Source organism: Priestia sp. D51 (genome assembly GCF_053345675.1).
Map to the genome: position 1 here is coordinate 630,262 of NZ_JBLTIR010000001.1, position 57,671 is coordinate 687,932.

55 protein-coding genes (2 of these 55 only partly in view) are annotated in these 57,671 nt (G+C 40.4%); 53 read left to right on the forward strand and 2 right to left on the reverse strand.

Going from position 1 to position 57,671, the window contains the following annotated elements:
* The 5 genes in view from carB to pyrE are tightly spaced (each overlapping or abutting the next) and all read left to right on the forward strand, a layout consistent with a single transcriptional unit that may run on beyond the window.
* Nucleotides 1-2,476, forward strand: the 3' portion of a protein-coding gene (carB, locus tag ACNHOZ_RS03355; protein WP_014458390.1) for a carbamoyl-phosphate synthase large subunit. 737 nt of this gene lie to the left of the window's left edge; 2,476 of the gene's 3,213 nt are visible here — the last part of the coding sequence; its start codon lies beyond the left edge, outside the window; its stop codon occupies nucleotides 2,474-2,476.
* The gene (locus tag ACNHOZ_RS03360; protein WP_048019830.1) at nucleotides 2,473-3,246 is read left to right on the forward strand and encodes a dihydroorotate dehydrogenase electron transfer subunit; all 774 of its coding nucleotides are present in this window, start codon (nucleotides 2,473-2,475) and stop codon (nucleotides 3,244-3,246) included. Before carB ends, ACNHOZ_RS03360 begins: the two co-directional genes overlap by 4 nt.
* On the forward strand, nucleotides 3,243-4,184 hold the full coding sequence (locus tag ACNHOZ_RS03365; RefSeq protein WP_048019831.1) for a dihydroorotate dehydrogenase: 942 nt from the start codon (nucleotides 3,243-3,245) through the stop codon (nucleotides 4,182-4,184). The genes ACNHOZ_RS03360 and ACNHOZ_RS03365 overlap by 4 nt, the downstream gene beginning before the upstream one ends.
* Nucleotides 4,156-4,878, forward strand: a complete 723-nt coding sequence (gene pyrF / locus ACNHOZ_RS03370) for an orotidine-5'-phosphate decarboxylase (RefSeq protein ID WP_028411462.1) — start codon at nucleotides 4,156-4,158, stop codon at nucleotides 4,876-4,878. The genes ACNHOZ_RS03365 and pyrF overlap by 29 nt, the downstream gene beginning before the upstream one ends.
* Complete coding sequence (gene pyrE, locus ACNHOZ_RS03375; RefSeq protein WP_029715075.1) at nucleotides 4,875-5,513, forward strand: orotate phosphoribosyltransferase; 639 nt, start codon at nucleotides 4,875-4,877, stop codon at nucleotides 5,511-5,513. The genes pyrF and pyrE overlap by 4 nt, the downstream gene beginning before the upstream one ends.
* Nucleotides 5,514-5,547: 34 nt before the next feature.
* On the opposite strand, the gene ACNHOZ_RS03380 is transcribed toward pyrE, so the two are convergent.
* Complete coding sequence (locus tag ACNHOZ_RS03380) at nucleotides 5,548-7,260, reverse strand: Rqc2 family fibronectin-binding protein (protein ID WP_196299079.1); 1,713 nt, start codon at nucleotides 7,258-7,260, stop codon at nucleotides 5,548-5,550.
* Nucleotides 7,261-7,401: 141 nt separating this feature from the next.
* On the opposite strand from ACNHOZ_RS03380, the gene ACNHOZ_RS03385 reads away from it, so the two are divergent.
* The 17 genes from ACNHOZ_RS03385 (at nucleotide 7,402) to spoVM (ending at nucleotide 25,274) form a co-directional block, all read left to right on the forward strand.
* Nucleotides 7,402-10,080, forward strand: a complete 2,679-nt coding sequence (locus ACNHOZ_RS03385; protein WP_028411459.1) for a cation-translocating P-type ATPase — start codon at nucleotides 7,402-7,404, stop codon at nucleotides 10,078-10,080.
* Nucleotides 10,081-10,233: 153 nt separating this feature from the next.
* On the forward strand, nucleotides 10,234-11,109 hold the full coding sequence (locus tag ACNHOZ_RS03390; protein ID WP_028411458.1) for a YicC/YloC family endoribonuclease: 876 nt from the start codon (nucleotides 10,234-10,236) through the stop codon (nucleotides 11,107-11,109).
* Nucleotides 11,110-11,155: 46 nt separating this feature from the next.
* Nucleotides 11,156-11,416 (forward strand): DUF370 domain-containing protein, encoded by a 261-nt coding sequence (locus tag ACNHOZ_RS03395; protein WP_013084831.1) that lies wholly within the window; start codon nucleotides 11,156-11,158, stop codon nucleotides 11,414-11,416.
* Between the two features lie 13 nt (nucleotides 11,417-11,429).
* On the forward strand, nucleotides 11,430-12,044 hold the full coding sequence (gene gmk, locus ACNHOZ_RS03400) for a guanylate kinase (RefSeq protein ID WP_048019833.1): 615 nt from the start codon (nucleotides 11,430-11,432) through the stop codon (nucleotides 12,042-12,044).
* 2 nt (nucleotides 12,045-12,046) lie between these two features.
* Nucleotides 12,047-12,268, forward strand: a complete 222-nt coding sequence (rpoZ, locus tag ACNHOZ_RS03405) for a DNA-directed RNA polymerase subunit omega (protein WP_013058926.1) — start codon at nucleotides 12,047-12,049, stop codon at nucleotides 12,266-12,268.
* Between the two features lie 180 nt (nucleotides 12,269-12,448).
* On the forward strand, nucleotides 12,449-13,666 hold the full coding sequence (gene coaBC, locus ACNHOZ_RS03410; RefSeq protein WP_048019834.1) for a bifunctional phosphopantothenoylcysteine decarboxylase/phosphopantothenate--cysteine ligase CoaBC: 1,218 nt from the start codon (nucleotides 12,449-12,451) through the stop codon (nucleotides 13,664-13,666).
* On the forward strand, nucleotides 13,663-16,077 hold the full coding sequence (gene priA, locus ACNHOZ_RS03415) for a primosomal protein N' (protein ID WP_048019835.1): 2,415 nt from the start codon (nucleotides 13,663-13,665) through the stop codon (nucleotides 16,075-16,077). The genes coaBC and priA overlap by 4 nt, the downstream gene beginning before the upstream one ends.
* A 70-nt stretch (nucleotides 16,078-16,147) precedes the next feature.
* A complete protein-coding gene (def, locus tag ACNHOZ_RS03420) occupies nucleotides 16,148-16,621 on the forward strand; it encodes a peptide deformylase (RefSeq protein WP_013084828.1) in 474 nt (157 codons plus the stop codon).
* A gap of 10 nt (nucleotides 16,622-16,631) precedes the next feature.
* Nucleotides 16,632-17,570 carry a methionyl-tRNA formyltransferase gene (fmt, locus tag ACNHOZ_RS03425; RefSeq protein ID WP_028411455.1) on the forward strand — a complete coding sequence of 313 codons (939 nt, stop codon included), beginning with the start codon at nucleotides 16,632-16,634 and terminating at the stop codon, nucleotides 17,568-17,570.
* Entirely contained in the window at nucleotides 17,563-18,903 is a 1,341-nt protein-coding gene (rsmB, locus tag ACNHOZ_RS03430) for a 16S rRNA (cytosine(967)-C(5))-methyltransferase RsmB (RefSeq protein ID WP_028411454.1), read from the forward strand. Before fmt ends, rsmB begins: the two co-directional genes overlap by 8 nt.
* Before the next feature lie 2 nt (nucleotides 18,904-18,905).
* Nucleotides 18,906-19,997 (forward strand): 23S rRNA (adenine(2503)-C(2))-methyltransferase RlmN, encoded by a 1,092-nt coding sequence (gene rlmN, locus ACNHOZ_RS03435; protein WP_028411453.1) that lies wholly within the window; start codon nucleotides 18,906-18,908, stop codon nucleotides 19,995-19,997.
* 4 nt (nucleotides 19,998-20,001) lie between these two features.
* Nucleotides 20,002-20,745: a Stp1/IreP family PP2C-type Ser/Thr phosphatase gene (locus ACNHOZ_RS03440; RefSeq protein WP_048019836.1), complete on the forward strand. Its 744-nt coding sequence runs from the start codon at nucleotides 20,002-20,004 to the stop codon at nucleotides 20,743-20,745.
* Nucleotides 20,746-20,750: 5 nt separating this feature from the next.
* Nucleotides 20,751-22,796, forward strand: coding sequence for a Stk1 family PASTA domain-containing Ser/Thr kinase (gene pknB / locus ACNHOZ_RS03445; RefSeq protein ID WP_048019985.1), 2,046 nt, complete (start codon nucleotides 20,751-20,753; stop codon nucleotides 22,794-22,796).
* A 13-nt stretch (nucleotides 22,797-22,809) separates the two neighbouring features.
* Entirely contained in the window at nucleotides 22,810-23,691 is an 882-nt protein-coding gene (gene rsgA / locus ACNHOZ_RS03450; protein WP_048019837.1) for a ribosome small subunit-dependent GTPase A, read from the forward strand.
* A 2-nt stretch (nucleotides 23,692-23,693) separates the two neighbouring features.
* The gene (gene rpe, locus ACNHOZ_RS03455) at nucleotides 23,694-24,350 is read left to right on the forward strand and encodes a ribulose-phosphate 3-epimerase (RefSeq protein ID WP_013058916.1); all 657 of its coding nucleotides are present in this window, start codon (nucleotides 23,694-23,696) and stop codon (nucleotides 24,348-24,350) included.
* Nucleotides 24,351-24,466: 116 nt separating this feature from the next.
* Entirely contained in the window at nucleotides 24,467-25,114 is a 648-nt protein-coding gene (locus tag ACNHOZ_RS03460; RefSeq protein WP_048019838.1) for a thiamine diphosphokinase, read from the forward strand.
* Nucleotides 25,115-25,193: 79 nt separating this feature from the next.
* Nucleotides 25,194-25,274 (forward strand): stage V sporulation protein SpoVM, encoded by an 81-nt coding sequence (gene spoVM, locus ACNHOZ_RS03465; protein ID WP_016765421.1) that lies wholly within the window; start codon nucleotides 25,194-25,196, stop codon nucleotides 25,272-25,274.
* A gap of 57 nt (nucleotides 25,275-25,331) precedes the next feature.
* Here spoVM and rpmB read toward each other — a convergent pair whose 3' ends face one another.
* Entirely contained in the window at nucleotides 25,332-25,520 is a 189-nt protein-coding gene (rpmB, locus tag ACNHOZ_RS03470; RefSeq protein WP_013058914.1) for a 50S ribosomal protein L28, read from the reverse strand.
* Between the two features lie 314 nt (nucleotides 25,521-25,834).
* Between rpmB and ACNHOZ_RS03475 the strand changes: the two genes are divergently transcribed.
* The 31 genes from ACNHOZ_RS03475 to xerC all read left to right on the forward strand — a co-directional run.
* The gene (locus tag ACNHOZ_RS03475) at nucleotides 25,835-26,197 is read left to right on the forward strand and encodes an Asp23/Gls24 family envelope stress response protein (RefSeq protein WP_013058913.1); all 363 of its coding nucleotides are present in this window, start codon (nucleotides 25,835-25,837) and stop codon (nucleotides 26,195-26,197) included.
* Nucleotides 26,198-26,213: 16 nt separating this feature from the next.
* Complete coding sequence (locus ACNHOZ_RS03480; RefSeq protein ID WP_048407589.1) at nucleotides 26,214-27,881, forward strand: DAK2 domain-containing protein; 1,668 nt, start codon at nucleotides 26,214-26,216, stop codon at nucleotides 27,879-27,881.
* Nucleotides 27,882-28,076: 195 nt separating this feature from the next.
* Complete coding sequence (locus ACNHOZ_RS03485) at nucleotides 28,077-29,105, forward strand: PTS sugar transporter subunit IIC (protein WP_016765419.1); 1,029 nt, start codon at nucleotides 28,077-28,079, stop codon at nucleotides 29,103-29,105.
* Between the two features lie 212 nt (nucleotides 29,106-29,317).
* On the forward strand, nucleotides 29,318-29,980 hold the full coding sequence (sdaAB, locus tag ACNHOZ_RS03490) for an L-serine ammonia-lyase, iron-sulfur-dependent subunit beta (protein WP_028411448.1): 663 nt from the start codon (nucleotides 29,318-29,320) through the stop codon (nucleotides 29,978-29,980).
* Nucleotides 29,981-30,059: 79 nt separating this feature from the next.
* The gene (sdaAA, locus tag ACNHOZ_RS03495) at nucleotides 30,060-30,947 is read left to right on the forward strand and encodes an L-serine ammonia-lyase, iron-sulfur-dependent, subunit alpha (RefSeq protein ID WP_013084817.1); all 888 of its coding nucleotides are present in this window, start codon (nucleotides 30,060-30,062) and stop codon (nucleotides 30,945-30,947) included.
* Nucleotides 30,940-32,988: an ATP-dependent DNA helicase RecG gene (recG, locus tag ACNHOZ_RS03500; RefSeq protein WP_048019840.1), complete on the forward strand. Its 2,049-nt coding sequence runs from the start codon at nucleotides 30,940-30,942 to the stop codon at nucleotides 32,986-32,988. Before sdaAA ends, recG begins: the two co-directional genes overlap by 8 nt.
* A 263-nt stretch (nucleotides 32,989-33,251) precedes the next feature.
* Entirely contained in the window at nucleotides 33,252-33,815 is a 564-nt protein-coding gene (gene fapR / locus ACNHOZ_RS03505) for a transcription factor FapR (protein WP_013058909.1), read from the forward strand.
* A 20-nt stretch (nucleotides 33,816-33,835) separates the two neighbouring features.
* Nucleotides 33,836-34,840, forward strand: a complete 1,005-nt coding sequence (gene plsX / locus ACNHOZ_RS03510) for a phosphate acyltransferase PlsX (RefSeq protein WP_048019841.1) — start codon at nucleotides 33,836-33,838, stop codon at nucleotides 34,838-34,840.
* A gap of 3 nt (nucleotides 34,841-34,843) precedes the next feature.
* Nucleotides 34,844-35,788 (forward strand): ACP S-malonyltransferase, encoded by a 945-nt coding sequence (gene fabD, locus ACNHOZ_RS03515; RefSeq protein ID WP_048019842.1) that lies wholly within the window; start codon nucleotides 34,844-34,846, stop codon nucleotides 35,786-35,788.
* Nucleotide 35,789: 1 nt separating this feature from the next.
* Nucleotides 35,790-36,530 carry a 3-oxoacyl-[acyl-carrier-protein] reductase gene (gene fabG, locus ACNHOZ_RS03520; protein WP_013058906.1) on the forward strand — a complete coding sequence of 247 codons (741 nt, stop codon included), beginning with the start codon at nucleotides 35,790-35,792 and terminating at the stop codon, nucleotides 36,528-36,530.
* A 138-nt stretch (nucleotides 36,531-36,668) separates the two neighbouring features.
* A complete protein-coding gene (acpP, locus tag ACNHOZ_RS03525; RefSeq protein WP_013058905.1) occupies nucleotides 36,669-36,902 on the forward strand; it encodes an acyl carrier protein in 234 nt (77 codons plus the stop codon).
* A gap of 180 nt (nucleotides 36,903-37,082) precedes the next feature.
* A complete protein-coding gene (gene rnc, locus ACNHOZ_RS03530; RefSeq protein ID WP_013058904.1) occupies nucleotides 37,083-37,829 on the forward strand; it encodes a ribonuclease III in 747 nt (248 codons plus the stop codon).
* Between the two features lie 77 nt (nucleotides 37,830-37,906).
* Nucleotides 37,907-41,467 (forward strand): chromosome segregation protein SMC, encoded by a 3,561-nt coding sequence (smc, locus tag ACNHOZ_RS03535; protein ID WP_048019843.1) that lies wholly within the window; start codon nucleotides 37,907-37,909, stop codon nucleotides 41,465-41,467.
* A gap of 25 nt (nucleotides 41,468-41,492) precedes the next feature.
* Complete coding sequence (ftsY, locus tag ACNHOZ_RS03540; protein ID WP_013058902.1) at nucleotides 41,493-42,491, forward strand: signal recognition particle-docking protein FtsY; 999 nt, start codon at nucleotides 41,493-41,495, stop codon at nucleotides 42,489-42,491.
* A 273-nt stretch (nucleotides 42,492-42,764) separates the two neighbouring features.
* A complete protein-coding gene (locus tag ACNHOZ_RS03545; RefSeq protein ID WP_025750337.1) occupies nucleotides 42,765-43,097 on the forward strand; it encodes a putative DNA-binding protein in 333 nt (110 codons plus the stop codon).
* A 12-nt stretch (nucleotides 43,098-43,109) separates the two neighbouring features.
* On the forward strand, nucleotides 43,110-44,453 hold the full coding sequence (ffh, locus tag ACNHOZ_RS03550) for a signal recognition particle protein (protein WP_028411443.1): 1,344 nt from the start codon (nucleotides 43,110-43,112) through the stop codon (nucleotides 44,451-44,453).
* A gap of 137 nt (nucleotides 44,454-44,590) precedes the next feature.
* Entirely contained in the window at nucleotides 44,591-44,863 is a 273-nt protein-coding gene (gene rpsP, locus ACNHOZ_RS03555; RefSeq protein WP_013058899.1) for a 30S ribosomal protein S16, read from the forward strand.
* An 11-nt stretch (nucleotides 44,864-44,874) separates the two neighbouring features.
* A complete protein-coding gene (locus ACNHOZ_RS03560) occupies nucleotides 44,875-45,105 on the forward strand; it encodes a KH domain-containing protein (RefSeq protein WP_013058898.1) in 231 nt (76 codons plus the stop codon).
* Between the two features lie 151 nt (nucleotides 45,106-45,256).
* Complete coding sequence (locus ACNHOZ_RS03565) at nucleotides 45,257-45,640, forward strand: YlqD family protein (RefSeq protein WP_013058897.1); 384 nt, start codon at nucleotides 45,257-45,259, stop codon at nucleotides 45,638-45,640.
* A 12-nt stretch (nucleotides 45,641-45,652) separates the two neighbouring features.
* Nucleotides 45,653-46,165 (forward strand): ribosome maturation factor RimM, encoded by a 513-nt coding sequence (gene rimM, locus ACNHOZ_RS03570; protein ID WP_028411442.1) that lies wholly within the window; start codon nucleotides 45,653-45,655, stop codon nucleotides 46,163-46,165.
* Nucleotides 46,165-46,905 (forward strand): tRNA (guanosine(37)-N1)-methyltransferase TrmD, encoded by a 741-nt coding sequence (gene trmD, locus ACNHOZ_RS03575; protein WP_014458419.1) that lies wholly within the window; start codon nucleotides 46,165-46,167, stop codon nucleotides 46,903-46,905. The genes rimM and trmD overlap by 1 nt, the downstream gene beginning before the upstream one ends.
* A 161-nt stretch (nucleotides 46,906-47,066) precedes the next feature.
* Complete coding sequence (rplS, locus tag ACNHOZ_RS03580) at nucleotides 47,067-47,411, forward strand: 50S ribosomal protein L19 (RefSeq protein WP_013084808.1); 345 nt, start codon at nucleotides 47,067-47,069, stop codon at nucleotides 47,409-47,411.
* A gap of 176 nt (nucleotides 47,412-47,587) precedes the next feature.
* Nucleotides 47,588-48,139, forward strand: coding sequence for a signal peptidase I (gene lepB / locus ACNHOZ_RS03585; RefSeq protein ID WP_013058893.1), 552 nt, complete (start codon nucleotides 47,588-47,590; stop codon nucleotides 48,137-48,139).
* Between the two features lie 21 nt (nucleotides 48,140-48,160).
* Nucleotides 48,161-49,027 (forward strand): ribosome biogenesis GTPase YlqF, encoded by an 867-nt coding sequence (gene ylqF / locus ACNHOZ_RS03590; protein ID WP_025750333.1) that lies wholly within the window; start codon nucleotides 48,161-48,163, stop codon nucleotides 49,025-49,027.
* A gap of 107 nt (nucleotides 49,028-49,134) precedes the next feature.
* The gene (locus tag ACNHOZ_RS03595; RefSeq protein ID WP_048019844.1) at nucleotides 49,135-49,902 is read left to right on the forward strand and encodes a ribonuclease HII; all 768 of its coding nucleotides are present in this window, start codon (nucleotides 49,135-49,137) and stop codon (nucleotides 49,900-49,902) included.
* Nucleotides 49,903-50,270: 368 nt separating this feature from the next.
* Nucleotides 50,271-51,431: an ADP-forming succinate--CoA ligase subunit beta gene (gene sucC / locus ACNHOZ_RS03600; protein WP_013058890.1), complete on the forward strand. Its 1,161-nt coding sequence runs from the start codon at nucleotides 50,271-50,273 to the stop codon at nucleotides 51,429-51,431.
* An 18-nt stretch (nucleotides 51,432-51,449) separates the two neighbouring features.
* Entirely contained in the window at nucleotides 51,450-52,352 is a 903-nt protein-coding gene (gene sucD, locus ACNHOZ_RS03605; RefSeq protein ID WP_013058889.1) for a succinate--CoA ligase subunit alpha, read from the forward strand.
* Between the two features lie 63 nt (nucleotides 52,353-52,415).
* Nucleotides 52,416-53,297: a DNA-processing protein DprA gene (gene dprA, locus ACNHOZ_RS03610; RefSeq protein ID WP_033579776.1), complete on the forward strand. Its 882-nt coding sequence runs from the start codon at nucleotides 52,416-52,418 to the stop codon at nucleotides 53,295-53,297.
* A gap of 154 nt (nucleotides 53,298-53,451) precedes the next feature.
* Nucleotides 53,452-55,527, forward strand: coding sequence for a type I DNA topoisomerase (topA, locus tag ACNHOZ_RS03615; RefSeq protein WP_028411437.1), 2,076 nt, complete (start codon nucleotides 53,452-53,454; stop codon nucleotides 55,525-55,527).
* 206 nt (nucleotides 55,528-55,733) lie between these two features.
* Nucleotides 55,734-57,038 carry an FADH(2)-oxidizing methylenetetrahydrofolate--tRNA-(uracil(54)-C(5))-methyltransferase TrmFO gene (gene trmFO / locus ACNHOZ_RS03620; protein WP_028411436.1) on the forward strand — a complete coding sequence of 435 codons (1,305 nt, stop codon included), beginning with the start codon at nucleotides 55,734-55,736 and terminating at the stop codon, nucleotides 57,036-57,038.
* 65 nt (nucleotides 57,039-57,103) lie between these two features.
* A protein-coding gene (gene xerC / locus ACNHOZ_RS03625) for a tyrosine recombinase XerC (protein WP_014458427.1) crosses the window boundary here: on the forward strand, nucleotides 57,104-57,671 show its 5' portion. The gene runs 335 nt beyond the window's last position; the window shows 568 of its 903 coding nt (coding positions 1-568); the start codon lies at nucleotides 57,104-57,106; its stop codon lies beyond the right edge, outside the window.

Below are 57,671 nucleotides of genomic sequence, written 5' to 3' on the forward strand. Positions count from 1 at the left end.
TTCAATTGTTGTAGCACCAAGCCAAACGCTAAGCGACCGTGAGTATCAGCTGCTTAGAAATGCGTCACTAACAATTATCCGAGCGCTTAAAATCGAAGGCGGATGTAACGTTCAGCTAGCACTAGACCCAGAAAGCTTCCAGTATTACGTAATTGAAGTAAACCCTCGTGTAAGCCGTTCGTCGGCCTTAGCATCAAAAGCAACAGGGTATCCAATTGCAAAATTAGCCGCAAAAATTGCGGTAGGGTTAACATTAGATGAAATGATGAACCCGGTAACTGGGAAGACATACGCATGTTTCGAACCTGCACTAGATTACATCGTATCTAAAATTCCACGCTGGCCGTTTGATAAATTTGAATCAGCTAACCGTAAACTAGGTACACAGATGAAGGCAACAGGGGAAGTAATGGCAATTGGCCGCACGTTCGAAGAGTCAATTTTAAAAGCCGTACGCTCACTTGAGTCAAACGTTCATCACTTAGAGCTAAAAGATGCGCATGAATTTGATGATGCCATTATTGAAAAACGTATTCGCAAAGCTGGCGATGAGCGATTATTCTACGTCGCAGAAGCCATTCGCCGCGGCGTAACAATTCAGCAAATTCACGAGTGGAGCAAAATCGATCTTTTCTTCTTAGTAAAACTTGAAAAAGTGATTGCTTTTGAAAATGTGTTAAAAGAAGAGATTCATAATGTAGAAGTTTTACAGGAAGCAAAAGAAATGGGATTTGCAGACTGCACGATTGCTAAGCTATGGAATCAAACAGAGCGTGAAGTATACGACTTCCGCAAACAAAACGGCGTGATGCCAGTATACAAAACTGTAGATACATGTGCAGCAGAATTTGAATCTACAACACCATATTTCTACGGTACGTTTGAAGATGAAAATGAATCGATTGTTACAGATCGTAAAAGCGTTGTAGTGTTAGGGTCAGGTCCGATCCGCATCGGGCAAGGAATTGAGTTTGACTATGCAACGGTTCACTCGGTGTGGGCGATTAAAGAAGCTGGATACGAAGCGATTATTGTCAATAACAATCCAGAAACAGTGTCAACTGACTTCAGTATTTCAGATAAATTATACTTCGAGCCGCTGACGATTGAAGATGTGATGCATATCATCGATTTAGAAAAACCAGAAGGTGTGGTTGTACAGTTCGGTGGTCAAACAGCAATCAACTTAGCGGATGAGCTAGAAGCAAGAGGAGTCAAGATCTTAGGTACGTCGCTTGAAAGCTTAGATGCAGCGGAAGACCGTAAAAAATTCGAAGCGACGCTAGCGCGTTTAGAAGTACCTCAGCCGCTTGGAAAGACGGTTACTTCAGTTGAAGAAGCAGTGGTTGTGGCAAAAGAAATTGGTTATCCGGTGCTTGTACGTCCTTCATACGTACTGGGCGGACGCGCGATGGAAATTGTGTACAAAGAAGAAGAGCTGCTTCATTATATGAAACACGCGGTAAAAGTACACGCTGATCATCCTGTATTAATCGACCGCTACTTAACAGGAAAAGAGATTGAAGTCGATGCCATTTCAGACGGTGAAACAGTGGTTATTCCAGGAATCATGGAGCATGTAGAGCGCGCGGGTGTCCACTCAGGCGACTCCATCGCTGTATACCCACCGCAAACTCTGTCACAGGACGTAAAAGATACGATCATTGATTACACAACACGAATTGCAAAAGGCTTAAACATTATTGGACTGCTTAACATTCAGTTCGTCTTATCAAAAGGAGAAGTGTTTGTTCTTGAAGTAAATCCTCGTTCAAGCCGTACGGTGCCGTTCTTAAGTAAAATCACGCGTATTCCGATGGCGAATGTGGCAACAAAAGTAATTTTAGGAACAAGTTTAAAAGATCTTGGCTATGAATCAGGCATGCACCCTGAAGAAGAAGGCGTCTACGTAAAAGTGCCGGTCTTCTCATTTGCAAAGCTGCGCCGCGTAGATATTACGCTTGGACCTGAAATGAAATCTACTGGAGAAGTAATGGGGCAAGATTCAACGTACGAAAAAGCATTATATAAAGGACTAATTGCGTCAGGTATGTCCATTAAGCCGTACGGTTCAGTACTTATGACAGTAGCGGATAAAGATAAGGAAGAGGCAACAGCGTTAGCAAAGCGCTTTGCTAATATTGGCTACCAGGTGATTGCAACGGAAGGAACAGCTTCAACGTTTACAAAAGAAGACATTCGCGTAAAAATAGTAAATAAAATTCATCATGAAGATCACAATCTTTTAGATGTGATACGAAAAGGTGAAGCCCAGCTGGTCATCAACACGCTAACAAAAGGAAAACAGCCTGCGCGTGACGGATTTAAAATTCGCCGTGAAGCAGTTGAAAATGGCGTGCCTTGCTTAACATCACTTGATACAGCAGAAGCGATTTTACGAGTGCTTGAAACGATCAGCTTCCATACAACGCCAATGAAAAAAGTTCGTCCAACCAAAGAGGTGACAACCGTATGATCAAACATGAAATGATGCAAGTCGTCAGTCAGCGACCGTTAACACACAATGTATATGAATTAACCCTTCAAGGCGAGCTTGTTCGTTTCATGAATGAGCCGGGGCAGTTTGTGCATATCCGCGTCAACAACGACTATTTGCCACTGCTTCGCAGACCAATCAGTATTGCAGAAATTGATCAAACGCACGAACAATTTACGATGATTTACCGTGCAGAAGGGGCGGGAACATCGCTGCTGGCCGAAAAACAAGCCGGCCAGTCGATTGACGTGTTAGGTCCCCTTGGCCACGGTTTTCCATTAGATGCAATAGAGTCAGGTCAAACGGCTTTATTAGTAGGGGGAGGCATTGGAGTGCCTCCGCTCTATGAGCTTTCAAAAAGACTTCGTGAAAAAGGCGTGCAGGTTATCCACGTCCTGGGTTTTCAATCAAAAGCAGACGTATTTTATGAACGAGAGTTTTTAGCTTTAGGAGAAACATATATTGCAACGGTAGACGGCTCTTACGGAACAAAAGGTTTTGTCACAACGGTGATTGACGAGCAGCAGTTTTCATATGACGTTATGTTTTCATGCGGTCCAACTCCGATGTTAAAAGCACTAGAAAATAATTATACAAACAAGCCGCTTTACATTTCTTTAGAAGAAAGAATGGGCTGTGGAATCGGCGCTTGCTTTGCATGTGTATGCAGGGAAAGTGAAGATTCTACGGCGTATAAAAAAATCTGCAGCGACGGTCCCGTCTTTCAAGCAGGGGAGGTGCTTCTATGAGTATGCTAAAAACGACATTGCCAGGGTTAGATTTGAAAAATCCAATTATGCCAGCATCCGGCTGCTTTGGATTTGGGCGTGAGTATGCTCAATTTTATTCACTTGATGCACTTGGAGCCATTATGATTAAAGCGACTACTGCTGAAACTCGTTTTGGCAATCCAACTCCTCGCGTAGCGGAAACATCTGCAGGAATGTTAAATGCGATTGGATTACAAAATCCTGGGCTAGAAAAAGTAATGAATGAAGAGCTCGTTTGGCTTCAGCAATATGATGTGCCGATTATCGCGAACGTAGCCGGTGCTTCAATTGAAGAATATGTGCACGTGGCAAAAGAAATTTCAACCGTATCAAATGTGAAAGCACTTGAATTGAATATTTCATGTCCTAACGTAAAGGAAGGCGGAATTGCGTTTGGCATAGATCCTGTCATCGCTGCTCGTTTAACAAAAGCGGTAAAAGATGTTTCAAATGTTCCAGTTTATGTTAAACTATCACCAAACGTATCCAATATTGTAGACATGGCCATGGCTGTTGAAGAAGCTGGCGCGGATGGCTTAACGATGATCAATACGCTTCTCGGGATGCGTCTGGATTTGAAAACAGCTCAGCCGGTTTTAGCGAACGGCACAGGCGGACTGTCAGGACCTTCAATTAAACCGGTAGCGATTCGAATGGTGTATGAAGTGAGCCAAAAAGTAAACATTCCAATTATCGGTATGGGCGGAGTGACGACTGCTGAAGATGCACTTGAATTTTTATATGCAGGTGCAAGTGCCGTAGCGGTTGGTACAGCAAACTTTGTCGATCCGTATGTATGCCCAACCATCATTGACGAACTGCCAAGGCTATTAACATCATTAGGATACGAGCATGTTTCAGAATGTATCGGAAGGAGCTGGAAAAAGCGTGAAGCAACCGTTAATCATTGCTCTTGATTTTTCATCAATTAACGATGTACAGCAGTTTTTAATGCCTTTTCAACAAGAATCATTATTTGTGAAAGTAGGCATGGAACTGTTTTATAAAGAAGGGCTATCCATTATTTCTGCATTAAAAGAGCAAAACCACCAGATTTTCTTAGACTTAAAGCTTCATGATATTCCCAATACGGTAAAGCAAGGAATGAAGTCTTTGGCTTCTCTTGAAGTGGATTTGGTTAACGTTCACGCAGCCGGCGGAACGAATATGATGCAAGCAGCCGTTGAAGGACTTGACTTAGGAACCGCTGCTGGCAAAAAACGTCCGGATTGTATTGCGGTTACTCAGCTAACAAGTACATCGGATGAAATGCTAAAAGAGCAGCAGCTGATTACGCACTCGATGCAAGAAGTGGTTACGCATTATGCAGCGCTTGCTAAAAAAAGCGGACTAGACGGCGTTGTATGTTCTACTCATGAAGTGCCTTCGATTCGAAAAGCAGCAGGAGAGGACTTTTTGACCGTAACGCCGGGTATTCGTATGGGCGCAGATTCAGTAGATGACCAAGTCCGCGTAGCAACGCCTCAGCTAGCGAGAGAATATGGCTCAAGTGCCATTGTGGTTGGACGTTCTATTACTAAAGCAAAAGACCCGCTTAAAGCATATTATGAGATGTTACAGCAGTGGAAAGGGGAGCGTATTACGCGATGACAAAACTACGAAAAGAAATTGCAAAACAATTAATTGATATTGAGGCAGTAAGCCTTCAACCGAACGATCCGTTTACGTGGGCCTCTGGAATTAAGTCGCCTATTTATTGTGACAACCGTCTAACGCTTAGCTACCCAAAAGTGCGAAAAGAAATTGCAAAAGGTCTGCAGCATTTAATTAAAACGTATTTTGCCAATGCAGAAGTGATTGCTGGTACAGCTACAGCTGGTATTCCTCATGCAGCATGGGTAAGTGAAGCGCTAGAGCTTCCAATGTGCTATGTGCGAAGCAAAGCAAAAGAACATGGCCAAGGAAATCAAATTGAAGGAAAAGTAACAAAAGGTCAAAAAGTAGTTGTGATTGAAGATTTGATTTCAACTGGCGGAAGTGTATTTACCGCAGTCGATGCATTAAAAGCGCAGGGTTGTGAAGTGCTAGGAGTTGTTTCTATCTTTACATATGAGCTGGAAAAAGCGCGTCAGCTGTTTAAAGAAAAAGAACTTCAAGTTTATTCTTTAACAGACTACTCTACGCTAGTAGAGGCGGCAAACGAAGCGGGATACATTGAAGAAGAAGCGATGGAAAAGCTATTTAAATGGCGTGAAAATCCTTCAGATCCTTCATGGATGAACTAAACTAAAAACCCCCTATATAGAAAGGGGGTTTTTGTTATGACTGGCGCAGCTTCAGTACAAGTTCTTCGCTAGGCGTTACGTACACCGTTTGCTGATTATCGTACGTCACAAAACCAGGTTTAGCACCGCTTGGTTTTTTTACGTGGCGAATTTTTGTATAGTCCACTGGCACCGAACTTGAATTCTTGGCTTTACTAAAGTAAGCAGCAAGGTGAGCCGCTTCTAAAATTGTTTCTTCTGAAGGCTCTTGGCTGCGGATAACAACGTGAGAACCCGGTATATCTTTCGTATGAAACCAAACGTCATCACGAGCAGCAAGGCGATTTGTTAAATACTCATTTTGCTTATTGTTTTTTCCAACTAAAATCGTCGTGCCGTCGCTTGAAACGTATTGTTCAAGTGTAGGCGTGGTGTTTTTTTGTTTTTTTGCTTGCTTTTGCTGACGATTGCGTAAATATCCTTCTTCCACAAGCTCTTCGCGAATCTCGGCAATGTCTTTGTGAGTAGCAGTATCCATTTGCTGAATAAGTGATTCAAAATACTGTACTTCTTCGTTTGCTTTTTCAATCTGTTCGATTACAATCGAAACGGAATTTTTCGCTTTTTGATACTTTGTAAAATAGCTTTGAGCATTTTGAGACGGTGGTTTTTGCGGATCTAATGAAATCGTAAGTGTACCGCTATTTTCATCGTAATAATTAATAACATCCACTTTCGCATCTCCTTTTTTGACAAGGTGTAAATTTGCCGTAAGGAGTTCACCGGCTAGCTGATAATCAGATGCTTTTTCTGCATTTTGCAGCGTTTGCTCAAGTTTTTTTATTTTTTTCTCATTTTTCTTTTTCTCGGTGGAAATAAACTGTACTAAATCATGCGCTTGCTGCTTTACACGATCTCGCTCTGCTTTCCCGTAGTAATAGCGGTCAAGAAGCTCGCTGATAGTTGCATACGTTTTTTTCGTACCCTCTAAATGCGTTAATTCGAGTAAATAAAAATAGTCTTTTTGATTAACGGTTGTCAGAGTCGGTGTAAACTGACCTTCTTTGATCAGCGTCATGGTTTCGACGAATGATTTTGGAAGGGTAGAACGATTCGCTAAGCCAGAGCGAAACACTACTTCATTTGCAATTAAAGGAGAAAGCCCTGAGAAGGTCTGCACTAGCTGACTGGCTAGCTTTCCACTATTAAAATCAATTTTTTTAACCACGGTTTCCTCGTCCGCTCCAAATGGATGAAGCTTATCTTGGCTAGGAGGCAGTACGTAAGGAGCTCCGGGTAGAAGCGTACGATGCCTGTTCAAGGCCATTGGAACATGCTTAATACTGTCGATAATCGTTTGTTTTTCTTTATCTACAAGTACAACATTACTATGTCTTCCCATGATTTCAATAATAAGCTGCTTGTACATCACGTCGCCAATTTCATTTCGTCCTTTTGTTTCAATGACTAAAATGCGGTCTAATCCAAGCTGATACACTTGTTCAATAATGCTTCCTTCTAAATGCTTGCGAAGAAGCATACAAAACATAGGAGGCTCAGATGGATTTTCATAGGGCTCATTTGTAAAATGAACGCGTGAATAGTTAGGGTGAGCTGAGATTAAAAGTTTGCGGTTTTCACCTTTAGCGCGTACTTGTAAAATCAACTCGTTTGGAAACGGCTGATATATTTTTGAAATTCGTCCTGAAACCAAGGTCTCAGATAATTCTTGTAAAATGCCATATGTAAAAATACCATCAAATGACACAGTGCTCACATCCTTAAGTAATTGAAAATTGTCCTATAGAAAAGTATAGCATTTTTTAGGACGAGTCTGAATAAGCATACGATATAAGATTGTAACAATCTAATAGGTGCATTTACAAATAAAAGGGTGTGAAAAGATGCAATGAAATGGTATGAATTAGGTGAAAAAGCAATAGTAGAAGTAACAAAAACAGACAGGCAGCATGGTCTTACACACAAAGAAGTAAAAGCACGTCAGCAGCAACAAGGGTTTAATGAATTGACTGAAGGAGAGAAAAAACCAGCCATTCTTGTGTTTCTAGAGCAGTTTAAAGATTTTATGGTACTGGTTTTACTAGCTGCCACGCTTATTTCAGGGCTTTTAGGAGAATACATCGATGCAATTGCTATCATTGCTATTGTGGTAATTAATGGATTTCTTGGGTTCTTCCAAGAAAGAAAAGCAGAGAAATCTCTTCATGCATTAAAAGAGCTTTCGGCTCCTCAAGTAGCAGCCATGCGTGAAGGGAAATGGGTTAAGTTACCATCTAAAGAGCTGGTAGTAGGAGACGTTGTAAAGTTTTCGAGCGGAGACCGTATTGGAGCTGACCTTCGGATTATGGAAGCCAAAAGTCTAGAAATTGAAGAATCAGCGCTTACGGGAGAGTCTTTGCCTGTTGGTAAGCAAATAAAAGCATTGTCAGGAGATGAAGTGCCGCTTGGAGATCAGGACAATATGGCGTTTATGGGTACCCTTGTAACCAGAGGAAGCGGAACAGGTATCGTTGTAGGGATTGGAATGAAAACAGCAATGGGGCAAATTGCTGATTTACTTCAAAATGCTGAAGCCATGATTACTCCTCTTCAACGGAAGTTAGAGCAATTGGGCAAAATTTTAATTGTTGTAGCTCTTGCACTTACTGTATTAGTTGTTGGGATTGGTGTGCTGCAAGGGCATGATTTATACAGTATGTTCTTAGCGGGAGTTTCCTTAGCTGTTGCTGCCATACCCGAAGGTCTTCCTGCCATCGTAACCGTGGCGCTATCTCTTGGTGTACAGCGCATGATTAAGCAAAGATCCATTGTTCGCAAACTTCCTGCTGTTGAGACACTAGGATGCGCGTCAGTCATTTGCTCAGACAAAACGGGCACATTAACGCAAAATAAAATGACGGTTACCCACCTCTGGTCGGGAGGAATGACGTGGAGAGTATCAGGGACAGGGTATGAACCTACGGGCGTATTTTCACGAGAGGAAAGAGAAGTTGATACACGGAGTGAAAAACCGCTTCAGCAGCTTTTGGTGTTTGGTCTGCTTTGCAATCAAACATCCATCTCGAGAAAAGATAAAGAATATGTTATCGACGGGGATCCTACTGAAGCGGCTTTGCTTGTTGCCGCGATGAAAGCGGGGCTGACAAAAGAAAATATTCAAAAGCAGTTTACGATTATTGAAGAGTTTCCATTTGATTCAACGCGTAAAATGATGAGTGTAGTCATTGAAGACGCATCTCATAAACGCTATGTGATAACAAAAGGTGCTCCGGATGTGCTGCTTATAAACAGCAAAAATATTTTGTGGGAAAGCAGACAACAAACGCTGTCGGTAACGGTTCATAATGAAGTAAAAGGAGCGATTGATCAGTTAGCTAGCCAAGCGCTTCGAACCATTGCTATTGCATATCGACCGTTAGGAGAACATGAGAGCGTTCATACAGAGAAGGAAGCAGAAAAAGACCTGACTTTCCTCGGGCTTCAAGGAATGATTGATCCGCCAAGACCAGAGGTCAAGCAAGCGGTCAAAGAATGCCGAGACGCAGGCATCAAAACCGTTATGATTACAGGTGACCACGTTATTACAGCACAGGCGATTGCAAAACAGCTCGGAATTTTACCGAAAAACGGTCAAGTCTTGGAAGGAACGGATTTATCCAAAATGACGCAGGAAGAGCTAGAAGAAGTAGTAGATGATGTTTATGTATATGCAAGGGTATCACCTGAGCATAAGCTTAAAATTGTTAAAGCTCTTCAAGCAAAAGATCACATTGTAGCGATGACGGGCGACGGCGTAAATGACGCACCGGCTATTAAAGCAGCAGACATAGGCATTGCGATGGGCATCACCGGGACAGACGTAGCAAAAGAAGCGTCTTCACTCGTTTTGCTTGATGATAATTTTGCCACTATTAAATCAGCGATCAAAGAAGGGCGAAATATCTATGAAAATATTCGGAAGTTTATCCGTTACTTGCTTGCATCAAATGTAGGAGAAATTTTAGTTATGCTCTTTGCGATGATTTTAGCACTTCCGCTTCCGCTAGTGCCCATTCAGATACTATGGGTAAACTTAGTAACAGACGGTTTGCCTGCGATGGCTCTTGGCTTAGACCAGCCGGAGGACAACGTGATGAAGCGCCATCCAAGGCATCCGCGCGAAGGTATTTTTGCAAGAGGATTAGGATGGAAAGTAGTCAGCCGTGGATTTTTAATTGGAGCTGCTACACTTGCTGCGTTCATGATTGTTTACGACAATGACCCAGATCGGTTGCAGTATGCTCAGACGATTGCATTTGCCACGCTTGTCATGGCACAGCTTATTCACGTATTTGACTGCCGAAGTGAAAAATCAATTTTTGATCGGAATCCATTTCAGAACTTATATCTTGTAGGGGCTGTTATTTCATCTATTATCCTTATGCTGGTGGCCATCTACTATCCGCCGCTGCAGCCTATTTTCCATACAATGGCCATTGCACCGCGGGAATGGCTCGTTATTTTAGGACTTGCAAGCCTTCCAACTTTTTTACTTGCTGGTTCACTTTTAACAAGAAAACCTTCATAAATTGTGCTATACTTTAATACAGGCTGTCCCAAATGAGAAAACTCATGAAGGCAGCCTTTACAGGTTGAATAAAGAAGAGAGATTTCTTTTTTTTGCTAACACTTTCTTTTACGATACTTTTTATGTAAGATGTACATAGTGGATGTGATGATAATGATAAAAAGTATGACTGGTTTTGGCCGCGGAAAAGCGGAAGTGGAAAATCGATCAGTAACAGTGGAAATGAAGTCTGTTAATCATCGTTTTTGTGAAATTGTTATCCGTATGCCAAGGCAATTAATTGAAATTGAAGATAAAATAAAAAAAATCGTTCAAACATACATAAAACGTGGTAGAGTAGAAGTATTTGTTACTATTTCAGGTGAAGAAATGGCAAAAAAGAAACTGCAGACGGATTGGCAGCTGCTTGATGAATACATGAATGCGTTGCAGCAAGTAAAAGAAAAGCACGGGCTGTCACAATCTGTTCAAATTCAAGACATTTTACACATGCCTGAAGTGATGACAACTTATGAAGAAGAAGCTGATCAGACGAGTATTCATGGTGCAATCTTTGAAGCCGTTGAAGCTGCTGTTCATCAGTTAGTGGATATGCGGAAACGAGAGGGATCAGAGCTGTATCACGATTTAATGGGATACTTACAGGACATTCAAGACATTCGCGAAAAAATTACACAGCTTGCTCCTGAAGTTGCTGAACAATATCGCGAGCGTATTAAAAGAAAGCTGAGCGACTATTTAGAAGGTACTTTCGATGAGCAGCGAGTGCTGACTGAAGTAGCTATTTTTGCTGAAAAAGCAGATATTAGCGAAGAACTTACGCGAATTCAAAGTCATGTTTCACAATTTATTCAAGCATTAAATACACCTGATTCAGTAGGACGCAAGCTGGATTTTCTTGTTCAAGAGCTGAATCGTGAAATGAATACAATCGGTGCGAAGGCAAATAATGGTACTATTGCTCAGTATGTTATTAGTATGAAAGCACAACTAGAACGCATAAAAGAGCAGGTTCAAAATATTGAATAGCCTTCGTGTAAGATAAAGATTATATTGGTATAGCAGGAGGCTTCTTATGAGCGGTAAATTAGTGAACGTTGGATTTGGAAATTTTATTTCTTCTAATCGTATAATCTCTGTCGTTCATCCTGAATCAGCTCCAATCAAACGCATTATTCAAGATGCAAAAGATCGAGGCTCTTTAATAGATGCAACGCAAGGACGTAAAACACGATCTGTTATTGTTATGGATAGCGATCATGTTATTTTAGCTCCTGTACAGCCAGAAACTGTGTCGCAGCGACTTATAAACAAAGAAGAATTATTAGAAGGGTAGGTCACTTGAACCGATGATTGAAAGAGGTTTATTAATCGTTCTTTCCGGACCATCAGGTGTTGGAAAAGGAACGGTACGAAAAGCATTGTTTGAGCAAGAAGACATTAAATTGCAGTATTCTATCTCTGCAACAACAAGAAAGCCCCGCGAAGGTGAAGTAGACGGCGTTGACTATTTCTTCAAACCACGCGAAGAGTTTGAGCGCATGATTGAAAATAAGAAATTATTAGAGTGGGCTGAATACGTAGGCAACTACTACGGTACCCCGATTGATTATGTAGAACAAACGTTATCTGAAGGAAAAGACGTGTTTCTAGAAATTGAAGTGCAAGGTGCTCTTCAAGTGAAAGAAGCATTTCCAGAAGGTTTGTTCATCTTCTTGGCACCGCCTAGTTTATCAGAGCTTAAAAGTCGTATCGTAAACCGCGGTACTGAAACAGAAGACTTAATCAATAACCGTATGCGCGTGGCAAAAGAAGAAATTGAACTTATGGACGCCTACGATTATGTTGTAGAAAATGACAAAGTAGAAAATGCTTGTGCTCGCATCCGTGCTATCGTAACGGCTGAACACTGCCGTCGTGATCGTATTTCTGCGCGCTATAAAAGAATGCTGGAGGTAGAATAAACATGCTTTATCCATCAATTGATTCCCTAATGGAAAAATTAGATTCTAAGTACACGCTTGTGACAGTAGCTGCAAAACGCGCTCGTCAATTACAGCTTCACAATGATACGCCGATTGAAAAGCCGGTTTCTTATAAGTTTGTAGGCTGTGCTTTAGAAGAAATTAATGCTGAACAATTAAGCTATAAGCAAGGTGTAGCAGAAGAAGATTCTAAACATCAGTAAGTGAAAAAATAACAACCTACTTTATAGGTTGTTATTTTTTTGATGTTTTTGTTTGTATTCAAGCAGGATAGTGAATGTCTCACTACAAAAATGGTATAATAATTGAATTGAAAAGCTTTAGATAGTTACCCGAGTAAACAAGCGGATGCTGGTTGAGCGGGATAAATAGATGGGGGCATAATGATGAAGGGAAAACGAATTTTATTATGTGTTAGCGGCGGAATCGCCGTATATAAAGCCGTAGCTTTAACAAGTAAATTAGTACAAGCAGGAGCGGAAGTTAAAGTAATGATGACTGCTTCAGCACGCGAGTTCGTAACGCCGCTTACGTTTCAAGCTCTGTCTCGAAACCCAGTTTATACAGATACGTTTGATGAAAAAGATCCATCTGTGATTGCACATATTGATTTAGCCGATTGGCCCGATTTAATTTTAGTGGCTCCTGCTACGGCTAATATGATAGGAAAAATAGCAAATGGTCTTGCAGATGATATGATTTCCACAACGCTGCTTGCTGCTACTGCACCTGTGTGGATTGCGCCTGCAATGAATGTTCATATGTACGATCATCCCGCTGTTAAAAAAAATATGAGCACTCTTTCATCATTTGGTTACTCTTTTGTAGAACCAGGAGAAGGGTATTTGGCATGCGGTTATGTAGGAAAAGGTCGTCTTGAAGAGCCAGAAACAATTGTTTCACTAATCGGCTCTTATTTTTCCAAAGTATCAGATACACAAAAAATCTTTGACGGTATCAATGTATTGGTTACAGCAGGACCTACGGTAGAACGCGTTGATCCCGTCCGATTTTTCACCAATCGCTCTACTGGGAAAATGGGCTATGCTCTTGCAGAACAAGCTGCTAAGTTAGGTGCATCGGTAACACTTGTAACGGGACCGACGAATTTAGAGTATCCAAAAGGGGTGCAGGTTGTTCAAATTGAAAGTGCGCAGCAGATGCTTGAAGCTGTTATGCAGCGCTATCATGAAGCAGATGTTGTCATTAAATCAGCCGCAGTGGCAGATTACCGACCAAAGTATGTGTTTGATCAAAAGATGAAAAAGCAGCCTGGTGAAGCAGTATTAGAGCTAGAGAGAACAACAGATATTTTACGCACGCTTGGAGAGCGAAAAGAACACCAGCTTTTAGTCGGCTTTGCAGCAGAAACAGAACAAGTGGATGAATATGCACAAAAGAAACTCGCATCTAAAAACTTGGATATGATTGTAGCCAATAACGTGACGACAGAAGGAGCAGGTTTTGGGACGGACACAAATATTGTGACGCTCTATAAGCGAAGCGGAGAGTCTAAAGAACTTCCCATTCTTTCAAAACACGATGTAGCTACCGAGGTGTTAAAAGAAGTGAAGGACATGTTAGAAGGGCTGAGAAAATGAGTGTAGCTAGTGTAATTGTGGACGTGGCTGCTAAACAAACAGATCGAGCTTTTGACTACGCCATTCCTGACAAATGGAAAGGAATTATTGTTCCAGGTATGCGAGTTGTCGTTCCGTTTGGTCCAAGAAAAGTTCAAGGGTTTGTGGTGGCTCTTAAAGAAGAGGCTGAAGTTAAGCGTGTTAAACCAATCGCTGACTTGCTTGATTTAACGCCGGTTCTGACTCCTGAACTGTTAGAGATTGGGCACTGGCTAACAGAAAAAACGCTTTGTTTTATGATATCGGCTTTTCAAGTCATGCTGCCTGCGGCGATGAAAGCAAAATATGATAAAGAACTGTCACTCCTTTCAAAAGAGGCATACGAACAGCTTCATGAGCAAGTCAAGCCGTTTTTTCAGTCAAGATCCTCGCTGAAGTGGAGTGAAGTGGAAAAAACAGCCGCTGCTCCTGCTTTTCACCGTGATATTCAAAAAGGTCTAATTGAAGTCGTCTACGTGGTGAAAAACAAAGGAAACAAAAAAACGGCAAAAGGCGTAAAACTGAATCAAAGCCTTGAAGACATTCAACAGTTTATGAACGAGTTAAATAAGCAGGCAGAAAAGCAAAAGCAAGTGCTGGCTTTTATGCTCGAGCGAAATGAAGAAGTAGCCATAAAAGAAATAGCGGAAGATTTGCAGATTACCTCCGCTCCTATAAAAGCGCTGATTAACAAAGGACTCTTAGAGGAAACGGAAATTGAAATATACCGTGATCCTTATCAAGATCGATACTTTACACCGTCAAAGCCATTTCAATTGACCGATGAACAAGCTGAGGCAATCGCACCGATTCTGCAGGACATCGAAGAAAATCTTCACGATGTGTTTTTAATGTATGGAGTAACGGGAAGCGGAAAAACAGAAGTGTATCTCCAATCGATTGATCAAGTATTAAAAAAAGGAAAAGAAGCGATTATGCTTGTTCCGGAGATTTCACTTACCCCTCAGATGGTCAAGCGGTTTAAAGAGCGGTTCGGCTCAAAAGTTGCTGTGCTTCATAGCGGCTTGTCTACTGGAGAAAAATACGATGAATGGCGAAAAATTCAGCGAAAAGAAGTATCCGTTGTGGTAGGGGCCCGCTCTGCTGTATTTGCTCCATTTGAAAATTTAGGCCTTCTTATTATCGATGAAGAACATGAGACGAGTTATAAACAAGAAGAAAACCCTCGTTATCATGCAAGAGATGTAGCCATTTACCGAGGGCAGCATCATCAGTGTCCCGTCATTTTAGGAAGTGCAACCCCAACGCTTGAGTCCTTTGCACGAGCGCAAAAAGGTGTGTATAAGCTGCTGACGTTAAAGCAAAGAATGAATAAGTCATCGATGCCATCGGTGGATATTGTGGATATGAGAGAAGAGCTTCGCAGCGGCAATCGCTCTATGTTTTCAACTATGCTGTTTGAAAAGATGAAAAACCGTTTGGAAAAAGGAGAGCAAATCGTTTTATTTTTAAATAAAAGAGGCCATTCTTCTTTTGTTATGTGCAGGGACTGCGGTTACGTTCCGACATGTGAGCACTGTGAAATTTCACTAACGTATCACCGCTATCAAAATAAATTAAAATGCCATTACTGCGGACACGAAGAACATGTGCACACTGAGTGCCCGGAATGCCACAGCGAACATATCCGCTTTTTTGGATCTGGTACACAAAAAGTGGAAGAAGAATTAACAAAAGTGCTGCCTGAGGCTAGAGTCGTGCGAATGGATGTTGATACGACAAGCCGAAAAGGCGCGCATGAAAAGCTCCTGAACAAGTTTGCAAGTGGAGAAGCGCAAATTTTACTAGGGACGCAGATGATTGCCAAAGGGCTAGACTTTCCAAACGTCACGCTTGTAGGCGTTTTAACAGCAGATACGATGCTGAATTTACCTGACTTTCGTGCATCTGAAAAAACGTTTCAGCTTTTAACACAAGTAAGCGGAAGAGCAGGACGCCACAAGCTTCCAGGAGAAGTAGTGATTCAAACGTACACGCCTGAGCACTACAGCATTCAACTTGCGAGTCAGCATGATTACGATGCGTTTTATAAGCAGGAGATGGAAATTCGTAAAATGCATAAATATCCGCCTTTCTTTTACTTGGCGCTTGTAACGGTATCTCATGAAAATATTGCAAAAGTGGTGTCTGTTACAGACAAAATTTCGCAGTATCTGGGTCAGAAACTTTCGCCGCAAACAACAATCTTAGGGCCAGTCGCATCTCCCATTGCTAAGATAAAAGATAGATATCGCTATCAATGCATGTTAAAATACAAGCTGGAACCAAGCCTGATTCCGCTGTTGAAATATATATTAGAACGTTATCAAGCGGAAATGCAGAAGGAAAATTTAACGATTACAATTGATTTGAATCCATACTCGATGATGTAACTAGTCGTCTTGATGGCGTTAAAGAAGAAGCTTTTTGGATATAAATAGAAAGAATAAAGGAGGTGCCTATTTGGCTAAGCTTAAGCTTGTTTACCATCCTAATGAAGTACTTGAACAAGAGTGTGAAGTCGTTAAAAACTTTGATAATAAATTAGCGAAATTACTAAACGGCATGTATGATTTAATGCTTGAAGCAGACGGTGTGGGTCTAGCTGCTCCTCAAGTAGGAGTTCTGCAGCAAGTGGCAGTGGTAGACGTGGACGATCGACACGGTAAAATTGAGTTAATTAATCCGGTAATTATTGAGCAACGAGGCGAACAAATCGGTCCAGAAGGCTGCCTAAGTTTTCCGGGCCTTTTTGGTGACGTGGCTCGAGCTGATTATGTGAAAGTACGTGCGCAAAATCGTAAAGGAAAACCTTATTTTATAGAAGCAAAAGGTTTTTTAGCACGAGCCATTCAACATGAAATTGATCACTTACACGGTGTATTGTTCACGGAAAAAGTAACAAAGTATTACGAAGAGGATGAACTAGAAGGGTAGGTTTTACACGATGAAAGTCGTATTTATGGGAACGCCGGATTTTTCAGTGCCGGTTTTACAAACATTACTTAAAGATGGATATGAAGTGGTCGCAGTGGTTACACAGCCGGACCGACCAAAAGGACGCAAGCGCGTATTAACACCTCCTCCTGTAAAAGTTGAGGCGTTAAAACATGAAATACCTGTACTGCAGCCAGAAAAGATTCGTTTAGAAGAAGAATATCAGCAAGTGTTAGCGTATGAGCCTGACCTAATTGTAACAGCGGCTTTTGGTCAAATTTTACCAACTCCTATTTTAGAAGCGCCTAAATACGGCTGTATTAACGTACATGCTTCTCTGTTACCTGAACTGCGCGGAGGCGCGCCGATTCACTATTCAATTCTACAAGGTAAGCCGAAAACTGGTGTTACAATTATGTATATGGTAGAAAAATTAGATGCAGGTGATATCTTAACACAGGTAGAAGTTCCGATTGAAGAACGTGATCACGTGGGCACACTTCACGATAAACTCAGCGCTGCTGGTGCAAAATTGCTTTCAGAAACCATTCCTTCTCTTGTGAAAGGTGAAATTACGCCGGTTAAACAAAACGATGGCGAAGCGACATTTGCTTCCAATATTAAGCGTGAACAAGAGAAAATTGATTGGGCCCGTACAGGAGAAGAAATTTATAATCATATCCGCGGACTTCATCCTTGGCCCGTTGCTTATACAACAGCAGACGGTCAAGTCATGAAAATTTGGTGGGGAGAGAAAGTATCCGCATCAGGCAAACCGGGTACCGTTTTATCACTTGAAGAGGACGGATTTGTAGTAGCAACTGGAAATGAAACAGCTATTAAAGTGACGGAACTTCAGCCGGCTGGAAAAAAACGTATGGATGCAGCGCAGTATTTACGAGGTACATCTGTTGAAGTCGGAACAGTATTAGGGGATGTCAATGAGTAAGTACAACGTTCGAGACATAGCTTTAGATATTTTACTAGCTATTGAAAAAAATCAGGCATTCAGCAATCTATTGTTAAATAACAGTATACAAAAACGTGGTATTCAAGGGAAAGATGCAGGGCTGTTAACGGAAATCGTGTATGGAACGATTCAAAGACGCGATACGTTAGATTACGGGTTAGCCCCTTTCTTGAAAAATCCCAAAAAACTTCAGCCTTGGGTGCGAGTGCTGCTTCGTTTATCTCTTTATCAGATGATGTATTTAGACCGAGTACCTGACCGGGCAATCCTTCATGAAGCAGTAGAAATTGCTAAAAAACGTGGTCACAAAGGAATTGCCTCAATGGTAAACGGCGTTTTACGAAATATTCAGCGCAGCGGCACGCCTTCTTTAGAAGAAATACAAAATCCTGTGGAGCGCTTGGCAATTGAAACGAGTCATCCAGTATGGCTTGTAAAACGCTGGGTGGAACAATATGGATTGGACAAAACACGCGGAATCTGTTTAGCTAATTTAATGGCCCCTAAACAAACAATCCGAGTAAACAGTGCACGCTTTACGCAAAATGAAGTAAAAGAAGCGCTAGAAAAAGAAGGTATTGTTGTAGAACCAGGCCATTTTGTAGAAGAAGCGCTAGAAGTTCAAAAAGGAAATGCAGCTCATACACAAGCATTTCGTGAAGGAATGTTTACCGTTCAAGATGAAAGCTCTATGTTAGTAGCTCATGCACTAGGCGCAGAAGCAGAAGAGCTGATTTTAGATAGCTGTGCTGCACCGGGAGGAAAATCAACTCATATTGCAGAGCAGCTTAAAAACAGTGGTAGAGTTATTTCCTTGGACATTCATGACCATAAAGTAAAGCTGATTGCCCAGCAGGCAGAGCGTCTGCATCTTACCAATATTGAGCCAACGGTTCAAGACAGCCGCAAAGCCGGTGAACAGTTTGATAAAGAAATGTTTGACCGCATTTTAGTAGATGCCCCGTGCTCAGGTTTTGGTGTGATGAGACGTAAACCTGATTTGAAATATACAAAAACTGAGCAGGATGTAAAGCAGCTGGCGCGTATTCAACAAGATATTTTAAATGCGGTTGCGCCTTTATTAAAAAAAGGTGGGACCCTCGTATATAGTACATGTACAATTGATCGGGATGAAAATGGGGATGTTGTAGCAGCATTTTTAGCAGATCATGCTGATTTTCAAAAAGACGAAACGCTTGCTGCACGCATGCCGCAAAGACTTAAACAAAACGTAAAACATGGTGAAATTCAATTGCTGCCAGATGCACAAAGCGATGGATTTTATATTGCATGTTTACAGAAGAAGGTGTAAAAATGGAAGAAGTAGCTAAAAGAAAAGCAAAAGCAGAAGAAAAAACGCAAAAACCATCTATTTATTCATTAGAAATGCACGACCTAGAAAATTGGTTAGTGGAACATGGTGATAAGAAGTTCCGTGCTAAACAAATTTTTGACTGGTTATATGTTAAACGCGTAACGGACTTTGACGATATGTCAAACTTATCTAAAGGATTACGTGAACAATTAAAAGACAAATTTGCATTAACGACATTAAAAACAGTTGTTCAGCAAACGTCTGGAGACGGCACGATGAAGTTTTTATTCGAACTCCATGACGGTTATACGATTGAAACGGTGCTTATGCGTCATGAATACGGAAATTCTGTCTGCGTAACAACTCAAGTTGGCTGTCGCATCGGCTGTACGTTCTGTGCGTCTACTCTTGGAGGTTTAAAGCGTAACTTAGAAGCTGGAGAAATCGTAGCGCAAGTAGTAAAAGTACAAAAAGCGCTAGATGAACAAGGAGAACGCGTGAGCTCTGTCGTAATTATGGGTATTGGGGAGCCATTTGATAACTATGATGAAATGATGCGCTTCTTAAAAACAATTAACAGTGATGATGGATTAAATATTGGTGCACGTCATATCACAGTATCGACAAGTGGAATCATTCCAAAAATCTATAAGTTTGCTGATGAAAAAATGCAAATCAATTTTGCGATTTCACTTCACGCTCCAAACAATGACATCCGCTCACGCTTAATGCCGATTAACCGTGCGTATAAACTTCCTGATTTGATGGAAGCCATTAAATATTATACGGATAAAACGGGAAGACGTATTAGCTTTGAGTATGGTCTATTCGGAGGAGTAAACGATCAAGTAGAGCATGCGGAGGAATTAGCGGATTTGATTAAAGACGTTAAATGTCACGTGAACTTGATTCCGGTAAACTATGTGCCTGAGCGTGATTATGTTCGTACACCGCGTGAACAGATTTTTGCATTTGAACGTACGCTTAAAAAGCGTGGCGTTAACGTGACTATTCGACGTGAGCAAGGTCATGATATCGATGCAGCTTGTGGCCAATTACGTGCGAAGGAGCGTAAAGAAGAGACGAGGTGATTGTATGGCAACTGTCTTCATGACAGACCGAGGGAGAGTTAGACAACACAATGAAGATAACGGAGGGGTATTTTTGAACCAACACAATCAGCTGCTTGCAATTGTAGCTGATGGTATGGGAGGTCATCGAGCTGGCGACATCGCCAGTGAGATGGCGGTTCAAAAATTGCAAATAGCGTGGGAAGAAGCGGACAAAGTAACGTCTCCTGATGAGGCGACCCAGTGGATTCGTACGCATGTTTCACAAATTAATCAAGATATTTATCAGTATGCTCAGGAGCATGAAGAGTGTAAAGGCATGGGTACGACAGTTGTACTTGCTTTATGCGCCGATACGTTTTGTGCGATTGGGAATATAGGAGACAGCAGGTGCTATATTTCCAATGAATATGGATTTCAACAAGTAACAGAAGATCATTCTCTTGTGAATGAACTCGTAAAAAATGGTCAAATCACAAAAGAAGATGCTGAGCATCATCCGCGAAAAAATATCTTATTGCGAGCACTAGGTACCGAAGAAAATGTTAGTTTAGATGTAAAAACAATTGAAGTGGAAAAAGAAGATCGATTATTATTATGTTCAGATGGACTGACAAATAAGGTAACGGAACAAAAGCTGAACGACACGTTATCAACAAGTTCATCACTTCACGAAAAGGGTACGAGCCTGATTCAATTAGCAAATGAGCTTGGTGGAGAAGACAATATTACACTTGCAATTGTGGACTTTACATCTGAAAGTGGGTGAGAGTGTTGCTAATAGGTAGACGGCTAAACGACCGTTATAAGGTATTGCAAGTAATTGGTGGAGGCGGAATGGCAAACGTCTATTTAGGTCGCGACATGATTTTGGATCGTGATGTGGCAATTAAAGTGCTTCGCTTAGACTTTGCAAGTGACGATGCGTTTATAAAGCGTTTCCATCGAGAAGCACAATCTGCTACGAGTATTGCTCATCCTAATATTGTCAGCATTTATGATGTTGGAGAAGAAGAAGATATTTACTATATCATCATGGAATATGTACCGGGTATGACATTAAAGCAATACATTCTGCAAGAATCACCATTATCTCTTGATAAAGCCATACATATTATGACGCAGATTACATCAGCTATTGCCCATGCTCATCAGTACGGGATTATTCACCGGGATATTAAGCCTCAAAATATTTTAATTGATCATGATGATACCATTAAAGTTACTGACTTCGGCATTGCCGTAGCACTAAGTTCTACAACCATTACGCATACTAATTCTGTTTTGGGCTCTGTTCATTATTTATCTCCTGAACAGGCAAGGGGAGGGCTTGCGAATAAGCGTTCTGATATTTATTCGCTTGGCATCGTCCTATTTGAATTGCTAACGGGTCGAGTCCCTTTTTCTGGGGAATCGGCTGTGTCAATTGCATTAAAACATTTACAGACAGAAACACCTTCTCCAAAAAGGTGGAATCCATCTATCCCTCAAAGCGTGGAGAATGTTGTATTAAAAGCAACAACTAAAGATCCATTTTACCGATACAGTTCCGTCGAAGAACTCGAAGCGGATTTACAGTCTGCTGTTCATCCAAATCGTTATAATGAACAAAGGTTTACGGTGCCTGATGATGAAGAAGTGACAAAAGCCATTCCAGTTATTAAGGAGGATTTTGTTGAATCTGAAGAAACGCACGTACCTGTGAGAAAACCACCTCACTTAGAGCGTGAAGAACAAGAAGAAGAAGAATTAAAGCCTAAGAAAAAAAAGAAGAAAAAGAAAAAAGGCAAAAGCAAGCTGATTGTAACGCTTGTTTTAATTTTTTTGCTGCTGGCAGCTGCTAGCGTAGCCGCCGTTACATTTATTCCGGCTTTATTACTGCCAAAAGACGTAAAGGTTCCTGATTTACATAATCAAGATTATGAATCAGCAGTAACCGATTTAGTTTCTTTAGGCTTTAAAGTGAAGAATCCTAAAGATATATCCGATAATGAAGTGGAAGAAGGCGACGTGGTTAAAACGATGCCAGAAGCGGGAGACGTGATCAAAGAAGGATCTAACGTCATTATTTATCGAAGTACAGGAAAGAAAAAAGAAGCATTTAACCGGTACATTGGAAGAAGCTTTACGGAAGTAAAGAGTCTGTTAGAAAAGCAGAATTATAAAGATATCCAATCCATCGAAGTTGAAAGCACAGAGCCAAAAGGCAATATTACAGATCAGACGCCTAAAGAAACCGAACAAGTCGTGCCGGAAGATACAACGGTTACGCTATGGGTAAGTAAAGGTCCGCCGAAGATTACATTAAAGGATTTCTCGGGCTGGACGGAAAAAAGCGTAAAAGATTATGCATCAGATGAAGATATCGAAGTGGACGTGAAAACCGCGTATTCCGACACCGTTGAAAAAGGTCTTGTGATGTCTCAAAAGCCTGCAGCGGAGCAGAGTATCGAGCAAGGTGATAAGCTCAGCATTACGGTCTCAATGGGCAAAGAGCCAAAAGCTCCTCAAACGGTGTCAGTGGATGTGACTATTCCGTATAAAGAAGAGGCTGACACCGAAGCAAGCACGGAACAAGGCGACGCAACGGAAACAGGCGATGCCACTGAAACAGAAGAGGAAAAGCCAAAGCCGCAAAAAGTACAAATTTATATCGAAGATGCAGATAACGATATGTCGGTTCCTGCTAAAGAACTAACGATTACTGAAACAACAAAAGAATCATTCGATGTTTTAGTTGATGAAAATGAAAAAGCGTCTTATAAAATTGTCCGAGACGGGGAAGTTATTGAAGAAAAAGACGTTGAATATCCAGAGTGATAGGAGTGAGGTTATGCCAGAAGGAAGAATTATTAAATCCCTTAGCGGATTTTATTATGTTCTTCATGACGGACAAGTAACGCAATGTCGAGGACGAGGTGTTTTTCGTAAAAAGAAGGTAACGCCTTTAGTCGGTGACAATGTAGTATTTCAGGCGGAAAATAAGCTTGAAGGATATATACTTGAAATTAAAGAACGTAAAAATGAATTAGTTCGTCCCCCAATTTCAAATGTTGATCAGGCGCTGCTTGTTTTTTCAGCGATTGAACCTGATTTTAGTACAATGCTTCTTGACCGATTTTTAGTGTTAGTGGAGTCTAATCATATTGAACCTATTATTTGTATTTCAAAAGTAGATCTTTTATCACAGCAGCAAAAGCAAGAAATCGAGCAATATGCCGAAGAATATCGTAAAATAGGATATGAGGTCATTTTAACGTCGACAGTCACAGAAAAAGGCATGGAACAAATTCAGCCGTTATTTGAAGATCGCGTAACGGTTATTGCTGGACAGTCAGGTGTAGGTAAATCTTCATTGCTAAATACGCTTAAACCAGAGCTTGAGTTAAAGACAAATGATATTTCAATGTCACTTGGAAGAGGAAAGCATACAACACGTCATGTAGAACTGATTTCGTTTGGTGAAGGTTTAGTAGCCGATACGCCAGGCTTTAGCTCACTGGAATTTTTAACGTTAGAAGTAGAAGAGTTGACCGATTGTTTTCCTGAAATGTCGCGTTTGAGTGAACAGTGTAAATTTCGAGGTTGTTTGCATGTGAAAGAACCAAAATGTGCGGTGAAAGAAGCATACGAACAAAAAAAAATTCCGAGTTATCGCTACGAACATTACTTGCAATTTGTTGAGGAAATTAAGCAAAGAAAGCCGAGGTATTAAAAATGACAAAAATCGCACCTTCCATTTTATCTGCCAATTTTTCAAAGCTTGCTGAAGAAATTCGTGAAGTTGAAGCAGGTGGAGCAGACTACATCCATATAGACGTTATGGATGGCCATTTTGTTCCTAATATTACAATTGGACCGCTTATCGTTGAGGCTGTACGCCCTGTCACAACACTGCCATTAGATGTGCATTTAATGATTGAAAACCCAGATCAATACGTTCCAATGTTTGCAAAGGCAGGTGCTGATATTTTAACGGTACATGCTGAAGCGTGTACTCATTTGCACCGCACCATTCAATTAATCAAAGAGCACGGCATGAAAGCAGGCGTTGCTTTAAATCCTGCAACGCCAATTGACGTGGTAAAGCATATCTTAGAAGATATCGATCTTATTTTATTAATGACGGTGAACCCAGGCTTTGGAGGACAAAACTTCATTCCAAGTGTACTGCCGAAAATTGAGCAAATCTCTCAGCTTATTGAAATCCGTCACCTTTCTATTGAAGTAGAGGTTGATGGAGGAATTAATGAAGAAACAGCAAGAAAATGTGTAGAAGCAGGAGCAAATGTCTTAGTGGCTGGCTCAGCTATTTATAATCAAGAAGATCGAGCTGGCGCAATCAGCCAAATTCGCACAACTGTTCAAGCGTAAGTAATAAAAGCTGCTGTGTACAACGGGTAGAACTTGTACACAGCAGCTTTTTCTTTTAGGATAAAGAAAACATATTTATTTCGTTCATTTTTTAATAGAAAAGGAGCATATACATAATGAAAATTCATATTCTAGCAGGGGGACCGGATGAACATATGCCACTCCTGCACCAATCAAATGATGTAAAGTGGGTAGGAGTAGACCGGGGCGTATTCCTGCTTCTTCAACAAGACATTTTGCCCGTGAAAGCATTCGGAGATTTTGATTCCATTACAAATGCGCAGCTTAAGCGAGTGAGAGAAGCATTACAAGATGTTGAATTGTATCCTGCGGAAAAAGATGCAACTGATTTGGAACTTGCTTTTGAGTGGGCAATAGAGCAAAAACCGGACAGTATTTGTATCTTTGGAGCAACAGGTGGAAGACTTGACCACATGTTTGGAAGCGTTCAGCTCCTGTACAAAGGCTTAAAAAAGAAAGCGAATGTACAAATGATTGACAATCAAAATATCATTCAATTGTTTGAACCAGGCACTTATCATGTTGATCGTTTAAAGGAGTTTCACTATATTTCATTCGTTCCTTTTGCAGGCGGTGTAAAAGAGCTTACGCTAGAAGGTTTCAAATATCCGCTCAATAAGCATGAAGTAGAACTCGGCTCAACTTTATGTATTAGCAATGAACTTATTCAACAAAGAGGTACTTTTTCATTTACAAAAGGCATATTAATGATGGTAAGAAGCAATGATAAACGTTGCTTGTGATGAAGTATGGAAAATGAGAGCAGGACATAGGGCTTTCTTTAAAAGGAGATAAAGTGTGGAGACGGTTAGGAGGGACAGTATGAAATTCTATACAATCAAACTTCCAAAGTTTTTAGGTGGGATCGTAAAGGTCATGCTTAATTCGTTTAAAAAAGATTAACAACGCCGGAATAATAAAAGAAGCACCATAAAATATGGTGCTTTTTCATTATAAAGATTAAACGCGTTGAACTTTACCAGACTTAAGGGCTCTAGCTGAAACGTACACACGTTTTGGTTTACCGTTCACTAAGATACGTACTTTTTGAACGTTAGCACCCCATTTACGCTTAGTAGCGTTCATTGCGTGAGAACGTGCGTTACCTGAACGAGCTTTTCTACCAGTTACTACACATTTGCGTGCCATGATTTTCCCTCCTAACACCAAAAAAACTACTCAATTCTGTTTTGAGAAATACTATATTAATTTATCACAGCCTTAAAGAGAATGCAATAGTTCTGGAGAAAAGCTTTCAAGAAATTTTCCTTGACATATAAAATGAATCTATGTTCAATAATATAGAGAGTAGAAATAGGTATAACTTGGGCAATTACTTATTTTAAGACAAGTTGATACCCAATACTGTCATCTTTAAAAGGGACAAGCTGGACGCCTCTTTTAAAACGAGATTGATTATAGTAGAATATTTATAACCTATGAAAGTAGAAAGGGGAACGAGTATGTCCATCGAAATGAAAACGAAGTATGGTCAAATTGATATTTCTACAGATGTAATTGCAACAATTGCTGGAGGAGCAGCTGTTGATTGTTACGGGATTGTCGGAATGGCTTCAAAAAATCAGCTTAAAGATGGTCTTACAGAAATTCTTCGCAAAGAAAACTTTACACGAGGTATTGTGGTAAGACAAGAAGAGGATGACGTACATATCGACATGTACATTATCGTAAGCTATGGAACAAAAATTTCTGAAATTGCTCATAATGTGCAAACAAAAGTAAAATACACGCTGGAACAAACGGTTGGTCTAACGGTTGATTCAGTAAATATTTATGTGCAGGGTGTTCGTGTAACGAACGTTTAATTAAGGAGGAAGATTCGTGTCAATGACAAGGTTGGACGGAAAGCGGTTTAGAGAAATGGTGCTTCAAGGAGCCCAGCATCTATCTAACAATGCAGATTACGTGGATGCGCTGAACGTTTTTCCTGTACCAGATGGTGATACTGGAACAAATATGAACTTATCGATTACGTCTGGTGCTAAAGAAGTGAAAAATAAACTATCTGATCACATCGGTCAAGTGAGTCAAGCTTTGTCTAAGGGCTTATTGATGGGTGCGCGCGGTAATTCAGGAGTTATTTTATCTCAATTATTCCGCGGTTTTGCGAAATCGGTTGAGCAAAAGTCAGCGATTACAACAGTTGAGTTTGCTGAAGCTCTTGAGCTTGGTGTAGAAACTGCTTATAAAGCTGTTATGAAACCAATCGAAGGAACCATTTTAACAGTAGCTAAGGATACTGCTAAAAAAGCAGTGGCTGTTGCTAAAAAGCAATCTGATATGATTCTGTTCATGGAAGAAGTACTTAAGGAAGCTAATGCTTCGTTAAATCGCACGCCAGATCTTTTACCCGTGTTAAAAGAAGTAGGCGTAGTGGATAGCGGAGGTCAAGGGCTTGTTTTAATTTATGAAGGGTTTTTAGCTGAATTAAAAGGTGAAAAACTTCCGGGTGTACCCATGTCAGCTCCTTCGATGAATGAACTTGTAAATGCTGAGCATCATAAGCATGTGCAAAGCCATATGAATACAGAAGATATTGAATTTGGCTATTGTACAGAATTTATGGTAAGGCTGGAAGAGGATAAGCCCGCAGCTAAAACATTTTCTGAAGAAACGTTTCGCCAAGATTTAAGTAAATGGGGCGACTCGTTGCTTGTAGTATCTGATGATGAAATTGTGAAAGTTCATATTCACGCCGAGCATCCTGGAGAAGTGTTAAACTACGGGCAGCAATATGGAAGTTTAATTAAAATGAAGATTGAAAACATGAGAGAACAGCATAGCAGCATTGTTTCAGATGAAGAAAAGCCTGCAGTAAAAAAGGCTGAAAAACAGCCCTTTGGCATTGTTACTGTATCAATGGGAAAAGGAATAGCTGAATTGTTCAAGAGCCTTGGGGCAACGGTTGTCATTGAAGGCGGACAAACAATGAATCCAAGTACGGAGGATATTGTCAAAGCGATTGAAGAAACAAATGCAGAACAGGTACTTATTTTACCTAATAACGGAAATATTGTAATGGCTGCTAACCAAGCGGCTGCTGTTGCGGGCAGTCACGTTTCGGTTGTCCCGTCTAAAACGGTTCCTCAAGGAATGACAGCGCTGCTATCATTTAATCCTCAGCAAAGCTTAAAAGAAAACGAGGAAGCAATGACAGAAGCTCTGCAGCACGTAAAAACAGGGCAAGTAACGTATGCAGTTCGCGATACAAATATTGATGGTCTTGAATTAGCTAAAGGCGATTTTATGGGTATTGCCGAAAAGAAAATCGTCGTAAAAGATTCAGAGAAATTAGAAGCAGCGAAAAAGCTATTGACTTATATGATTGATGACGAAGCGGAAATCCTTACGATTCTTCAAGGAGAGGATGTCTCAGACGATGAAGCTGAAGCGCTAACATCGTTTGTAGAAGAAACGTTTGAAGAAGTTGAGGTAGAGCTTCATAAAGGAGATCAACCTTTATATTCTTACATTTTTGCAATTGAATAACAAAAAAAGAAGCACTCCTCTCAAGGGGCGCTTCTTTTTTGTGTTTTTTAAGTTAAATACGAACTATTTTATTTTTACATGTTGTAATCGTTCGGCATATTAGGTATATTAGTTGAAAAGAACCCGTTTGTATGGTAGTTTTGAAAACTGATTGAGTCAAATGTGAAAGAAAACAGCATGAGAGGAGAGGCAACAGTGGATATTTTAAAAGGAACAGGTTTATTGTTATTAGTTTTATTTTTATTTTGGTTGTTTAGCAACAAGGCACCTTATGGCATGAAAGCGATGGGGGCTCTGGCAAGCGGAGCGGTGGCTGCGTTTCTCGTAGAGGCCTTTCAGTCATATGTAGGAGGAGATTTACTAGGTATTTCATTCTTAGGTGAAGTTGGAAAGGCTGCAGGAGGAATGGGAGGAGTTGCGGCGGCAGCACTAGTTGCTTTGGCGTTAGGAGTATCTCCTGTATATGCTCTTATGATGGGCGTGGTGTGTTCGGGACTAGGCTTGCTCCCTGGATTTTTTGCGGGATACCTCATGGCATTTGTAGTGAAATTTATTGAGAAAAAGGCACCTGCTGGTCTAGACTTATTAGGCAATATCTTAATTGCAGCACCTTTAACAAGATTAATTGGTAATGCATTCTCACCTATTGTAGATGCGACGCTTTTAAATATTGGAGGAATTATTAAAGATACAACAAGTGCTAGCCCTATTTTGATGGGAATTATTTTAGGGGGAGTTATTACAGTAGTAGCAACGGCTCCGCTTAGCTCAATGGCTTTAACGGCTATGCTAGGGTTAACGGGATTGCCTATGGCGATTGGAGCTCTTGCTGTGTTTGGTTCTTCTTTCATGAACTATGTGCTGTTTGATCGATTAAAAATTGGGGATCGTCGTACAACCATTTCAGTTGCAGTTGAACCTTTAACACAAGCGAATATTATTTCAGCCAATCCAATTCCTATTTACATTACCAACTTTGTTGGAGGGGCACTAGCGGGTGTAGTTGTGGCTCTGTTCGGATTAGTAAATGATGCTGCAGGCACGGCAACGCCAATCGCAGGACTTGCAGTGATGTTTGGGTTTAATGACCCTATGAAGGTCACAATTTGTGCAGTACTTTGTGCACTAGCGGGAGCATTAGCTGGGTTTATAGGTTCAGTTGTTTTTAAAAACTTTAAAATTAAAACAGTAGACGATGTAGCTTCAGAGCAAGAAGCAGCGTAAGTAATTCATCTTTTCCTGCATAACATAGCAAAAAAAGCGGTGTGCTTATCCTATTTTTATGGATAAATACACCGCTTTTTTTGTGCGTGAATCTCTAATAAAAATGAGAATTTTTAAATTTTTTAAGAGCGTGAAACAAAGCTTCCAAAAAGTCAAAAGCTCAAGTAACATATAAGTAATAACAATGTCTAAATAGCAGGGGGAAAATCCTTATGAAATATAAATCTGTCTTCGATATTATTGGTCCGGTAATGATTGGACCATCTAGTTCACATACGGCTGGTGCAGCGCGTATTGGACGCGTTGCCCGAACACTCTTTGGTAAGCAGCCCACAAAAGTTGTGGTTTCATTGTACGGTTCTTTTGCTCAAACGTATAAAGGGCACGGAACAGACGTAGCGTTGATTGGCGGTATTTTAGATTTTGATACATTCGATCAGCGTATTCCGGAGTCTTTGGACTTGGCTAAAAAAGAAGGAATTGACGTCACATTTGTTGAGGAAGCGGCAATCACAGACCATCCGAATACTGCTCGCATCAAAATGAGCGACGGATTAAAGGAAATTGAAGTTGTTGGAATTTCAATTGGCGGAGGAAAAATTCAAATTACGGAACTTAACGGATTTGAATTAAATTTATCAGGCATGAATCCAGCTATTCTCGTTGTGCATAATGATCGATTTGGTGCCATTGCGACCGTTACAAATATTTTGATGAAACATTCAATTAATATCGGACATATGGAAGTATCTCGCAAAGAGCGCGGCGAAGTAGCGCTTATGGCAATTGAAATGGATACGAATATTGAAGATGATGTAATTGAAGAGTTAAAAACATTGCCTCACATTATTCAAGTAACAAGAATGGTTGAATAGGAAAGGCCTGGGAGAATAAATCGAATAATTATATATGGTTCTAAAGTGAAAATAAGACAGAATAATAGCGGAGGTTACTATGTTTCGAAATGTAGCAGAACTAGTAGAATTAGCAGAAAGTCAAAATGTAAAAATTGCAGAGATTATGATTCAACAGGAAATAGATATCACGGGAGTTACTCGTGAAGAAATCATGGAAAAAATGGACCGGAACTTAACGGTTATGGAAGAAGCGGTTGAACGCGGTTTAAAAGGGGTACAGTCTGTTACAGGTTTAACAGGCGGGGATGCAGTGCTGCTTCAAAACTATATTCAAAGCGGAAAATCTTTATCTGGAAATTTAATTTTAGATGCAGTTAGCAAAGCTGTAGCGACAAACGAAGTAAATGCGGCAATGGGTACAATCTGTGCAACGCCTACTGCTGGATCTGCAGGGGTAGTGCCAGGAACGCTGTTTGCAGTGCAACATAAGCTAAATCCCACTCGTAAAGAAATGATTGAATTTTTATTTACATCAGGTGCTTTTGGGTTTGTTGTAGCCAATAATGCGTCTATTTCAGGAGCAGCAGGCGGATGTCAAGCAGAAGTTGGTTCAGCTTCAGGTATGGCAGCTGCAGCGATCGTTGAAATGGCAGGAGGTACACCTAGTCAGGCAGCTGAAGCAATGGCAATTACTCTCAAAAATATGCTAGGATTAGTATGTGACCCAGTAGCGGGGCTAGTAGAAGTTCCATGTGTGAAACGAAACGCAATGGGAGCGGCGAATGCAATGATTGCAGCAGATATGGCCTTAGCAGGCATTACAAGTCGTATTCCATGTGATGAAGTCATTGATGCTATGTATAAAATTGGTCAAACAATGCCGGTTGCATTACGAGAAACTGCACAAGGAGGCTTAGCGGCAACACCAACAGGTCGCGAGCTTGAAGCGAAGATCTTTGGTATTGCATTAAATAAAAGTGAATGAACTAACAACTATTTCAATTAAAACCATTAAAGGTATTGGAGATGAAACAGCACAAGCATTAGAGGATATGCATATTCACAGTGTGCATGACTTGTTAGAACATTTCCCATACCGCTATGAAGATTATGAGTTAAAAGATTTGGCTGAAGCAAAGCACGACGAAAAGGTCACCGTAGAAGGAAAGGTTCACAGCGTCCCCTCGCTTACGTATTACGGCAAAAAACGTTCGCGCCTTACGTTTCGGCTGCTAGTAAACCGCTATTTGATTACGGTTACTTGTTTTAATCGCCCTTACTATAAATCAAAGTTAGAAATCGATCAAACTGTTACGGTTACAGGGAAATGGGATCAGCATCGGCAAACGATTAACTTGCAGGAGCTTCAATTTTCTCCGTTTGTTAAAAATCAAACGATTGAGCCTGTTTACTCAGTTAAAGGCAGCTTAACGGTCAAAGGAATGCGGAAGTTCGTCTCTCTTGCGTTGAAGAATTATGGCAGCAGCATTCAGGATATGCTCCCGGCCTCTATTCGTTCTAGGTACAAACTAGTAACGCGTGAAGAAGCGGTTAGAAGTATTCACTTACCTCGTGATCATGAAGATTTAAAACAAGCGAGACGTCGATTTGTCTATGAAGAATTTCTGCTTTTTCAATTAAAAATGCAGGCGCTGAGAAAGCGCGAAAGAGAAGAAACGCCTGGAATGAAGCAAGCATTTGATTCAACTGAGCTGGTAAACTTCACGAACTTGCTGCCGTTTCCGTTAACAAGCGCTCAAAAACGTGTAGTAAACGAAATTACGCACGATATGAAATCGCCTTATCGCATGAATCGCTTGCTGCAAGGTGATGTAGGGTCAGGTAAAACAGTCGTAGCAGCGGTTGCTTTATACGCCACTGTTTTAGCGGGACATCAAGGTGCTTTAATGGTACCGACTGAAATTTTAGCTGAACAGCATGCAGAGTCATTAACTGCGATGCTTGAAAAGGTAGGCATCAGCGTAGGCTTGCTAACAGGGTCTGTTAAAGGAAAAGCAAGAAGAGAGCTGCTTCAGCGAGTGAGCGACGGAGATGTTCATGTATTAGTAGGTACACATGCCTTAATTCAAGACGAAGTTATATATAATAGTTTAGGGCTCGTCATTACGGATGAACAGCACCGCTTTGGAGTTGGACAGCGCCGGGTTTTACGTGAAAAAGGAGAAAGTCCGGATGTACTGTTTATGACGGCGACTCCTATTCCAAGAACCCTTGCTATTACGGTGTTTGGAGAAATGGATGTGTCCATTATTGATGAAATGCCAGCAGGACGTAAGGCTATTGAAACGTACTGGGTAAAACATGATATGCTTGAACGTATTTTACATTTCGTTGAAAAAGAAATACACGATGGCAGACAAGCTTATGTTATTTGTCCGTTGATTGAAGAATCGGACAAGCTGGATGTTCAAAATGCAATTGATGTGCATGCAACACTCACTCACTATTTTAATGGAAAAGCAAGCGTTGGTCTCATGCACGGAAGATTGTCACCTGATGAAAAAGAAGAAGTGATGAAACAGTTTAGCGTAAATGACGTGCAGATTTTAGTATCAACAACGGTTGTAGAAGTAGGAGTGAACGTTCCGAATGCAACCGTAATGGTCATTTATGATGCAGAGCGCTTTGGGTTATCTCAGCTTCATCAGCTAAGAGGACGCGTAGGACGAGGAGATGCACAGTCATATTGTATTCTACTCGCGGATCCGAAATCAGAAGTTGGAAAAGAACGAATGACCATTATGACGGAAACAAACGATGGATTTGTATTATCAGAAAGAGACTTAGAGCTTCGTGGGCCTGGTGATTTCTTTGGTAGAAAACAAAGCGGGATGCCTGAGTTTAAAGTAGCAGACATGGTGCACGATTACCGTGCGCTTGAAGTAGCTCGAGAAGATGCTGCTAAGCTTGTAAATTCCGACAGTTTTTGGACAGAAGAGCAGTTTGCGCTGCTGAGAATACAATTAGAAGCAACGGGCGTATTAACTGGAGAAAAATTTGATTAGTAAAAGAGGCTGAAAGTAGTTTAGTTGAAGGGAAATCCGAACGATGAATCGAGATTCTTGATGAAGAATCCAACTCGTTCGGATTTTTTCATTGGTAGGGTGAACGTCGGTTTCATGTATGTAGATACTTTTAGCGGCTGTTAATAGTCATGAATATCCATAGTGTGATGCACAGAATATAGCATGTGAAAAATGTTGCAATTAGAAGGCAATGATTATATACTGCTATTAGTACCTAGTATTAAAAGTTCGGATGGTGGACAATGAAGCGCAGTAAAAAAGAAAGACAGCAGCTATTAAAAACGACAATTGAAGAAAACCCATTTATTACGGATGAAGAACTAGCAGACCGTTTTTCAGTGAGCGTTCAAACAATTCGATTAGACCGCCTAGAGTTGTCGATTCCTGAACTGCGAGAACGTATTAAGCATGTAGCTTCAAAACAACTAGACGAGGAAGTGCGTTCGCTTCCGATTGAAGAAGTCATTGGAGAAGTTATCGACATTGAACTAGATCAATCAGCGATATCTATTTTTGATGTGAAAACAGAGCATGTGTTTCAGCGTAATCAAATCGCTCGTGGTCACCACCTTTTTGCGCAGGCTAATTCGTTAGCTGTCGCTGTTATTAACAACGAACTAGCGCTCACAGCAGATGCGTCGATCCGTTATCATCGCCCTGTTAAGCTTCATGAACGAGTGATAGCAAAAGCGAAAGTTCTGTCAACTAGTGAAGTGCGAACCACCGTTGAGGTAAACAGCTATGTAGGGCAAGAGCAAGTGTTCTCTGGCACTTTTAAAATGTATCGTTCTACAAAGGATAAATAATAAAAAGGATGAGACGCAACATGAAACTAGCTATTGATGCAATGGGCGGAGATCATGCACCGAAAGCCATTATTGAAGGTGTAGAAAAAGCTACTGCTCAATTTAAAGAATTACATATTACGTTAATTGGAAACGAATCAGAAATAAAAAAGCATTTAACGAATCCAGATCGTATTTCGATTATTCATACAGAAGAAACCATTGATGCAACTGATGAGCCAGTGCGAGCTGTGCGCCGTAAAAAACAAGCATCTATGGTATTAATGGCAAATGAAGTAGCCGAAGGTCGTGCTGATGCTTGTATTTCAGCAGGAAACACAGGTGCGTTAATGACAGCGGGACTTTTTATTGTAGGTCGCATCAAAGGCATTGAACGTCCAGCACTTGCTCCGACGCTTCCGACACTAGATGGAAAAGGCTTTTTAATGCTAGACGTTGGTGCAAACGTTGATGCCAAGCCTGAACATTTGCTCCAGTACGCTGTGATGGGGTCGGTGTATGCCGAAAAAGTACGCGGCATTCAAGCTCCTAGAGTGGGACTGTTGAACATTGGAACTGAAGATAAAAAAGGAAATGACTTAACCAAACAAGCTTTTCAGCTACTAAAAAACGCTGATCTCAATTTTGTAGGCAACGTGGAATCTCGTGATTTGCTAAACGGCGTAGCCGATGTGGTTGTAACAGATGGTTTTACAGGAAATATGACTCTTAAGAGCATTGAGGGAACGGCGCTTTCCTTGTTTTCAATGATTAAACAAGAATTAATGAGCACGTTAAAAAGCAAGTTAGCCGCAGCGGTACTCAAGCCTCAGCTGCAGGGTTTAAAAGCGAAAATGGATTACAGTGAATATGGAGGAGCAGGGCTGTTTGGATTGCATGCGCCTGTTATCAAAGCGCACGGTTCGTCGGATGCGAATGCAGTATTTAGCGCGATTAAGCAAGCAGTGAATATGGTGGAAAACAATGTGTCTTCCACTATTCAAAAAGCAATCGAACAAACTGCTAATGAAGAAAAGGAGAGATAAGAAATGGGGAAAATTGCTTTTATCTTTCCAGGCCAAGGGTCACAAACTGTTGGTATGGGAAAAGATTTATATGATGAAACAGAGGAAGCAAGAAAGCTGATTCATACAGCTGACGAAGCTTTAGGGTTCAGTCTTTCAAACATTATTTTTGAAGGGCCTCAAGAAGAATTGACTTTAACTTATCACGCTCAACCTGCTCTTTTAACAACGAGTACAATGCTGCTTGAAGCGTTTAAAACGAGCGGAATTACACCCGATTTTGTTGCGGGTCACAGTCTAGGAGAATACAGTGCGCTTGTGGCTGCTGAGGTTTTATCGTTTAGAGATGCTGTTGTGGCTGTTCACAAAAGAGGTCGCTATATGGACGAAGCTGTACCAGCAGGTCAAGGTACAATGGCAGCAGTGCTTGGCATGTCTGCGGAAGATCTAGAAGCCGTTACCGCTCAAATTACAAACGAAGGCGAAGCTGTTCAGCTTGCAAATATTAACTGTCCGGGTCAAATTGTTATTTCAGGTACGGTAAATGGCGTAGAAAAAGCAGGAGCTCTTGCCAAAGAAAAAGGTGCAAAACGCGTGATTCCTCTAGTGGTAAGCGGTCCGTTTCACTCTAGTTTAATGAAGCCAGCTGCTGAAAAATTACGTGATACGCTAGAAACAGTGGGCTTTAGCGATGCGAAAGTTCCAGTCATAGCAAACGTAACAGCAAAGCCGGTTACTGACAGTCAAGATATTCAAAACAAGCTAGTGGAACAACTGTATTCTCCAGTGAGATGGGAAGAAACAGTTGAGACACTTCTTGCAGAAGGTGTAGATACATTTGTTGAAATTGGACCAGGAAAAGTATTATCAGGTCTTGTGAAAAAAGTAAATCGCCGTGCGGCTGTTTACGCTGTTAATGATCTTACATCATTAAAATCAACGATTGACGCACTAAAAGGGGGAGAATAACATGTTACAAGGGAAAGTTGCAGTTGTAACAGGCGCTTCTCGCGGAATTGGTCGTGCCGTTGCAATTGAGCTGGGAAAGCTTGGTGCTAAAGTAGTTGTAAACTATTCTGGAAGCGAAGCGAAAGCTCTTGAAGTTGTGGATGAAATTAAAGGACTAGGAACGGATGCAATTGCTGTACAAGCAAATGTGGCAGAAAGTGATTCTGTACAAGCAATGATAAAAGAAGCGATTTCTACATTTGGTTCAGTAGATATTTTAGTAAACAACGCGGGCATCACACGTGATAATCTTCTTATGCGTATGAAAGAAGACGAATGGGATGATGTTATTAATACAAACTTAAAAGGCGTGTTTTTGTGTACAAAAGCGGTTACTCGTCAAATGATGAAGCAGCGCGCAGGACGCATCATTAACATTTCATCAATTGTCGGCGTCAGCGGTAATGCTGGACAAGCAAATTATGTAGCAGCAAAATCAGGCGTGATTGGTTTAACAAAAACAACTGCCAAAGAATTAGCAAGCCGCAATATTACAGTGAATGCAGTTGCTCCTGGTTTCATTGCAACAGACATGACGGATAAATTGAATGAAGAAGTTCAGGCGGAAATGTTAAAGCAAATTCCTCTTGCAAGTTTTGGCCAGCCTGAGGATGTTGCGAACGCAGTTGCGTTTTTAGCATCAGATGCAAGCCGTTATATTACCGGTCAAACGATTCACGTTGACGGCGGAATGGTGATGTAAAAAAGGCACTTTACGAAAAGTGCAATTTGGTGATAAAGTACAAAGGGACGTTTACTAGGCGACCGATAAACTTTATTATTCAACCATAGTATTTTAGATGGAAATCATCTATAATGACTTGAGGGGAGGTGAAGAACAATGGCAGAGGTACTAGAACGCGTAACAACAATCATTGTTGATCGTCTTGGTGTAGACAAAAGTGAAGTGAAACTAGAATCTAGTTTCAAAGAAGACTTAGGTGCTGACTCTCTAGACGTAGTTGAATTTGTAATGGAGCTTGAAGAGGAATTCGATATCGAAATTTCTGACGAAGAAGCTGAAAAAATTTCAACTGTAGGAGATGCAGTTAATTACATACAGAGCCAAATTTAATCTGTAGTATATGTATGAAAAGCCCCGTTAAACAGCGGGGCTTTCTCTTCTTTTTAAGAATTTCAAAAAAAGACCTCTTTTTTTGAAAAGGTAGTGTATCTTTTAGGATACCTCGTTTTATAATGAGAGATGGTAGGGAAAAACTACGAAACAATTGAAGCAGGTAAGCGGAGGTATTTTATGCCTAAACAATATTCAAATCGAGATCGAAAGATGAACGTGAAATTCAAGCAAAATTTTGCCGAGTTTCAAAAGGAAATTGGTATTCAGTTTACAAATGAAGCGCTTCTTTTTCAAGCATTTACACATTCATCCTATGTGAATGAGCATCGCAGAAGACCGTATGAAGACAACGAGCGTCTTGAGTTTTTAGGAGATGCCGTATTAGAGCTAACCGTATCACAATTTTTATTTAAAAAGTATCCAACGATGAGTGAAGGTGAGTTAACGAAGCTTCGTGCAGCAGTTGTGTGCGAACCGTCGCTTGTTACTTTTGCAAATGAAATGGATTTTGGTAAACTAGTGTTACTTGGAAAAGGTGAAGAGATGACGGGCGGCCGATCTAGACCGGCTTTACTGGCCGATGTGTTTGAAGCATTTATCGGAGCTCTTTATTTAGACCAAGGGCTTGATACGGTAGTAACGATTCTAAAAAAAGTTGTCTTTCCAAAAATTAATGAAGGTGCTTTTTCTCATGTGATGGATTTCAAAAGCCAGCTTCAAGAAGTGATTCAACGTGATGGAGTTGGACAATTAGAATACAAAGTTTTGCAAGAAAAAGGTCCAGCGCATAATCGCGAATTCTTATCTCGCGTATCGTTAAATGGTGAAGAGCTCGGCGTTGGTGTAGGCCGTTCGAAAAAAGAAGCAGAGCAAAAAGCAGCTCAAGTAGCTATTACGAAAATTAGAGCAAGTCAAACGAAATAAAATGATCCCCCTCTTAACGCATTCGTTATAAAGGGGGATTTGCTATGAAAAGATTACATGTGTGAGGGGGGATTTCTATGTTCCTCAAACGATTAGATATTGCAGGGTTCAAATCGTTTGCAGAAAAAGTATCGATAGATTTTGTGCCAGGTGTAACGGCGGTAGTAGGACCGAATGGGAGCGGAAAAAGCAACATTACGGATGCTATACGCTGGGTGCTTGGAGAACAGTCAGCCAAATCGCTTCGTGGAGGGAAAATGGAGGACATTATTTTTGCAGGAAGCGAATCACGCCGTGCGGTAAACGTGGCTGACGTAACGCTGACGTTGGAAAATGATGACCAGTTTCTCCCGCTTGATTATCATGAAGTTAGTATTACAAGGCGCGTGTACCGCTCAGGAGACAGTGAATTTTTTATTAACAACCAGCCGTGCCGTTTAAAAGATATTGTCGATTTATTTATGGACTCAGGACTTGGAAGAGAAGCTTTTTCGATTATCAGTCAAGGAAAAGTAGAAGAAGTACTAAGCAGTAAATCTGACGAGCGCCGTAAAATTTTTGAAGAAGCAGCAGGTGTATTAAAATACAAAACGCGTAAACGAAAAGCGGAGCTTCGGCTTCTCGAAACGCAAGAAAATTTAAATCGAGTAGTAGATATTCTTCATGAAATTGAAGGTCAGTTAGAGCCTTTACAGATTCAATCGTCTATTGCAAAAGATTATTTGCAGAAAAAAGAAGAATTAGAGCACATTGATGTGGCTGTTACGGTATTTGAAGTTGAAGATCTTCATCAGAAATGGGAAAAATTAAAAGCTGAAATGGCTCAGCACGAGCAGCTTGAAGAATCTCTCGCGACCAATATTCGCACGCGTGAAGGAGAAATCCAGACCCTTCGTTCGCATATTCAGCAAATCGATGAACAGCTAGACTCTTTACATAAAAAACTACTATATGTAAGTGAAGAAGTAGAAAAGCTAGAAGGCAAAAAAGAAGTATTAAAAGAGCGTAAGAAAAATGCTTTTCAAAATAAAGAGCAGCTGGAACGTTTAGTAAAAGAGTATACTCATAAGCATCAAGAGCTAAGTAAAGCAAAAGACAGCGAAGGAAAAGATCTTGAGCAATCTCAAAAAGAAGTGCAAGAGATACGTTTGAAGCTTGCTGAGCAGGAACAGTTGTTTAGGCAGTACAGTGAGAATCTAGAAGAAAAACTTGAACAGATGAAAAGCGAATATTTTGAATTAGCGAACGCTCAAACATCCGCTCGAAATGAAATTTCATTTTTAGAGCAGCAAAAAATGCAAACGTTTGAAAAAGAGCAGCGCTTAACAAAATCCAACGAGCAATACGTCGAACAGCGCCGTGAATTAACGCAGCGAAAAGAAGCGGCGATTAAAAGGCTCGCTCAGTTTCGTCAAGAGCTTCAGCAGGCTGTACAAGTGTATAAGCAGCAAGGAGAGAAGCTTGAGTCATTAAGGCAAGCCTATCGTAAACAAGAGTCTACGCTTTATCAAGCTTATCAGTACGTGCAACAGACAAAATCACGAAAAGAAATGCTTGAAGAGATGCAAGAAGACTATGAAGGTTATTTTCACGGTGTAAAAGAAGTATTAAAAGCGCGTGATGGGAAGCTTGCAGGTATTAAAGGTGCCATTGCTGAGCTAATTAATGTCCCAAAAGAGTATGAAACAGCGCTTGAAATTGCGCTTGGAGGAGCAGCTCAGCACATTGTCGTTCAAGACGAACAAAGTGCCCGTCAGGCAATTGGCTTTTTGAAACAAAACGGTTACGGCAGAGCTACATTTTTACCACTGACGTCTGTAAAAGACCGTTATGTTCCGGCTCAAACTATTTCTATGCTAGAGAGTCACGAAGCGTATGTAGGAATCGCTTCATCTCTTGTTAAATACGAAGCTACCTACGACCGAGTTATTAAAAATTTGCTTGGAACCGTTATTGTTGTCAATGATTTAAAAGGCGCGAATGAACTTGCCCGCCTTGTGCAGCATCGCTATCGTTTTGTGACCGTTAAAGGGGATGTGGTCAACCCCGGTGGTTCGATGACAGGCGGTTCAATGAAGCAAAAGTCCAACTCTTTGTTAGGCCGTCAGCGTGAAGTGGAAGCCATTACGGCAAAAATAGAAGAGATGGAACAAAAGACGCTTGTGCTCGAGCAAGATGTGAAAGATAAAAAGTCACAGATTGAAGAGCTTCAACAGGAAATTAATAAACAGCAGGCATTTGTGGAACGCTTGAAAGACAAAGAGCAGGAATCTGACCGAGAAGTAAAGCAAATTGACATCGAAGAAAAAGCAGTGAATGACCGCTTAACCATGTATGATCATGATATTGCTAGCTTTAGACAAGATCAAACAAGCTTGTCCGCTCGAATTGATGAGCTGCATGCGAGTTTGCAGGGAAATCAGCAGCAGGCAAATGTATTAGAGAAAAACATTGAAGAGTTAGCTGCACGCAAGCATACACAGCAAACGTCTAAAGAAACGGTTCAACATGAGCTTACAGAAGTAAAAGTGCTTCTTGCGAAAAAAGAACAGTTCCTCACAAATCAGCAAGAAAAATACGAAAGAGTGTGCTTTGAGCTTGATCAAACCATTCAGCGTTTGTCTGAAGCTACAGATGATCTTTCTCTTTTAACGAGTGAAATCACGAGCAACGACTCGGGTGAACTTCAGCTCGAAGAAGCGGCGCATGAGCGAATAAAAGAAAAGACAGAAACGTTAAAATTAATGGATGACTGCAGATCAGAGCGGTTGAAAGCCCAGAATAAGCTTGAAGACGAAGAAAGGGTTGTAAAAGAGCTCCAGCGTCAGTACAAACAAATTACGGATGCTTTAAAAGATGAAGAAGTCAAAATCAATCGAATTGACGTAGAGCTAGACAGCCGTCTCCAGCAGCTGACAGAAGAGTACGAAATTAGCTTTGAAGCAGCAAAAGAAAAGTATCCTTTAACATTAGATATTCAAGAAGCAAGGAAAAAAATCAAGCTCATTAAGCTGGCAATTGATGAATTAGGAACCGTAAACTTAGGTTCTATCGAACAATACGAACGCGTTTCAGAGCGCTATGAATTTTTAAATACGCAGCGAGCTGACCTCGACGAAGCGAAAAATACCCTGTATCAAGTGATTGAAGAAATGGACGAGGAAATGAAGAAACGTTTTTCTGATACGTTCTCTCGTATCCGCAATGAATTTGGTACAGTGTTCTCTTCACTATTCGGAGGAGGAAAAGCGGATTTGAAATTAACAGATCCGAAAGATTTATTAAATACAGGGGTGGAAATTGTTGCCCAGCCTCCTGGGAAAAAACTGCAGAATCTAGGGTTGCTGTCAGGCGGCGAGCGTTCGTTAACAGCCATTGCCCTCCTGTTTTCTATTTTGAAAGTACGTCCGGTGCCGTTTTGTGTGCTAGATGAAGTGGAAGCGGCGCTTGATGAAGCGAACGTTCATCGCTTCGCTACGTATTTACGCAAATTTAGTAATCAAACACAGTTCATTGTTATTACTCACCGAAAAGGTACAATGGAAGAAGCTGACGTACTGTACGGTGTGACAATGCAAGAATCTGGCGTATCGAAATTAGTCTCTGTTCGTTTAGAAGAATCAAAGCAATATGTTTAACTCATAGAATGAAAGGGTGGTACGAATGAGCTTTTTTAAGAAATTAAAAGAAAAAATTACAATGCAAACGGATTCTGTTACACAAAAATTTAAAGATGGACTATCAAAAACACGCAATTCTTTTTCGGAACGTGTGAATGATCTAGTGTCTCGCTATCGTCAAGTAGACGAAGAGTTTTTTGAGGAATTAGAGGAAATTTTAATCAGTGCTGATGTTGGTGTGGCTACCGTGTTGGATTTAATTGATGACTTAAAATCGGAAGTGAAACGCCGTAATATTAAGGACCCTCAAGATGTACAGGCTGTCATCTCTGAGAAATTAATTGATATTTATGAATCTGGTGAAGAGCAGATTGGTGAATTAAATATGCAGCAAAATGATTTAACGGTTATTTTGTTTGTAGGGGTAAACGGCGTTGGGAAAACAACAACAATTGGGAAAATTGCACATAAATTCAAACAAGAAGGCAAAAAAGTCGTAATGGCGGCAGGAGATACGTTCCGTGCCGGTGCGATTGAGCAGTTAGAAGTATGGGGAGAACGCGTTGGTGTTGATGTTATTAAGCAATCTGCAGGCTCTGACCCTGCCGCTGTCATGTATGACGCTGTTCAGTCAGCCAAGGCTCGAAAAGCAGATGTTTTATTATGTGATACAGCAGGTCGCCTTCAAAACAAAGTGAATTTAATGAAAGAATTAGAGAAAGTAAAGCGTGTTATTGAGCGAGAAATTCCTGGTGCTCCGCATGAAGTGCTTCTCGTACTTGATGCGACGACGGGTCAAAACGCTTTAAGTCAGGCTAAAACATTCTCAGAAGCAACGAACGTGACTGGAATTGTGTTAACAAAACTAGATGGTACGGCTAAAGGCGGAATTGTTCTTGCCATTCGAAACGAACTGAAGCTTCCTGTTAAATTCGTTGGCCTTGGAGAAAAAGTAGACGACCTTCAGCCGTTTGACACGGAGCAATATATCTATGGGTTATTTGCCAATGCTGTAGAAGAAGAAACAGAAAAAGAGGCGTAATCTAAAAAGAGGCTGGGATAAAAGTATCTTCGTTGAAGGAAGATCCGAACGATTAATCGTTCGGATCTTTTTATTAGTAGGGTGGACGCAGGTTTCATATTTATTCGTCTTTAAATTGAAGTAATTTAGTTATGTTTCCATCTCTTTTAAGTGGAAAAATGTGAGGTGTTAAGGAAAAAACTTGACATTCAAACCTCGCCTAGTTAAACTAATAACATGTAAAGGCTTTTCACTTAACAAGGGGGCGGTCAGATGGTTGAAAAGAGCGTACATATGCTCGAGAAAACAACAAGAATGAATTACTTATTTGACTTCTATCAGGCGCTGTTGACGCCCAAACAAAGAAGTTATATGTCACTTTATTACTTGGATGATTATTCCCTCGGTGAAATAGCGGAAGAATTTGATGTGAGTCGTCAAGCAGTTTATGATAATATAAAACGTACAGAGCAAATGCTTGAACAATATGAGGAAAAGCTATTGTTATTTCAACGGTTTCAAGAGCGTCAATCAATTGTTCAACAACTGAAAGACGAACTTGCAGCCGACTTACACAAGAACAGTAAGCTTTCTTCTCTTCTTGATTCGCTCGAGAAATTAGATTAGGGGGCGGCGTATATGGCATTTGAAGGATTAGCCGACCGTTTGCAAAGCACACTGCAAAAGTTAAAAGGAAAAGGAAAAGTTAACGAAGCTGATGTTAAAGAAATGATGCGTGAAGTTAGACTTGCCCTTTTAGAAGCCGATGTAAACTTTAAAGTAGTAAAAGACTTTGTTAAGCGCGTAAGCGAACGTGCTGTAGGTCAAGACGTTCTTAAGAGCTTAACGCCTGGACAGCAAGTTATTAAGGTTGTACAAGAAGAATTAACTGCACTTATGGGCGGAGAGCAAAGCAAGATTGCAGTAGCTCCAAAAGCTCCAACTGTAATTATGATGGTTGGACTTCAAGGTGCAGGTAAAACAACAACAACTGGTAAACTTGCCAATTTATTACGTAAAAAATATAACCGTAATCCATTGCTTGTAGCAGCAGATATTTATCGTCCGGCAGCTATTAAACAGCTTGAAACACTAGGGAAACAGCTTAGCATGTCTGTTTTTTCATTAGGTGATCAAGTAAGTCCTGTGGAGATTGCGAAACAAGCTATTGCTCATGCGAAAGAAGAGCATCACGATTATGTATTAATTGATACAGCGGGACGTTTGCATGTTGATGAAAATCTAATGGAGGAGTTAGAACAGATCAAAGAGCTTTCTAACCCAGACGAAATTTTCCTTGTTGTCGATGCGATGACGGGTCAAGATGCAGTAAACGTTGCGGATAGCTTTAATAAGCAATTAGGATTAACTGGCGTTGTATTAACGAAACTAGACGGCGATACGCGCGGTGGTGCAGCGCTTTCTATTCGTGCAGTAACTGATACACCAATTAAGTTTGTCGGTCTTGGAGAAAAGATGGATGCTATTGAAGCATTCCACCCAGAGCGTATGGCTTCCCGTATCTTAGGTATGGGTGATGTGCTGACGCTTATCGAAAAGGCTCAGGCAAATGTAGATGCTGAAAAGGCAAAAGAGCTTGAAGCTAAGCTGCGCACGCAGTCATTTACATTCGATGACTTTTTAGATCAACTTGCTCAGGTGCGTCAAATGGGACCGCTTGATGAGCTAATTGGTATGCTTCCGGGCGCCAATAAAGTAAAGGGGCTCAAAAACCTGCAGGTTGATGAAAAGCAAATTAATCATGTAGAAGCAATCATTCGTTCGATGACGAAAGCGGAAAAAACAAACCCTGAAATCATTAATTCAAGTCGAAGAAAGCGTATTGCAAAAGGAAGCGGGCGTTCTGTACAAGAAGTCAACCGTTTGCTTAAACAATTTGAAGACATGAAAAAAATGATGAAACAAATGACAAATATGTCAAAAGGCAAGAAAAAGGGTATGAAACTTCCATTCTTTTCATGATAAAATGCTTGATTTGAACTGAAAAAACCAAAGAAAATAAAATATTTTTCTAGTGTTAAGAAAAAAACCTTTACAAACATTTTACCTATTTGATATTATATTATCTTGTTGAAACATATTCGGAGGTGCTTTATAAAATGGCAGTAAAAATTCGTTTAAAACGTATGGGAGCTAAAAAATCTCCTTTCTATCGTATCGTAGCAGCAGACTCTCGTTCACCACGTGATGGACGTTACATCGAAGTAGTTGGAACTTACAATCCTGTAGTTCAACCAGCTGAAGTTAAAATCGATGAAGAGCTAGCTCTTAAATGGTTACAAAATGGTGCTAAACCATCTGATACAGTTCGTAACCTTTTCTCTAACGAAGGCATCATGGAAAAATTCCATAATGCTAAATTAGGAAAATAATTTCACTCGAGATGACATCACTAATCGAAACAATTGTAAAGCCGCTTGTTGATTATCCAGCTGATGTTAAAGTGGAGGAACAAGAAGATGAACGTCAAGTGACTTACATCCTTACTGTTCACCAAGAAGATGTCGGCAAAGTAATCGGCAAACAAGGCCGCGTTGCAAAAGCGATTCGAACTGTTGTGAATGCAGCAGCATCACAGCAAGGTAAAAAAGTGTATGTGAAAATTCAAGAGTAATCAAAAAGGGAGAGGGATAACCTCGCCCTTTTTTTATGTTATGATAAGATGAACGTTTTGATCACAGTAAGTCTTTTGCGAGCAAGAAGCAGCTATTTCAATACGCATGTAAAAAGCACAAGGTCACTATCTTGAGGGCGGAGGGAACGTTTTGAACATTATTCAAAAAGTGGTTGTGAAACAAGTGTTAACTGAAGCAAGCAAACAAGATCTTGAAAATCGTTTTATAAACCGCAAGCAGGCGCTTGAAAAAGAAATGGAACAGCTGAAATTTCAGTTAAAGCACATGGAAAAAGCCAATAAAGGTTCTTCTTTATTACATAGTCAATTTGAAAAAGAAAAATCCGCTCGCCTTGAAAAAATTGAAGTGTTGAACTTTCAGCTGACGCAATTAGAAAAGCTTCCTTTAGGGAGCGAACTCGTTGAAACGGAACTAGATGCCTTAGTAGAGGTAAAAATCGGCGATGATTGGGAAAAGATAAAAGAAAGTAAAACAATTATTATAAAAGATAGCAAAGTTGTTGAGATTAGATAGAGGTGAAGAAGAATGAAATGGTTTAAGGTTGGAAAAATTGTGAATACCCATGGTGTAAAAGGAGAAATTCGTATTGTATCAACTACGGATTTTGCTGATGAGCGCTATGAAAAAGGAAATAAACTTTATATCTTTAAAGAAAAGCAAAGCGAGCCAGTGGAAGTAACGGTAGCAAGCCATCGCAGGCATAAAAATTTTGATCTGCTTACATTCGAAGGCTATCACAACGTAAATGATGTTGAGCAGTACAAAAACTGCGAAGTGAAAATTCCTGAGGAGCAGCTAACGGATTTAGAAGACGGTGAATTTTATTTCCACGAAATTATTGGGTGTACAGTAAAAACAGAAGACGGAGTAGAGGTAGGAACGGTCAAAGAAATTTTAACGCCGGGAGCTAATGATGTGTGGGTCGTTAAAAAAGGCGGAAAAGAAGTTCTTATTCCTTACATCGACGACGTTGTACAATCTATTGATATAGAGGAAAAAGAGATTGTTATTACAGTAATGGAAGGGTTATTGGACTAATGAAAATTGATGTACTATCGCTATTTCCTTCTATGTTTGACGGTGTTTTTGGTGAATCAATTTTGAAAAAAGCACAGGAAAAAAATGCGGTTGAACTGAATGTAGTTAATTTCCGAGAATATTCTACGAACAAACATCAAAATGTGGACGATTATCCTTACGGCGGAGGTGCTGGAATGGTATTGACACCTCAGCCTATTTTTGACGCTGTAGAAAAGCTGACTGAAACAGCTAAGAAGCCCCGGGTAGTTTTGCTTTGTCCGCAGGGCGAACGCTATACACAGGCAAAAGCAGAAGAACTAGCAGCAGAAGAGCATTTAATTTTTATTTGCGGTCATTACGAAGGATATGATGAACGAATTCGTGAGCAGCTGGTAACTGATGAAATTTCAATTGGTGACTATGTATTAACTGGAGGAGAGCTTGGTGCAATGGTTGTGATCGATAGCGTTGTTCGCCTGCTTCCTGATGTCCTTGGCAATAATCATTCAGCTGTGCAAGACTCACACAGTACAGGTTTACTAGAGCACCCCCACTATACGCGTCCTGCTGATTTTAGAGGCTTAACAGTTCCTGAAGTACTTATGTCAGGAAATCATAAAAAAATTGAACAGTGGCGCCAAAAAGAGTCTTTAAAGCGCACGTTGCTTCGAAGACCGGACATGCTTGAAAAGATGGAGCTAACGGAAGAGCAAAAGAAACTAGTAGCTCAATTAAAAGAGGAAAACAACCTTTCATAAATCCATAAAATTTATGCATAAACTCTGTTGCATACGGTATAAGAGTGTGCTAAGATAGATTTTGTGGCTTGGGCAGATGTCTGGTCACCTATAACGATGTTCCGCTGCAATGATTGAAAAGCATTGGTATGAGCGTCTGTTGGAAGGAGTTGAAACACGCGATGCAAAAATTAATCGAAGAGATTACAAAAGAACAATTAAAAACAGATCTTCCTACGTTCCGTCCTGGTGATACTGTACGTGTACACGTAAATATCGTTGAGGGTACTCGTGAACGTGTTCAGGTATTTGAAGGTGTTGTTATTAAGCGTCGTGGCGGTGGTATCAGCGAAACATTTACAGTACGTAAGATTTCTTACGGTGTAGGTGTAGAGCGTACATTCCCACTTCATACGCCAAAAATTGCAAAAATCGAAGTAATGCGCCGCGGTAAAGTACGCCGTGCGAAACTTTATTACCTACGTGAATTACGTGGTAAAGCTGCGCGTATTAAAGAAATTCGATAATAGTAAAGGGGAGCTTGTTTATACAAGCTCCTTTTTTCAAATGTTTTTTTAGAACGATTCGTTCTCTGACAGTGAAAAATAGACGTACAAGTCATCATTTTTTTATTCTATTTATTAGGCGTTTCAAACATTATCGTTTAAAATAAAGGTATGACATAAGAGTTGGAGGACTGAAGATGGCTCGAAAGAAAAATGAACTGTGGGAATGGATAAAAGCAATCGCCATTGCCGTACTGTTAGCTGTTGTAATTCGCTATTTTTTGTTTGCACCGATTGTAGTAGATGGACTTTCTATGATGCCTACGCTGCATGACCAAAATCGAATGATTGTAAATAAGTTCTCCTATAAGATTGGTGATCCTGATCGCTTTGATATTATTGTTTTTCATGCTACAGCGGAAAAAGATTACATAAAACGTATTATCGGACTGCCGGGTGATCATATTGAGTATCGAAATGATACGCTATATGTAAATGGAAAAGCTTATAAAGAGCCCTATTTAGATCAGTATAAAAAAGAAGTGATTGACGGTAATTTAACCGAAGATTTTAAACTAGAAGACGTAACGGGTAAAAAGACCGTGCCAGAAGGCTATTTGTTCGTGATGGGAGACAATCGACGCTACAGTAAAGACAGCCGTCAGATTGGCTTTGTGAGCATGGACAAGGTGCTTGGTAAAACGAGTGCCGTATACTGGCCGATTAAAGAAGCGCGTTTTGCAAAGTAAAATATAAAAGGTGAGTAAAATATGACAATTCAATGGTTTCCTGGCCATATGGCCAAGGCCAGAAGACAAGTAACTGAAAAGCTAAAATTGATTGATATTGTATACGAACTGGTTGATGCACGCATTCCGCAATCATCGCGAAATCCAATGATTGATGAGATTATTGTGAACAAGCCCAGAATCGTATTGTTGAATAAAGTGGACAAAGCGGATCCGCGCGTCACTCAGCAGTGGTTAGATTATTACAAAGAACAAGGTATTTATGCCTTAGCTATTGACGCACAAGCAGGTAAAGGAATGAAACAAATTGTTTCGTCTTCTAAAGAACTTCTTCAAGAGAAGTTTGACCGCATGCGCGCAAAAGGAGTTAAAAAACCCCGCGCTATCCGTGCGATGATTGTAGGGATTCCTAACGTCGGTAAATCAACGCTAATTAATCGCCTTGCCAGCAAAAAAATCGCCAAGACGGGAGATCGTCCAGGTGTGACGCAGGCACAGCAGTGGATTAAGGTAGGAAACGAGCTAGAGCTGCTTGATACGCCAGGTATTTTGTGGCCTAAGTTTGAAGATGAAACAGTTGGATATAAGCTTGCGACAACGGGTGCTATCAAAGATACCATTTTAAATATGCAAGATGTCGCTGTTTATGCGCTGCGCTTCTTAACTAGCCATTACCCAGAACAATTAAAGCAGCGTTATGATTTAAATGAAATCCCTGAAGACATTGTAGAGCTTTTTGATGCAATTGGGTCGCGCCGCGGCTGTTTAATGGGTGGCGGCATGGTGGATTACGATAAAACAGCTGAGCTTGTTCTTCGAGAAATTCGAACGGATAAAATTGGCACCTTTACATTTGATGATCCAAGTGAAGCTGAACAACAGCTGTAAGCAACACATTGCGAACTGAAGCAAAAAACGCCTCTGCCTTTTCAGCATGAGGCGTTTTTTATGTGAAAGTGCCGCGTGAAAATGTTGATATAAAGAAGGTGGAGCTAATGAAAAAGAGTATTAAGGAAATAAAAGAGGAACTAAAGCAAGTGAGAAGCCCGGAAGATGCTGTATTTAAGGCATATGCGCAAGATGAGCGTAAAGGTGTGCAGCAGGTTATTATTCAAAAACAAAGGCAATTTGAAGCGGCTGAGCGCTTGAAGCAACAGTTTGATGAAATGATGGCATATGAAAATGAATTATATAGGCAAGGAGCAACTTATATTGCCGGAGTAGACGAAGTAGGAAGAGGACCGTTAGCAGGACCGGTAGTAGCGGCTGCTGTTATTTTGCCTCCCGATTTTTTTCTCCCTGGTCTGACGGATTCAAAGAAGTTATCAGAAGCAAAGCGAGAAGCGTTTTATGAAGAAATTTGTAAAAAAGCTGTCGCTATCGGTATAGGGATTATAGACGCAGAGGTCATTGATTCTATTAATATTTACGAAGCAACAAAAAAGGCAATGACTGAAGCCATTGAACTGCTGGCAGTTCAGCCTGATGAACTGCTCATTGATGCGATGAAGCTGCCGGTGCCTATTTCGCAGCAGTCAATCATTAAAGGCGATGCTACAAGCATTTCAATTGCTGCAAGTTCTGTTATTGCAAAAGTGACGCGAGATCGAATGATGAAAGAACTTGGTGAACGCTATCCTGCATACGGATTCGAAAAACATATGGGATATGGAACAAAACAACATTTAGAAGCAATCGAACAATATGGAATTTTGCCAGAACACCGCCGATCTTTTGCACCGATAAAAAACCAAGTAAACTAGAACATGATACCCGAGCATATCTCTGCTTTTTAGCGCATGTTTCAATGCGAGATTCTAGGCTTAAAAAGAATATAGCCTATGTAAGCGGAGATATTGCAGCGGGAAAAATTCGTAAATTATTTTCCTCTCAGTCTGCTTTAGTTATGAAGGTTGATTTACATGATCAACCACACGTTTAACGTCCGCAGAGCCTCATCTACTTCATAAGGTATGGTTAAGTACTATCTCCATAAAAATATCAATTTTCTTATTATTTCAATATTTTTCACTAGAATAGTAGACAATTAGACAATTATTTTTATACAATGAAAGCGCAGTCTATTTTGTGCAGTATAGTTTTGTGGTTGATTATGTTAGGAGGATGGGAAATGAATATCCATGAGTATCAAGGAAAAGAACTACTCAGAAAATATGGGGTTGCAGTACCAAACGGTCGAGTAGCTTTTACTGTTGAAGAAGCAGTTGAAGCAGCAAAGGAATTAGGTTCACAAGTATCAGTGGTGAAAGCACAAATCCATGCTGGTGGACGCGGTAAAGCGGGCGGTGTCAAAGTAGCAAAAAACTTAGATGAAGTTCGTACATATGCACAAGATATTTTAGGAAAGACCCTCGTAACGCACCAAACAGGCCCTGAAGGAAAAGAAGTTAAGCGCTTGTTAGTTGAAGAGGGATGCGATATTAAGAAAGAATACTACATCGGTTTAGTTCTTGATCGTGCAACGTCTCAAGTTGTATTGATGGGTTCTGAAGAAGGTGGAACTGAAATTGAAGAAGTGGCGGAAAAAACGCCTGAAAAAATCTTTAAAGAATATGTAGATCCTGCGATTGGTTTACAAGCATTCCAAGCTCGCAGACTTGCATTTAATATTAATATTCCAAAAGAATTAGTTGGAAAAGCAGTTAAATTCATGACAGGTTTATATACAGTATTTGTTGAAAAAGACTGCTCAATTGCAGAGATTAACCCTCTAGTTGTAACAGGTGACGGAGACGTTATGGCATTGGATGCGAAGTTAAACTTTGATTCAAATGCGCTGTATCGCCAAAAAGATATTCTTGAATATCGTGACCTTGAAGAGGAAGATGCTAAAGAAATTGAAGCATCTAAATACGACTTAAGCTACATTTCACTAGACGGTAATATCGGTTGTATGGTAAACGGTGCAGGTTTAGCGATGGCAACGATGGATATTATTAAGCATTACGGAGGCGACCCTGCTAACTTCCTGGATGTTGGGGGCGGCGCAACTGCTGAAAAAGTAACAGAAGCATTTAAAATTATTTTATCTGACCAAAATGTAAAAGGTATTTTCGTTAATATTTTCGGCGGAATTATGAAATGTGATGTTATTGCAACAGGTGTTGTTGAAGCAACAAAACAAGTTGGATTAAGCCTTCCATTAGTTGTTCGCTTAGAAGGAACAAACGTTGAACTTGGAAAAGAAATTTTACAAAAATCAGGCTTAAATATCACAGCTGCTGAATCTATGGCAGACGGCGCACAAAAAATCGTTTCACTAGTGAAATAGAAAGGCTGGGGGATAGGAATGAGCGTATTTATTAATCAAGATACAAAAGTAATTGTACAAGGAATTACAGGCGGAGTTGGCCTTTTTCATACACAGCAAATGTTAGAATATGGAACAAAAATTGTTGGTGGCGTAACGCCGGGTAAAGGCGGCTTAGAAGTAGAAGGTGTTCCGGTATTTAATACGGTTGCCGAGGCGAAAGAAAAAACAGGCGCAACGGCTTCTGTTGTATATGTTCCACCAGCATTCGCAGCTGACTCCATTATTGAAGCAGTTGACGCAGATTTAGATTTAGTTATTTGTATTACAGAAGGTATTCCAGTATTAGATATGGTAAAAGTAAAGCGTTATATGGAAGGAAAACGTACGCGTCTTGTAGGGCCTAACTGCCCAGGTGTTATTACACCGGAAGAATGTAAAATTGGCATTATGCCAGGGTACATTCACAAAAAAGGTCATGTAGGTGTAGTTTCGCGTTCTGGTACATTAACATATGAAGCTGTTCACCAACTTTCTGAAGCTGGAATTGGCCAATCAACAGCTGTTGGTATCGGCGGTGACCCGGTGAATGGCACGAACTTTATCGATGTATTAAAAGCGTTTAATGAAGATGAAGATACGTATGCAGTAATTATGATTGGAGAAATCGGCGGTACAGCAGAAGAAGAAGCGGCAGAATGGGTAAAAGCAAATATGACAAAACCTGTTGTCGGCTTCATTGGCGGTCAAACAGCGCCTCCAGGAAAACGTATGGGCCATGCTGGTGCGATTATTTCAGGTGGTAAAGGGACAGCGTCTGAAAAAATTAAAACAATGAATGAGTGCGGTATCCAAGTAGCTGAAACACCATCTGTTATGGGAGAAACACTTATTAAAGTGTTAAAAGAACAAGGCATTTACGAGCAGTGTAAGACTCATTAATAGAAGACATATAGCCTCCTTTGACCGGGGGCTATTTTGTCCATTTAAAAAGGAGATTGTAGAATGTCTGGTTTACGGGAAAAATTAATTCATTTAGCACATTGTCCATCTGTTAATTGGAAACAAATTTTTACGCTACTTCAACAGAATTCTTCATTACAAAATCTCTACGAGTACTCTCCATCACAGCTTCAAAAACTATTGACTCTCTCGATTGAACGTGCTAATCAAATAAAAAAAGATTTGCAAACTATTCCAATACGAGATATTCTAGATAAATATGACGCTGAGAATATTCGATGTGTCACCATCTTAGATGATGAATATCCTGAACTTTTGCGCCATATTTATGATCCGCCTTGGGTATTATTTGCAAGGGGGAACTTGTCTCTTTTACACGCTCCGGCAAGCTTAAGCGTTGTAGGAACAAGAAATCCTACTTCATATGGAACTGCAGCTTTAACTCGTATTGTTAAGCCGATGCTGCATGAAGAATTTGTCGTTGTGAGTGGGCTAGCCTTAGGAATTGACCAGGCTGCTCATGAACTGGCTATCGCTGAAAAAGCTAAAACGATTGCAGTTTTAGGCGGAGGGTTTTATAATATTTACCCAAGAGGAAACCAAAATTTAGCAAGAGAAATTGCGCAGCATCATTTGCTGCTTTCTGAATATGCCCCGTTTATGAAGCCGACGAAATGGTTTTTCCCTCGCAGAAACAGAATCATTAGCGGATTAACAGGAGGCACGTTGGTGGTGCAAGCAAAAGAAAGAAGTGGATCTTTTATTACCGCCGACCAGGCGCTTCAGCAAGGAAGAGAAGTATTTGCCATACCGGGTTCTATTTTTGAAGAAACATCATGTGGAACGAATAAGTTAATCCAATTAGGGGCAAAACTTGTGCAAAGCGCTGCTGATATTACAGATGAAATGATGTATATAAGATGAATGTTTCAAAGTAGTCATATTCTTGCATGGTATGAAATACTAGTGAGATACGTAGGAAAATCGTATGACTTATCTTTTTGACATTTGACAAACAAGAACCAAATATTTAATAATAATGAAGATTTTATTCTACCTCTTGAGGAGGAACAAATAGATGTCTGACTACCTAGTAATTGTAGAATCGCCTGCAAAGGCTAAAACAATTGAACGTTATTTAGGAAAGAAATATAAAGTAAAAGCATCGATGGGACATGTTCGCGATTTACCTAAAAGTCAAATGGGAATTGATATTGAACAAGATTACAACCCGAAATATATTACAATTCGCGGGAAAGGCCCGGTTTTAAAAGAACTAAAAACAGCGGCTAAAAAAGCAAAAAAGATTTACCTAGCAGCCGATCCAGACCGTGAAGGAGAAGCGATTGCATGGCATTTGGCGCACAGTTTGGATGTAGACATTGCATCGGACTGCCGCGTAGTGTTTAACGAGATTACAAAAGAAGCGATTAAAGAATCTTTTAAACATCCACGAGCAATTAATATGGATTTAGTAGATGCTCAACAAGCACGACGTATTCTTGACAGGCTGGTTGGCTACAATATCAGTCCATTGCTGTGGAAAAAAGTGAAAAAAGGATTAAGTGCCGGAAGGGTTCAATCAATTGCAGTGCGGTTAATTATTGATCGTGAAAAAGAAATTGCAAAGTTTATCCCAGAAGAATACTGGACGGTAAAAGCAACTTTTCAAAAAGGGAACGACCAGTTTGAAGGCCAGTTAATCGAATATCAAGGGAAAAAAGTAGAGCTATCGAATGAAGATGATGTAACCAACATTGTTAAACAATTAGATGGAAACGAATTTTCAATTTCTAAAGTAACAAAACGTGAGCGAAAGCGTAATGCGGCTCCTTCTTTTACCACGTCTTCATTACAGCAAGAGGCAGCGCGGAAACTGAACTTCCGAGCGAAAAAAACGATGATGATTGCGCAGCAATTATATGAAGGAATTGATTTAGGAAAAGAAGGTACAGTAGGTCTTATCACGTATATGCGTACCGATTCTACTCGTATTTCAGAAACAGCTCAAACAGAAGCTAGAGATTACATTACGAACGCGTACGGAAATCAGTTTGTGGCAACGGAAAAGCGTAAAGAAAAGAAGAATTCAAATGCGCAAGATGCCCACGAAGCGATTCGTCCAACTTCAGCTCTTCGTAAACCAGGAGAGGTAAAAGAGTTCTTATCGCGTGATCAGTATCGACTGTATAAGTTAGTATGGGAGCGCTTCGTTGCTAGTCAAATGGCACCTGCCATTATGGATACAATGGCTGTAGATTTGAAAAATGGAGACGTAACATTTAGAGCGAACGGCTCAAAAGTTAAATTTCCAGGCTTTATGAAAGTGTATGTTGAAGGCAATGATGATCAAGTGGAGGAAAAAGAAAATCTTCTTCCAGACTTAGAAGAAGGAGAAGTAGCTTATTCTAAGGACATCGATGAAAAGCAGCATTTCACACAGCCGCCGCCAAGATATACAGAAGCTCGTTTAGTTAAGACATTAGAAGAGCTAGGCATTGGCCGACCGTCTACATATGCTCCAACACTTGATACGATTCAAAAGCGCGGATACGTAGCGCTCGATAACAAGCGTTTTGTTCCAACAGAACTTGGAGAAATTGTACTAGAGCTTGTATTGGAGTTTTTCCCGGAAATTTTAGATGTAGAGTTTACAGCTAAAATGGAAAACGATTTGGATGAAGTGGAAGATGGTAATGTTCAATGGGTGCGTGTTATTGACGAATTTTACAGTGATTTTGAAAAACGCTTAGAACATGCTGAAAAAGAAATGCGCGAAGTGGAGATTAAAGATGAACCTGCCGGAGAAGACTGTGAAGAATGCGGTTCACCTATGGTATACAAAATGGGACGCTACGGAAAATTTATGGCATGCTCTAATTTCCCTGACTGTCGCAACACGAAGCCAATTGTAAAAGAGATTGGCGTAAAGTGTCCGAAATGTGAAGAAGGAAATATCGTTGAGCGAAAATCGAAGAAAAAGCGTACATTTTATGGCTGTGATCGATTCCCGGGCTGTGACTTCGTATCTTGGGATAAACCGATTGCAAGAAAATGTCCGAAATGTGAAAATCTGCTTGTAGAGAAGAAACAGAAAAAAGGAACTCAAGTCGTCTGTACAAGTTGTGATTATAAAGAGGAAGCTCAGCAGTAAAAGAGAATGGGATGAATTCCCATACTTTAAATTTAAAAATAGCAGTTATATAAGATGCGGCGACATTGCTTCATGTGCTAAAATGGAAACGTTATTAGCGACATTGAGTAATGTCGCATTTTCTTTGTCCCGTTAAAAAAGGAAAAGACAAGTGAATGAATAAGCAAAATGATAGAAAAGATAGAAATGAAGTTGGAGGATTTACAATGAATGAACAAGTAATTAATGTTATTGGAGCAGGTCTTGCTGGAAGTGAAGCAGCCTGGCAAATCGCAAAGCGCGGTTTGAAAGTCCGTCTTTATGAGATGAGACCAGTAAAGCAAACACCTGCTCATCATACGGACAAATTTGCTGAATTAGTATGTAGTAATTCACTGCGTGCGAATACATTAACAAATGCAGTGGGTGTGCTAAAAGAAGAAATGCGATTATTAGACTCTGTCATTATTCGTTCAGCAGACGAGTGTGCGGTTCCAGCAGGTGGAGCACTGGCTGTTGATCGTCACGAATTTGCCTCTCGTGTGACGGAAAGCGTTAAAAACCATCCGAACGTAACGGTTGTTAATGAAGAGATTACGGAAATTCCACAGGGACCAACTGTTATTGCAACAGGTCCGCTAACGTCAAAAGATTTATCGGAACAGCTGCGCGCGTTAACAAGTGAAGATTATTTATATTTTTACGATGCGGCTGCACCTATTATTGAAAAAGACAGCATTGATATGGATAAAGTATATCTTAAATCTCGCTATGACAAAGGGGAAGCTGCCTATTTAAACTGTCCGATGACAAAAGAAGAATTCCAGCGCTTTCATGAAGCATTAATCAATGCAGAGACGGTTCCTTTAAAAGAATTTGAGAAGGAAATTTATTTTGAAGGATGTATGCCAATTGAAGTGATGGCTTCACGCGGAGAAAAAACAATGCTCTTTGGACCAATGAAACCAGTTGGGTTAGAAGATCCGAAAACAGGAAAGCGACCTTATGCAGTTGTTCAGCTTCGTCAAGATGATGCAGCAGGTACACTATATAATATTGTAGGTTTCCAAACACATTTAAAATGGGGAGCACAAAAAGAAGTATTAAGCTTAATCCCAGGTTTAGAAAATGCAGAAGTAGTACGCTACGGGGTTATGCATAGAAATACGTTTATTAATTCTCCTAAATTGTTAAAGCCTACGTATCAATATCGCGAGCGTGATGACTTATTCTTTGCTGGACAAATGACGGGAGTAGAAGGATATGTAGAATCAGCTGCGAGCGGATTAATGGCAGGAATGAACGCGGCTCGACTTGTGCTTGGTGAAGAATTGGTTGTATTGCCGCAGGAAACAGCGATTGGCAGTATGGCTCACTATATCACACATACAAACGCCAAAAACTTCCAGCCGATGAATGCCAACTTTGGCTTATTCAAAGAATTGGAAGTGCGAATCAAAAACAAACAAGAACGAAATGAAACGCTGGCTAAACGAGCATTGGAAACTATTCAGAATTTTACAACAAAATAATCAAAATTGTTTGCAAGGGCTACTTAATTGTGATAATATTTAGTAGCCCTTGTGAGGTGATAACATTGGAATTTGTTAAAGATGTATTAAATTCCTTTCTAGAATATTTACAAATTGAGAAAAATTATTCAAAATATACAGTTGACTGCTATGAAAAAGACATAGGTATCTTCATGTCTTTTATGCAGGAAGAGCAAATACAAAACCTACAAAGTGTTACATATGCTGATGCAAGGCTGTTTTTAACACGCCTATATGAAAAGCAGTATTCAAAAAGATCGATGTCACGCAAAATTTCTTGTTTGAGAACGTTTTATCGTTACTTAAATAGAGAAGAATTAGTAGAAGATAATCCATTTGCGCTCGTTACCCTTCCTAAAAAGGAAGAGAGAAATCCTCGCTTCCTGTATGAAGAGGAGATTGTGAAATTATTTCAAATGAATGACTTAACAACTCCGTTAGGGCAGCGTAATCAGTCTCTCTTAGAATTGCTGTATGCCACCGGAATACGAGTGAGTGAATGTGCATCTATTAAGCTTAGCGATATAGATTTTTCACTTCAAACTTTGCTCGTATATGGCAAAGGGAAAAAACAACGGTACGTGCCATTTGGCTGTTATGCCAAGGACGCTC

What these genes read in the sequence shown, in the direction of transcription:
- ACNHOZ_RS03360 (WP_048019830.1), top strand. Translation starts at nt 2,473, where the DNA reads ATGATCAAACATGAAATGATGCAAGTCGTCAGTCAGCGACCGTTAACA.
- ACNHOZ_RS03365 (WP_048019831.1), top strand. Translation starts at nt 3,243, where the DNA reads ATGAGTATGCTAAAAACGACATTGCCAGGGTTAGATTTGAAAAATCCA.
- pyrE (WP_029715075.1), top strand. Translation starts at nt 4,875, where the DNA reads ATGACAAAACTACGAAAAGAAATTGCAAAACAATTAATTGATATTGAG.
- ACNHOZ_RS03385 (WP_028411459.1), top strand. Translation starts at nt 7,402, where the DNA reads ATGAAATGGTATGAATTAGGTGAAAAAGCAATAGTAGAAGTAACAAAA.
- ACNHOZ_RS03390 (WP_028411458.1), top strand. Translation starts at nt 10,234, where the DNA reads ATGATAAAAAGTATGACTGGTTTTGGCCGCGGAAAAGCGGAAGTGGAA.
- ACNHOZ_RS03395 (WP_013084831.1), top strand. Translation starts at nt 11,156, where the DNA reads ATGAGCGGTAAATTAGTGAACGTTGGATTTGGAAATTTTATTTCTTCT.
- gmk (WP_048019833.1), top strand. Translation starts at nt 11,430, where the DNA reads ATGATTGAAAGAGGTTTATTAATCGTTCTTTCCGGACCATCAGGTGTT.
- rpoZ (WP_013058926.1), top strand. Translation starts at nt 12,047, where the DNA reads ATGCTTTATCCATCAATTGATTCCCTAATGGAAAAATTAGATTCTAAG.
- coaBC (WP_048019834.1), top strand. Translation starts at nt 12,449, where the DNA reads ATGATGAAGGGAAAACGAATTTTATTATGTGTTAGCGGCGGAATCGCC.
- priA (WP_048019835.1), top strand. Translation starts at nt 13,663, where the DNA reads ATGAGTGTAGCTAGTGTAATTGTGGACGTGGCTGCTAAACAAACAGAT.
- fmt (WP_028411455.1), top strand. Translation starts at nt 16,632, where the DNA reads ATGAAAGTCGTATTTATGGGAACGCCGGATTTTTCAGTGCCGGTTTTA.
- rsmB (WP_028411454.1), top strand. Translation starts at nt 17,563, where the DNA reads ATGAGTAAGTACAACGTTCGAGACATAGCTTTAGATATTTTACTAGCT.
- rlmN (WP_028411453.1), top strand. Translation starts at nt 18,906, where the DNA reads ATGGAAGAAGTAGCTAAAAGAAAAGCAAAAGCAGAAGAAAAAACGCAA.
- ACNHOZ_RS03440 (WP_048019836.1), top strand. Translation starts at nt 20,002, where the DNA reads ATGGCAACTGTCTTCATGACAGACCGAGGGAGAGTTAGACAACACAAT.
- rsgA (WP_048019837.1), top strand. Translation starts at nt 22,810, where the DNA reads ATGCCAGAAGGAAGAATTATTAAATCCCTTAGCGGATTTTATTATGTT.
- rpe (WP_013058916.1), top strand. Translation starts at nt 23,694, where the DNA reads ATGACAAAAATCGCACCTTCCATTTTATCTGCCAATTTTTCAAAGCTT.
- ACNHOZ_RS03460 (WP_048019838.1), top strand. Translation starts at nt 24,467, where the DNA reads ATGAAAATTCATATTCTAGCAGGGGGACCGGATGAACATATGCCACTC.
- spoVM (WP_016765421.1), top strand. Translation starts at nt 25,194, where the DNA reads ATGAAATTCTATACAATCAAACTTCCAAAGTTTTTAGGTGGGATCGTA.
- rpmB (WP_013058914.1), bottom strand. Translation starts at nt 25,520, where the DNA reads ATGGCACGCAAATGTGTAGTAACTGGTAGAAAAGCTCGTTCAGGTAAC.
- ACNHOZ_RS03475 (WP_013058913.1), top strand. Translation starts at nt 25,835, where the DNA reads ATGTCCATCGAAATGAAAACGAAGTATGGTCAAATTGATATTTCTACA.
- sdaAB (WP_028411448.1), top strand. Translation starts at nt 29,318, where the DNA reads ATGAAATATAAATCTGTCTTCGATATTATTGGTCCGGTAATGATTGGA.
- sdaAA (WP_013084817.1), top strand. Translation starts at nt 30,060, where the DNA reads ATGTTTCGAAATGTAGCAGAACTAGTAGAATTAGCAGAAAGTCAAAAT.
- fapR (WP_013058909.1), top strand. Translation starts at nt 33,252, where the DNA reads ATGAAGCGCAGTAAAAAAGAAAGACAGCAGCTATTAAAAACGACAATT.
- plsX (WP_048019841.1), top strand. Translation starts at nt 33,836, where the DNA reads ATGAAACTAGCTATTGATGCAATGGGCGGAGATCATGCACCGAAAGCC.
- fabD (WP_048019842.1), top strand. Translation starts at nt 34,844, where the DNA reads ATGGGGAAAATTGCTTTTATCTTTCCAGGCCAAGGGTCACAAACTGTT.
- fabG (WP_013058906.1), top strand. Translation starts at nt 35,790, where the DNA reads ATGTTACAAGGGAAAGTTGCAGTTGTAACAGGCGCTTCTCGCGGAATT.
- acpP (WP_013058905.1), top strand. Translation starts at nt 36,669, where the DNA reads ATGGCAGAGGTACTAGAACGCGTAACAACAATCATTGTTGATCGTCTT.
- rnc (WP_013058904.1), top strand. Translation starts at nt 37,083, where the DNA reads ATGCCTAAACAATATTCAAATCGAGATCGAAAGATGAACGTGAAATTC.
- smc (WP_048019843.1), top strand. Translation starts at nt 37,907, where the DNA reads ATGTTCCTCAAACGATTAGATATTGCAGGGTTCAAATCGTTTGCAGAA.
- ftsY (WP_013058902.1), top strand. Translation starts at nt 41,493, where the DNA reads ATGAGCTTTTTTAAGAAATTAAAAGAAAAAATTACAATGCAAACGGAT.
- ACNHOZ_RS03545 (WP_025750337.1), top strand. Translation starts at nt 42,765, where the DNA reads ATGCTCGAGAAAACAACAAGAATGAATTACTTATTTGACTTCTATCAG.
- ffh (WP_028411443.1), top strand. Translation starts at nt 43,110, where the DNA reads ATGGCATTTGAAGGATTAGCCGACCGTTTGCAAAGCACACTGCAAAAG.
- rpsP (WP_013058899.1), top strand. Translation starts at nt 44,591, where the DNA reads ATGGCAGTAAAAATTCGTTTAAAACGTATGGGAGCTAAAAAATCTCCT.
- ACNHOZ_RS03560 (WP_013058898.1), top strand. Translation starts at nt 44,875, where the DNA reads ATGACATCACTAATCGAAACAATTGTAAAGCCGCTTGTTGATTATCCA.
- rimM (WP_028411442.1), top strand. Translation starts at nt 45,653, where the DNA reads ATGAAATGGTTTAAGGTTGGAAAAATTGTGAATACCCATGGTGTAAAA.
- trmD (WP_014458419.1), top strand. Translation starts at nt 46,165, where the DNA reads ATGAAAATTGATGTACTATCGCTATTTCCTTCTATGTTTGACGGTGTT.
- rplS (WP_013084808.1), top strand. Translation starts at nt 47,067, where the DNA reads ATGCAAAAATTAATCGAAGAGATTACAAAAGAACAATTAAAAACAGAT.
- lepB (WP_013058893.1), top strand. Translation starts at nt 47,588, where the DNA reads ATGGCTCGAAAGAAAAATGAACTGTGGGAATGGATAAAAGCAATCGCC.
- ylqF (WP_025750333.1), top strand. Translation starts at nt 48,161, where the DNA reads ATGACAATTCAATGGTTTCCTGGCCATATGGCCAAGGCCAGAAGACAA.
- ACNHOZ_RS03595 (WP_048019844.1), top strand. Translation starts at nt 49,135, where the DNA reads ATGAAAAAGAGTATTAAGGAAATAAAAGAGGAACTAAAGCAAGTGAGA.
- sucC (WP_013058890.1), top strand. Translation starts at nt 50,271, where the DNA reads ATGAATATCCATGAGTATCAAGGAAAAGAACTACTCAGAAAATATGGG.
- sucD (WP_013058889.1), top strand. Translation starts at nt 51,450, where the DNA reads ATGAGCGTATTTATTAATCAAGATACAAAAGTAATTGTACAAGGAATT.
- dprA (WP_033579776.1), top strand. Translation starts at nt 52,416, where the DNA reads ATGTCTGGTTTACGGGAAAAATTAATTCATTTAGCACATTGTCCATCT.
- topA (WP_028411437.1), top strand. Translation starts at nt 53,452, where the DNA reads ATGTCTGACTACCTAGTAATTGTAGAATCGCCTGCAAAGGCTAAAACA.
- trmFO (WP_028411436.1), top strand. Translation starts at nt 55,734, where the DNA reads ATGAATGAACAAGTAATTAATGTTATTGGAGCAGGTCTTGCTGGAAGT.